The organism is Paenibacillus oleatilyticus, assembly GCF_018998565.1.
GTDB lineage: Bacteria > Bacillota > Bacilli > Paenibacillales > NBRC-103111 > Paenibacillus_G > Paenibacillus_G oleatilyticus.
The window spans coordinates 57,672-115,342 of sequence record NZ_JAHNZO010000020.1 but is presented as its reverse complement, the minus strand read 5'-3'; the positions used below and the strand labels follow the sequence as shown (position 1 = coordinate 115,342).

Sequence of the window (57,671 nt, the reverse complement as noted above, 5' to 3'; positions counted from 1 at the left end):
CCTTCTGTTGACAGCAGGAACGACCGTATGGCAAATCACGAAGAAAAAGGCAACCGTGGCTTTGCTCGAAGCGGACAAGCAGGAGAAGCAGAAGCTGCTCGGCAACATTCTGAACAAGCTGACGGACAGCTCCGAGCAGCTCGTGGATTACGTGGGACGGCTCAACGAGAACACCGAGCAGACGCTGCTGGCGAACCGCCGGATCATGACCTCCATGGAAGGCATGGCGTCGGGAACGGAAGAGCAGGCGCAAACCAGCAAAGACAGCGCACGTGCGATGGAAGAGATGTCGATCGGCATACAGCGCGTGGCCGAATCGTCGGCGACCGTCTCGGAGGCGTCGCTCGGCATGGTGGAGGAAGCGGAGAAAGGCAACGAGACGATCGGGCATGCGGTATCGCAGCTTGGCGCTTTGAAAAGCTCCTCGACGGAAGTGTCGGCGGCTTTACACCGGCTGGAGAAGCAGTCGGTCGAAATCGGTGAGATCGCTACGTTGATTTCCGGGGTAGCTTCCCAAACGAACCTGCTTGCGCTGAACGCAGCGATCGAAGCGGCCCGGGCAGGGGAGCACGGAGCGGGCTTTGCCGTGGTGGCGCGCGAGGTCCGGAAGCTTGCGGAGCAAGCCGAAGCGTCGGCAGGTCAAATCACGCAGCTGATCGAAGAGATTCAGCAGGCGACGGTATCCGCCGTATCGGTGATGCGCGCAAGCGCCGGTCAGGTGGAAACAAGTCATACGGCGGTGAACGAAGCCGGGGACGTATTCCGGCTCATTGTCGACGAAGCGAAAAAAGTATGCGATCAAATCCAGGATATTTCGGCGGCGGCCCAGCAAATGTCGGCGGGGTCGGAGCAGGTGACGGCCGCGTTGAACGAGGTGGCGCGCATTTCCGACGACAGTGCGACAGGGGCGAATCATGTGCTCTCCTCGTCGCAGGAGCAGCTATCGGCGATGGAGTCAATCACCGCTTCGACGGAAGGGCTGACGCGGCTCGCGAAGGAGCTGGAGACGATCTGCCACGAGCTGCAAACGGAACGGAAAAAGCACATGTCTTCTTTATAAGGCAGATAGATTACACGAAAAAACATCCCGCTTCGCTGCCGTCAAGGCAGAGGAAGCGGGATGCTTTCGTTCGTCGGCAAGCGCGTTGGGAATCAATGCTTACAGGTCGTCCCAGTTCAGGTTGGACGATTTGCTGTAGTTGGTCACCTTTTGCTCGAAAAAGTCCGTTTTCATGCTGTTCATGTTGCTGAACGTCTCGACCCACTTCATCGGATGCTCGACGACTTCGGGGTACAAAATTTCCAGGCCCAGCTTGCGCAGGCGCTCGTTGGACAAATATTTGATGTACTGGTCGATGATATCGTTGCTCAGGCCGTGAATGTTGTTGTTCGTGATGTATTGGCCCCATTCGATCTCGTGCTGGACAGCCGTCTTCATCATTTGGCGCAGGTCTTCAATCAGCTCGTCCGTGAACAGCTCGGGATTTTCCTTGCGGATTTCGCGGAAAATGTTCTGGAACAGCGCCAGATGCGTCAGTTCGTCGCGCTGAATGTACTTGATCTCCGAGACGGTGCCGAGCATCTTGCCTTGGCGTCCGAGCGCGTAGAAGAAGCTGAAGCCGCTGTAAAAATAAATGCCTTCGAGAATATAGTTAGCCATGATGGTGCGCATCAGGTTTTCCGTGGAAGGCGTCTCGATGAACCGTTCGTACAGGTCGGTGATGAACCGGTTGCGGCGCAGCAAGTGCTTGTCTTCGCGCCATTGGTTATAGATGTCGTCGCGCACTTCCGCCGAGCAGACGCTGTCAAGGATGTACGAATAGCTCTGGCTGTGCACGGCTTCTTGGAACGTCTGCACCGTCAGGCACAGGTTGACTTCCGGAGCGGTGATGTACTCGTTGATGTTCGGCAGGTTGGCCGTTTGCAGCGAATCGAGAAAGATCAGGAAGCTGATGATTTTGTCGTAGCTTTGGCGCTCCACGGGCGACAGGAACTTGTAGTCCTTCGCATCCTGCGCGAGCGGGATTTCCTCGGGAATCCAGAAGTTGTTCATCATCGTGCGGTACATCTTGGTTGCCCAGTCATATTTGACGTTGTTCAGCTCGATCAGGTTCGTCGTGTTGCCGCCGATCATGCGGCGCTTGCCCCAATCCCGGTCGCCGTGCTCGTTAAACAGCTTTTTCTTTTGAAGCTCCATTGGTTGGTCTACCCCCTAAGTCGAATGACCCTCCTAAATCCTCCCTAGTAGGGAGGACCCCATGGGGCGCCGGCCCCCTGGACCCCGGAAAGGGTCGGTTGAGTGAAGTTGTGCAAATGAGAGACGGTTGACAGTGGATCGCTTTCGTACATAAGACTCTTTGCATTTGCAAAGAGTCTTATGTACACGCTTTACGTTTAGAGCGTTGGAGTTCATTGGGCAGCGCGCTTCGCTGCCGCCCGCGAACTCCGGGCTTTTTCGTTGGGGAGGGGGCGCTCATGCGCGCCTGGCCCTAACGGATTAGGATACAGAAACTCTTCATCTACGCGCTGCAGCTTACGCAATCCTCGACTTCGAGGCTTTTGTTGCGGCAGTAGTAGACGGTTTTCAGGCCGTGTTTCCAAGCGGCCATGTACATTTCCAGAAACTCGCGGGCGGACAGCTCCGGCGTGATGTACAGGTTGAACGATTGCGATTGGTCGATATGGCGCTGGCGGGCGCCGGCGGCGCGGATGCTCCAATGCTGGTCGATCCGGTGCGCTTCCTTGTAGAACCACATGGTCTCCGGGTTCAGGTTCGGCGCGGTTTGCGGGATGACGGCGTTCTTCTTCTCTTCGACGAAAAACTTGTTGAAGATCGGGTCGATCCCGGCCGTCGAACCGGCGATGAGCGAGGTCGACGCCGTCGGCGCGATGGCGAACATCCAGCCGTTGCGTACACCGTGTTTCGCGACTTGCTCTTTCAATTCGAGCCATTCCGGGCTGTTGTAGCCGCGGGCTTCGAAGTATTCGCCGGTCTGCCATTCGCTGCCCTCGAATACAGGGTAAGCGCCTTTTTCTTTGGCGATTTCCATCGACGCTTTGATGGCGTAGTAGTTCATCCATTCGTACACTTCGTCGGCTTTCTGCACGTGCTCGTCGGATTCCCATTGAATTTTGAGCTGAGCCAGCATTTGATGGTAGCCGCTGGAGCCGAGGCCGACGGCGCGGTACTTTTTATTCGTAATTTGCGCTTGCGGAATCGGATAGTAGTTCAGGTCGATGACGTTGTCCATCATCCGCATCTGCGTCGTGACGACGCGCTCGATGTCTTCCTTCGTATAGACGCGGCCAAGGTTGGTCGACGACAGGTTGCAGACGACAAAATCGCCGCTTTTCACCTTCGTCGTAATGATGCCGTCTTCGTGTTCCGTCTGGATCATCTCGGTGGCGCTCATGTTTTGGCAAATTTCGGTACACAGGTTCGAGCAGTAAATCATGCCTTTGTGCTTGTTCGGGTTGGCGCGGTTGACCGTGTCGCGGAAGAACACGAACGGCGTGCCGGTTTCGAACGAGCTGGTCAGGATGCGCTTCATAATGTCGATGGCCGGAATTTCGTCCTTCGAAATTTTGTCGTCGTTTACGCAATCCCAGTAGCGGCTTTCGAATTCCTCGCCCCACGAATCCTCGATCGAGTAGCCCTTGATCTTGCGCACTTCGTGCGGATCGAACAAGTACCACGTGCCGCGCTCCTCGACCGTTTTCATGAACAGATCGGGGATGCAGACGCCCGGGAAAATGTCGTGAGCCTTCATCCGGTCGTCACCGTTGTTCGTCTTCAGGTTCAGGAAGTCCAAAATATCCTTATGCCACACATCAAGGTAGACGGCGACGGCTCCGGAACGGACGCCGAGCTGGTCGACGGCGATAGCCGTATTGTTGTAGTTCTTGATCCAAGGCACGACGCCGCCGGCGACGCCCTTGAATCCGCGGATGTTGGAGCCGCGGCTGCGCACTTTGCCGACATAGATGCCCATGCCGCCGCCGTGCTTGGATACCTGCGCAAAGCTTTGGTCTACGTTGTAGATGCCCCACAGGTTGTCCGGCACCGTATCGATAAAACAGCTGGAGAGCTGATGCAGCGGCTTGCGGGCGTTCGCCAGCGTCGGCGTCGCTACCGTCATCTCCAGATTGCTGAGCACGTCGTAGAACTGCTTCGCCCAACGGAGTTTATCCGTTTCCTTCATGGCCAGGTGCATCGCAACGCCCATGAACAGCTCCTGCGGCAGCTCCAGCACTTCTTTGTCCAGTCCCTTGATCAAATAGCGGTCGGCGAGCGTTTTGAGGCCGATGTAGTTCAGCAGGTAATCGCGCTCCGGCTTGATGTAAGTGCCGAGCTCCTGAATTTCTTCCCGGCTGTAATGCTCGAGAATGTATTTGCCGTACAAGCCCATATCGGTCAAATAGGTGATCAACGAATACAGATCGCCGTAGCCGAAATGGCCGTACTTGCGGTTTAAGCGGGCTTCCTTATAAAGATCGTAGGAAAGCAGCTTGGCGGCGACGTACTGCCAGTTCGGCTGCTCGACGCTTGTTTTTTCCACGGCAACCTGAATGAGTAGGCGCTGGATTTCCTGGGTCGTAATTCCGTTGCGGAATAAAGGTAGCAGAGCGGTTTCCAGCTCCAGCGGATCGCATTCCGGATAAGTTTCGCACGCGAAGTCGATGACTTTTTTCATTTTTGCGAACACAAGTTCTTCTTTCGTGCCGTCCCGTTTTACGATGATCATGCATTCAGCTCCTTTGGAATGTTCAAAGAAAAAGCATGCCGCTGCCGTGCAGGCAGACGCATGCCGCTAACGCTTCGTGCGAAGCGTTAAATGTCTGGTAACGCGCAGGGCTCCCGCTTCTGAAGCGTCTTCCTGTCGTTCTGCCGGTTTGTCGTCGATCAGGCCTGACGAACCGTGCGGGTGCGGCTTCATTATCGTAGCGATGCCCTAACGAGTTTCCACAATATGTCGTAGTTCTTGATTCTTGAACCTACAATATGTAGTTGTTTGCGCGAAGCAATAACATGAATTTACCGCATCGTCGCTTCTCTGTCAATCTATTATTTCGGCCGAGAATCGCCAATTGATTAGGATAAAATCGCGAAAAAACGCCGAATTTGGTTTGTTATTGCGTTTTATGCTACATTTACTATGGGCTGTGGGAAACCTGCCTTTTTTTGCGAAAAAATAGAGGTCATGGGATGATGACACCGGGTCTCCGGTAATCGATAGGAGGAGTAACCAATGGAATGGAGAGGGTATTGGGGAGAGACGTACAGGAGGCTCGCCTTATGGGTGCTGATCGTCGGCTTCGGCTTCATGTACCTGTTTGGGTCTGCGGCTACGGCCGGAGCGCACGCCTCTCTCGTACAGACGGTTCCTGCCAACGGCGCGGAGCTGGAGAAGCCGCCGGAGCAGGTGGTCTTGACGTTTAACGAGCGTCTGGAGGAAGGGCTGTACTATTTAAGGGTTTACGACGGCAGCAAGCGCAAGGTAACAGACAAAGCGGCTGTGATGAACGATACCCGCACAACCTTGACCCTGGATCTGCCGGGACTTGTCAAAGGCATCTACGTGGTGACTTATCACGTCATCTCGGCGGACGGGCATCCCGTGGACGGCACTTATTTGTTCGCGGTCGGCCAAAGCTTGGACCAGCCGTCGGGCGTCAGCGGCAGCGCGCCTGCGATTGAGCACTTGCACCGCCACGACGGTCCGATGAGTACGTTTGGAGTGAAGGATGTCCTGCAGTTCGGCTCGCGTATTTTGTTTTATTTGGCTTTGCTCGGTTTCACGGGCTGGCTGCTCTGGCTGCGCTGGTTCGCTCCCGGAGAAAAAACAGATCCGTCCCGCGTCCGGCTGAGGCAGTGGGCGGAACGGCTGCAGCAGCTCTATTTGATCGCGTATATTTTGTTCATGTGGGCGCATATGGGCGATTTAATCGGCGACGGGGGAGCGGAAGGTTTGCTGCGTTTGTTCACCCAAACGACGGTCGGCTACGCCTGGTCCGGAGGATTGTTGCTGGCGCTGCTGTCCTTTGTCGTGCTGTACCGCAGCGTCTTTCTCGACTATATCTGGCTTGCGCTCGTCTGGTTCGCTAAAAGTCTGCTCGGACATGCGGCTGCTTTCGAACCGAAAAGCGAAACGCTCGTGCTGGACTGGCTTCATCTGGCCGCCTCTTCGGTATGGGTCGGAGGCCTGCTGATGCTTCTCGTCTTGTGGCGTACGGATAAGGAACTGGGCAAACGTTTCCTTCCGCGCTTCTCAACGGCTGCGCTGGTCAGCATCTTGCTGCTGACCGTCTCCGGCGTGCTGACCGTGTTCATTTTTCTCCCGGACGTACGGTATATCGTGGAGACCGGGTGGGGCAAGCTGCTTCTGGCGAAGACCGGGCTCGTGCTGTTGGTCGTCGTGACAGCGGCGCTGATCCGCTTCTTGTTCCGCAAAAGCAGCGAACGGGGGGCAGGCCGCCTGCTTGGCGTCGATGCCGTGCTGATGACGCTTATTGTCGGCGTCGTCGGCGTATTTACTTATTTAACTCCGCTTCCGGCCAATGAACCGATGAACTGGCATGTGATGGGCGAGAAGATCCATATGACCGCGCAGATCAGTCCGAACGTGCCGGGCGTCAACGATTTTGCCGTAAAAGTGTGGCTGCCCGAAAAGCTCGGCAAACCGAAGCAGGTGATCATGAAGCTGCAGGCGACGGACAATCCGGAAATTGCGCCGCTTGTGGTGCCTGTCGAATATACGGAGGATGTGAGCTTCGAGGAGTCGTTCGGGTTAAAAAGACATACTTACAAAACGCGCGGAGCTTATTTGCCTTATCCCGGCCATTGGAAGCTGGAGGTACGGGTTATGGACAGCAATGACGACGAAACGGTATATGAACATACGTTCCGCGTTTATTGATCGGAATTTCAATAAAAGTGATGTTGAATTTTATCGTTTTATGTCGATGAATATGGGTCTTTATAACCAAAATTGTCTTGTTCTTTTGGTTCTGGGGAATTAGAATAAAAGAAAACCCTTCATCAGAGGAAGCAGAGGATCGACATGGCAAAAAAACGGAGTCCTGTAGGTTCGGGTCTGCTGCGGGAATGGCGGCATAAACTGTACCGGCACGGTGCACTTCTGCATCTGTGGTGCGTCATGGCCGGTGCGGAAATCGTACTGCTTTCGCTCAAACAGTTGCTTGGTGTGCCTAATGACTCGTTGGACTTCATGACAGCGGGCTTGACCGTGCTGTTGGTCGCCCCGATCCTGAATGCGGCCGTTCGGAAAAACAGCGTCAAGCCGATTCGGGCGCTGGCCCCGGCCGTTGGTATTATGGCGTTTGCAGAGATTGTGGAATTGGCGGTGCGCTATGCGTCGTCACAAACCGCCGACTTGATGAGAACAACGGCTGATCTGGCAGGTCTCGCTCTGCTCACGGCGCCGATCCTTCACTTTGTGCTGACGGATATGCGCAACCGGGAGTTTACGGTACGCCAGCTGACATACCTCGCCTATCACGATAGGCTGACCGGGCTGCCGAACCGCCAGAAGTTCCAACAAACCGTCGGCATGTCGATCCGGAAGGCCAAGCTGTCGGGGCGCAAGCTGTCCGTCATGTTCATCGATCTGGACCGGTTTAAGAACGTCAACGACACGTTCGGCCATACGTTCGGCGATCTTCTGTTGACGGAAGCGGCGGAACGGCTTAAAAGCGGGCTGCAGGCAGGCGATGGCGTGTCGCGGCAGGGCGGGGACGAATTCACCGTGCTGATCAAAGATACGTTGCAGCCGCAAGATGCCGAGAAGGTGGCGCAGAAAATTATTCATCTGCTCAGCCAGCCCTTTGCCATAGACGGCCACGAGCTTCGGGTGGGCTGCAGTATCGGAATTGCGATGTATCCGCAGGACGGGGAAGATCCCATTACGCTCATGAAAAATGCCGATACGGCCATGTACCGGGCCAAGGAGCTCGGGAAAAACGGCTACCAGTTCTACAAGGCCGAGATGAACGATACGGTCATTCAGAAGCTGGTGATGGAAGAGTGGCTGAACAAAGCGCTGGAGCAGGAGGAGTTCGTCCTGTATTACCAGCCGCAGGTCGATATTTTCACGACCCGCATGAACGGCATGGAGGCGCTCATCCGTTGGAATCATCCGCGGCTTGGCTTCATCTCGCCGGGTGAATTTATTCCGCTGGCCGAAGAGACGGGATTGATCATTCCGATCGGACGATGGGTGCTGCGCACGGCTTGTAAGCAGAACAAGGCATGGCAGCTCGCCGGATTTCCGCCGCTGAAGATGGCGGTGAACATCTCCCCGATTCAGTTTCACCAGCACGATTTCGTCCAAGTCGTTCTCGATGCGCTGCAGGAAAGCGGGCTGGAGCCGCGGTATCTGGAGCTGGAAATTACCGAAGGCATTGCGATGTATCACGTGGATCAAGTCATTCAAAAGCTGCAAACCTTGCGCGAGCTCGGCGTACATATCTCGATGGACGATTTCGGCACCGGCTATTCGTCCCTCAATTATCTCAAGAAATTTCCGATCGACAAACTGAAAATTGCGCAGCAGTTCGTCCGCGACATTACGGTCGATCCCGACGACGCTGCCATCGTCCAAGCGATTATGGCCATGGCGCTCAGCCTGAAGCTGAACGTGATTGCCGAAGGGGTCGAGACGGAGGAGCAACTCTCCTTCCTGCTCGATATCAAATGCAGGGAAATTCAAGGTTACATTTACAGCAAGCCGGTTCCTGCACACGAATTTACCGATCTGATGCTGCGGCCTCCTGCTTGATGGAAACAAAGAAGCGTTCCAGCCTCGTCCAATGCGAGGGCTGGAACGCTTGTTTATTTTGTGGAGGCGGACACTTCTGAGAGGTGGTAGTGACCGGCTCGGGTGCTTAGGCGTTCGTTTCCTGCCAAGCCTGCGGGTGACCGTCGCCCACATACCTCGCGGCAGCGGCGTTGGCGATGACCTGCTGGCGGCTTTTGCAGCCCGGGATCACCGCGCTGACCGCAGGATGCTTCAGGCACCAAGCCAGCGCCCACGTCGCCATGTCCATGCCTTCCGGCACTTCGTGCTCGCGGATGCGCTTCACTTCCTCCAGCTTCAGCCGCGTTTGCTCCGGATCGTGCCGATGGCGGACGTCGTTCTCCGCGAACGAAGCGCCGGGATTGTATTTGCCGCTCAGGTAGCCGCTGGCCAGCGGCACGCGCGCCAGCACGCCGAGTCCTTGGCGCTCGCAGGACGGGAAGACCCGCTTCTCCGGCTTGCGGTCAAGCCGGTTGTAAACGACTTGAATCACCTTCGAATTCACGCGTTCGGAGGCATCCGTTTGATGGAGGTTGTCATTGCTGCCGATGGACGTGCCGAGATGCCGTATTTTTCCCGCTTGTACTTGTTTATCCAGCAAGGTCCACAGCTCGTCCTGATCGAAGGCTTCGTCTGTACCTGAATGAAACTGATAAAGATCTATGTAGTCCGTCCGGAGCGCTTTGAGCGAGGCATCGAGCTGTGCCAACACTGCTTGCGGCGACCATTCCTGACTCCGGTCCAGATGGGCGTGAAATTTATGCCCAAACTTGGTGGCAATGACCCAGTCTTCGCGCCGACCCCGGGAAATGTAGCTTCCGATGAGCGATTCGGACGTATGGTCTCCGTAGCATTCCGCGGTGTCGATCAGGTTGATGCCGCACGCTTTGGCTTCGTCCAGAATCGCGTCAGCTTCCTCCTGGGTAAACGGCTTGCCCCATTCGCCGCCGAACTGCCATGTGCCGACCCCGATGACGGACACCTTCATGTTTGTTTTGCCCAACTTCCGGTATTTCATCGATAATCCCTCCTCAAGCGAATGATGTTGCGCTTCTCCCTGATTGTACCTAATTCGTTAGCTTGCTTCAAATGTACGACCAACGGTCGGCGGTTTCTAATTTTAAGGTTATTTTAATACTCTTTTCCTCCGTATCCGGTATAGTTAAGAGAAACGACGTTGAGAAGGCGAGGGAGAAGCTCTTGAACCGAATGATGCGATGGGCGAAGGAATGGGTAGCGCCGCTTGGCTTGGCTGTGATCATCAGCTTTTCGTTCAACACATACGTGGCGCAGGGGATGAAGGTGCCGACCGGTTCGATGCTGCCGACCATTCAGCTCGACGATAAAGTGTTTGTGGAAAAGATGGTCGCGCTGACCGATTTTAAGTTCGGCGACATCGTCGTCTTTTATCCGCCGCTCAAGGGAGAAGAAGACAAGCGCTACATTAAACGGCTGATCGGACTGCCGGGCGATACGATTGAAGTGAAGGACGGCGTGCTATATCGCAATGGCGAGAAGGTGGACGAGCCTTATGTGAAGGAGCCGATGAAATACCAATTCGGCCCGGTTCAAGTGCCGGAAGGGAAATATTTGTTCCTTGGCGACAACCGCAACGACAGCATGGATTCCCACCTGTGGCCGACGCCGTTCGTGGACAAAAGCAAGCTCGTCGGCAAGGCGCTGTTCCGTTACTATCCGTTCGATCAGATCGGGGAGATTAAGTAGCGGGCCGCCTCTGGACAAAACGATAGGGAACGCTTATAATAAATAAGCGCAATCCCTTTTCGCGCGGGTGTAGTTCAATGGTAGAACTCCAGCTTCCCAAGCTGGTGGCGTGGGTTCGATTCCCATCACCCGCTTACAAGAAAAACCCTTGTATATCAAGGGTTTTTGTCATTTTTATAGGTTGTTAATTTACCTCATTTTCTGATGTTGGTGCCAAACTGGTGCCACTCGCTTTCGGATCGAACTTATCGAACGCTTTGGCAGTCTGTTTTTTCTTCTTTTTGGAAACATGAACGTATATATCACATATCGTTTGTTCACGTGAATGCCGAAGTCTTTCTTGTATGGATTTCATCTGTTCGCCGGCCTCGAAAAGAAGTGATCCGGATGTGTGACGAAGATGGTGAAGACGTATATGTCTGAATTTGTTTCGCTTTAAAAATTTTGCCCATGTCCTAGTAGTAGTAGAAGGGTAGTATGGTTCACCAAATCCACTATGAAATATGAATTGTCTGTCTCCGCCTTTCCATAGGTCCCCTACTTTAAGTTTATCGATTTTCCATTGGTGATAAAATTCTTTCAACTCTCGCATGTACCATTCTGGCATGTCAACTTCACCAAAAGAGCTTTCATTTTTAGGATCATCTATAAATTCCCAATCTATCGGCAAGCTTTTGTCTATATTCACCTCGCCGAAATCTGCCCAATAAACATCTAAACTGAGAGAGCGTACCTTTACGCCATTCGTGATTACTCAATAATAGCGGCTCTGTTTCGGTACTTGGGAAAAAGAGGGAATTATCATCCATTCCCCTTACAGAGAGGGATAAGTCCTCTTTAAGCCCATTTTTTTAGATGGATAAGTGCCCAATTCCCCCTCACTGACATATGGTGGAGTATGTTCTAGTCAGAGAGGAGAAATCAAAAATGTCTCAAGAGACGATAATCGAAACCGCAGAGGAGTTCGAACACATCCATCCGTATCGTTATCCTTGGTGGCACGGTCACGGCCCTTCAGGTCAGCCTACTCAGCACTTTCCACCTAATCCTTATTGGCCGTCTCAAGGTCAGCATTATCACCAATATCTCGGTTTAACGCATCCTCAAAGCTTCAATCCTCACAGCTTCAATCTACACGGCTTCAATCCGTTCCATCGGCACCACTATCCGCACCACCATCATGATATGCACGGGCATCATTTTTACCATCATGCCCGCTGGGTGCAAGATCCTTGGACTGGCGAATGGTACATCGACTGAAGAAAGGCCGCGCGACAACACCGTGTACAGTACCGGACGCTCTCCTGAAGCGACGATCTTTACTGCCTGCTCTTTTGTAATGACCTCACCGTTGTAGTTGATATATTGCCCCGGATGTAACTCCGACAACTTAATTGTTTCTTGTGATCCAAATAAATCCGGCTCCAGTTAAGCAGCCTATAAGTGTCCTCCGGGGTCCCTCGGCCTTACAACACCCTGTTACGTAGATCGTCGTCGATCAGGTTTCTTCAATGTATTTCCAGAAAACAATTGCTTCCTCAAGCCGGCGCATTTATAATAAATCCTGCATACTTAACATACATACGAGTATAAAAAGTGTATTTAATCTGCGGGGGATTGCGCTTGAACCGTTCATTTTACGCTTTATTGGTCAGCCAAACGACAACCAACCTCGGCTTTGCGCTTTATACGATGGTTGTGGTCATGCATTTGTACGCGCAGACCGGTTCGACGGCGTTGTCCGCGGCCGTGACGCTAATCAGCGCCATTTCGCGAATGGTCAGCGGCGTCGTTTTGCCGTCGTTTGCCGACCGGTTTCGGCTTCCCGCGCTGCTGATCTTTTCGCAAACGACGCAGCTGGTTATTCTCCTGTGTCTTGCGCTGATGCTAACGCAGGACGTTTCCGCTTTGACCTTGGTTGTCATCATGGGGCTGCTTGCGATCATTTCTTTTTTCAACGGCTGGTTCTCGCCTGTAAAAAGCTCGCTGCTCCGAGCCGTTGTACCTGAGAGTGAGCGGGTGAGAGCGATCGGCTTGCTGTCGACGGTGGACCAAACATTCCAATTTGCCGGATGGACTTTGGGTGGCGTGCTGCTGACCATCTTAGGCCAAGGCGCTGCGCTTGGGATTACGTTTGCTTTACTCGTCGTATCGATCGGATGCATGTTCCTTCTGAAGCGGCACGGGAAGAAGCATGAACCGGCAGGGCTTCGGAGCGAACAAGGATTTGTTGCCGGATTAACGGCAGGCTGGAAAATTCTTTACAGGCATGAAGGACTGCGTGTCCTTGTCATGATGGATCTAATCGAATCTTGGGTCGGCACGATCTGGATCGGAGCCGTCACGTTAACTTTTGTCAAAGAGGCTTTGCACGAAGGTGAAGCCTGGTGGGGATATATTAACGGCGGTTACTATTTAGGCACCATCGTTGGCGGTTTGATTGTCCTTCGTCTTTCCCGCCGGATGCAGGGGAAGCTGACCGTGAGTATGCTATTGGGAGCGTCATTGTTCGGTGTGCTGACACTGCTGTACGGGTTCGTATCGAACAGCATGCTGGCGCTGCTGCTCGTCCTGTTGATGGGGCCGGCTTATCAAATCCGCGATCTGGCGCAAGAATCGATGGTTCAAAACAGCTCGGACGAGCATACTTTGCTTAAAGTGGCGGCAGCCCGGTCTACCTTGGTCCAGCTCATCACGATGCTCTCTATTGCGGTGATCGGAATCGTAACAGACGTTATCGGCGTTCGTTTGGTTTACATCGCTTCCGGCTGCGTGCTGCTCGTTTCAGCCGCATACGGATTTGTGCAGCTGCAGTTTCGGAAAAAAGGGGCTTTGCTGGAGAGCGAACACCTGTAGTGCCCGTCTCAATCGTTGGCCTGCTCCTCGTATTGCGGGAACAGCAGCTTGAGCATTCCGAGAATGCGCTGCCGGTCTTGATCGGTGAGCAGGTGGCCGTTGTATTGGAGGCCGTCAATATATTGGAGCGATTTGCCGATATCGTACAGATGCTCGAGCGTCTGGGTATCGGTTTTTTCGGCGTCCGCTCCTGGCGTTCGGAACTGCCCCGCCATGCTTTCCAATTGGCCGATCAGCTTGTAAATCTCGACCTTCGGCGGATCTTGCTGAAGCAAAGCTTGCAGCGTGTCCGGCGTAATCTCGAAATCGTCGCCGAAGAACGGGCGATAATCCCGTTCCAATCGTTTGAGGGCCGCCCGGGGAATGACGGGAAGGGCTTGAACGATCCCGTCGAGGTCGATCCCGAGAATATCGAGCAGGTCTTGGAACGCCTGCCGGTACTTGTGGGTATCAGCAAGCTTCTGGTAGCCGGCAGCTGCCATCAGATCGGCATACTCGACGCCAAGCGGTTCGACCAGCTTCTCCAGCAGCTCGGGCGAGGGCATGTTTTTTTTCTTGCCCGTTTCGATCTGGGACAAATAAGGGTTCGAGTAGCCGATCCGATCGCCCAGTTGGGTAAGCGTCAGCCCCTTGGCTTCCCTCAAGCTTTTTAAATAGGCTCCGAACTGCTGAACGTTCATCCGCGCACATCCTTTCTTGTTCTTCTATTATACACGTTTACTTGCTATTAGTAAATGTTATTTTGAATATTGTTGCTAATAGCAAGAAAGTGTGATAATGTTACTAACACAAAACAAGAAACGGTGAACAGCAGCCCGCGGTTGCTTGTCCGCTGCAAGAATATCCATTCGGGTGAATCGAAAGGTGGTCGCTATGAACGATACGCTCACACTTGCGCAAAAAAAAGCCGTCCGCGCAGCCATGGAAGAACGGCTGGCTCTGTACCGGAGCTACAAATACAGCAGCTTCGAACGACGCGAAGCCCGGGTTACCGCCAGTTACGATCCGCGGTACCACGGGGCGACGAATGCGGTAAGCGATCCTACCGCGCAGATCGCCGTATACAATGTAAACGAGCAAATGCACCGCAGTTACGTGTGCGATTCCGTGGAAATCGCGCTGAGCCTGCTGCCGGACAAGCAGCGGTCGATCATCGAAACGCGGTATATGCGGCAAAATACGCCGACGGATATGCAAGTATGCGACCGACTGAGCATGTCCAAGGATACATACGATCGGCAGCGACTTGCGGCGATGTACGAAATGGCTTTATTTTTGGAAGTGGATTGCGGGTTCGAGCTGATAACACAGTAAGCAGGCAACAAATAGACCGTTCTCTCTCGTGGGGGGCGGTCTATTTTTCTATGAGGAGTACTGTTGTGAGCTTTCTATAAAAAAGCCGGTGTTTCCCGCGTTTAGGAGCACCGGCTCTGTGTTTTACTTACGTTGGCTAGATGGTAAAATATGTATCTTCACTTTTCCAGATACTGCGCTGCCGCTTCGGGAGACTCTTTAAATGCGCTACTTCCTGCGGCACGCCGCTTGCTGCCGCCGCTTCGTAGATCGTCATGCCGCCCAGAATGAGTTCGTCGGGCATCAGCAGCTCGACGGCGAACTGATTGGCTTCGCTCTCGATCCGGTCGATCGAAACGAGCGTATTCCTGCGAAGGAAGGGCGTATTCACCTTGGGGTGAAGGATCACGTGCCCGAGCTCGTGTGCGCACGTAAAGCGCTGGCCGGATTTATCCAGGCCTTGGTTGATATGGATGAAGCGGATTCGTTTGTACGTGCTGAAGTAGCCGAGAACATTGCCGAGCGGCTCAAAGAGAACATGGATGTTTTTCTGAGATGCGATTTTGAAAGGGTTGTTCGTTCCGTACTTTTTAATCAGTTGCAAGGCTGCTTGTTTCGAATTTCGCATCTGCTTATCTACCCCCGTACCGATTTTATTTTCGATATTTGTTCGGGGTAAACTTCTGTTTCGCTAATTGTTTGGCAAGCCGCATGGAGTTCTCTAGCGATATTCGCAGCAATTCTTTACTCTCCTCATCCAAGGTTTCGCCATGAAAGGCAAGTGCTTCATCAGACTCGAGATCGCTGAGCATTCGTTCAAGATCCCGGGCGATGTCCTTCTCTTCTTTGGGTGTCAAAGGAGACGCGTCCCGCTTCTCCTCCATGGCCGATACGTTCGGTGAAGGCTCGTCGGATAAGCCCAGAAGGTAATCCGTCGTCACTTGAAAATGGGCGGCGAGCTTGCCGGCCATATCGGCGCTCAGCCGTTTTTTTCCCCTTTCGATCTCGTAATAATATTGAGGCGTAATGTTCAACAGTTCGGCGACAACGGTCCCCGCCATATTCCTTGCTTTTCGAATGTCCCGCACCCGATTCCCCATAAGACATGTCACCTTTTCTGAACTGGCTTTTTAATAGAAGAACACTTGTTTCCATTATATCAGCTTTTAGCTTAATAATCAAGCTTTGGAAAACTGAAAATGAAGAAAATGGGAGAATAATTAAGCAAATGGTTTGTTTTTTGGGTGTTTTTATGCGATAATTAATCTATATGATTAAATTAAATGGTTGTCATTTTGAAGCTAATAGCTTATTCTTAGTTTCGTAAAACGAACGATATGCTAACGAATGGAGGCGCCTCGAATATGACGAATCCCGTCCAAAACCTCGAATCTGCAAACGACGCTCAACCGGCTAACCTTGTAAGAGAACGGCGGCAAGTTACCGCACCGACGGCGAAGAACAACAAGGCGGAACAGGTTTACAGCGGACAAGCAGGTTCTTGGGAACCGTGTCAACCGGTAACGTTGGAGATGATCCGGACGAAGTTTGCCGGGCTTGTTCAAGCCGGACGTCAATGTGAAATTCGGGCGCTCCTCCGGCACTACGGCGCCGAACGGCTGCCGGACGTTCCGACGATATATTTTGACGAGCTGCTCTACGCGGCGGAAAAGCTCGGGTGAACGGTGCTGCAAGTTTAAGCTGTAAGTTCGATCGGACATGCTTCCAGAGAATGACGAGAGGGGAATAAACCGGAATGATGATGCTTAATCTCGAACAAAACTACGAAAAGATGGCTATAGATCAGCTTCGCGGATATAAACGGCTTGTCGGACGCATCAAGATGCTTGAGAAGTACCCTGTCAGCGGCGGGATGCGGCTCGGCACGATTGTCCAGGACGGTCAACTGCAAGACCTGCACCGGCAATGGCGGAAGCTGGCGGCATCCGGCGCAGACCAAGAAGCGCTTCGAAGCGCGGAGGCGAAAATCAAGGCGCTATTGGAAGGGCAGATGGGTACGTCGGACGGCTATCAAGGGATATTGGCGCGGGTAAGCGAGCTGGAGGAGCTGGGACGGCAAAAAGAGCAGATGGAGCGAGCGATGGACGCTCTGGACGATTTTAAACACGAATACGCGCAAGTGCTCAAATTATTGTATGTGGATGGAAACGAGCCGCATGACATCGCTTGCGATCTGGGCATCTCCCTATCCACCTTCTATGGATGGAGACGTAAAGCGTTGAAGGAATACGGAATATTGATTAGCTAGGGTCGCAGCGGTCTGCGGCTCTTTTTTGCGTTTATGGGTCTGCTTGGCCAGTTCGGCAGGATTCGCTTGTGCTATAATGAAGCTAATTTTCAATAAAGAGGAAATGGGGAGAAACCGATGCTTCAGCAGGATGTGGCATTCATCAAAAACGTTAAAATGGAAGACATTCCGTGGCAGCGCCTGATCTCCTCCTACGGACGGGCGGCGGGGGTCCCGCAATGGTTTCATGCGATGGCTCACGGAGAGATGGAGGCGCTGGACAATGCTGCCGGGCGATTGGGCGAGGAGCTTGAGCATCAAAGCACGCTGTGGCACGCTACGCCGTTCGGCGTCATTTTTGCGATGCGGGTGCTTGGCGAAGCTGCGAACGATTCCGCGAAGCAGGAATTAAGCGAGCAGGAGCGCGAGCGTTTGAATGCGCTTGTCGTCGCGATCCTGAAGATGTGTCAGCCCATTGCGGTTGCGTGCGCAGATACGCTAGGCCATGTTGTGGAGATGGAACCGTTCTCGTCCATCACCGATCTGCTTCATGAAAATGAGCTTTGGCCGGAAGACGAAGAAGAGGACGAGGAACGTTGGGAGGACGATCCCGTCTCCGATCAGACATTTTACAGCTTCGTTTACTATACGGCGCAAATTTTGCTTCTATATAAGGAAGAGATTCGCCGGCTTTGCGATTCGGTGCGTGAGGAAGTGCGGAATGCCGCGGAGGAGCTGTATGCGGAGGTAGAACGTATCGAGGGCGTGGGCTGAGGCTGAGCTGAAGGGCCGATGCAATTTCATCGGAATTTCGCTGCAAAAGCGTTGGATTAACTATGGACAACCTTTGTAACGAGGTGCGGTTTTCCCGTGCTATGATGTTAATGTAAGATAATTGTGCTAAGGGGAACACGAACGAAAGAGTCGCAGCGATGCGGCTCTTTTTGCATTCGCTCCGCCGCACAAGATTAGGCTTCAGGGGGAGGGAGGATATGGAGCGGTTGCGCAAACTGGATGTACAGTTCGAGCAGGCGATTTCCGGAGCACCCTTTGAGGTGTGAGCCGCTGCCAGGCGGAAGCGCAAGCTGCGGCAATTCATGAAGCTTTATCCGGCTTCTATCGGGGTGGTGAACGTGGAAGAAATTAAGCAGGGGATTGCGAAACGGCTCAAGGAAATGTTTCCGGCCGCGAGCGTCTATACGGAACAAGTCGAGCAGGGCTTCACGAAGCCTGCTTTTTTTGTTCGGCAAACGGAAGGTGCGCAGAAGCACGTAATGAACCGCCGGTATATCCGGACGGGGACGTTCGACATCGCCTACTTTCCGGTTCCGGGCAGTCCGCAGTTGATTCGCGATTGCGAGACGGTCCGGGATGCGTTGTACGAGCGGCTTGAACTGATCCCGTGGGAAGGTCATACGTATCGCAGCTCAGGCATGCGTTACACATTGACGGACAACGTGCTTCATTTTTACGTGAGCTTCGAGGTGTATGTAATGCGGCCAAAAGAGGCCGTGCCTACGATGCGAAATTTAGTACAGGAGGAACATATCCGACATGATTAAAAAAGGGACGTCGAAAGCGGCAGCCATGAAGGAAGAGACGACTGCGGCTCAGGAGAGCTTGTCGGCTTTTACGAAGCAGCAGTTTTTGGAGTCGAAGCTGTTTACGGCACAGCAAAAAGATTTGCTGAACGCTCTGCTGCAAGATGAGGAAACGTATACGACCGATCAGGTCAAACAACAAATCGAACAATATTTGAAAAAGGCGGTGGAATAGATGGCAGGCGGAACATGGACAACTCAAAACAAAGTACGCCCAGGGGTGTACATCAATTTCGTAGGTGAAGGAAAACCGGCAGGTGCAGCCGGCGATCGCGGGATTATGACGATGGCGCTGCCGCTCGGCTGGGGTGAAGCGAAAAAGGTGCTGACCATCAGCGCAGGAGACGATGTGAAAACGCTGCTCGGTTACGATATCGCAGCGCCTCAGCTGCTGCTGGTGCGGGAGGCTTTGAAGCGCGCCCAAACGGTGCTGCTGTACCGTTTGAATGCAGGAACGAAGGCAGCGGCAACGGTCGGCGCGCTGAAGGTAACGGCCAAGCACGGCGGCGTGCGCGGCAACGATTTGTCCGTTGTCGTTCAGGCGAATATCGACGATAATACGAAATTCGACGTGAAGACGCTGCTGGCCGGTCAAGCCGTCGATTCCCAGACGGTGGCCAATATCGCCGGGCTGAAGGCGAACGATTGGGTCGTATTTAGCGGCACGGGCGACTTGACGGCAACGGCGGGCGCTGCGCTCACCGGCGGCGCTGACGGCACCGTGACCAACCAGGACCATACCGACTATCTCGGAGCGATCGAAGTGTTCGACTTCCAAACGATGGCGCTCGCATCCGGCGACGCTACGTTGAAATCCGTCTACACGGCATTCGTGAAGCGGCTTCGAGATACCGAAGGCAAGAAAGTGCAGGCCGTGCTGGAAAACTATCCGGCAGCCGATTTTGAAGGCATCATCAGCGTCAAAAATGGCGTCGTGCTGACGGACGGCACCGTTCTGGATGCGGTGAAAGCGACGGTATGGGTAGCTGCGGCTACGGCCGGGGCGCAGGTGAACCAATCGCTGACGTACCAAGCGTACGACGATGCGGTGGACGTGGACATCCGTTACACGAACTCCCAAATCGAATCCGCCCTGCGCGGCGGCGAGGTTGTTTTTGTGCAAAACAAAGGCCGTGCCATTATTGAGCAGGACCTGAACACGTTCAAAAGCTTCCTGCCGACCAAGGGCAAAGCGTTCTCCAAAAACCGCGTAATCCGCGTGCTAGACGGCATTGCCAACGATATTAAGCGGATTTTCGAGACGTTCTATATCGGTAAGGTGAGCAACGACCACGACGGGCGCAATTTGCTGTGGAACGAGGTCGTCACTTACCTGAGAACGCTGCAGGCGAATGCGGCCATCCAAAATTTCAATTCGCAAACCGATGTGAATGTCATTCAAGGCCAGGACGTGGACAGCGTGTATGTGGAATTGCATGTCCAGCCGGTGGATTCGATCGAAAAAATCTACATGAAAGTGACGGTGAAGTAACATGGCAGATCAAAAAGTGTTACACGCTCGCGATACGATTAGCGGTCAGGAAGGCCGTGCTTACGCAACGATTAACGGAAACAAGGAAGAAATGTTCTATGTTAAAAAGCTGGAGGCCAAGGTCGAGAAGGAAAAGGCCGAAATTAAGGCACTTGGCCGCCGGGGAACGCAAAGCAAGGCGAAAGGCTGGAAAGGCACCGGCAGCATGACGATTTACTATATCACCACTCTTTTCCGTGAGATGATGAACGAGTACATGGTCAGCGGCAAGGATACTTATTTCGATATTACGGTAACGAACGAAGACCCTTCTTCGTCGGTAGGCATGCAAACCGTTATTATTAAAAACGTAAACCTGGACAGTGTCATCATGGCGTCTCTTGATACCGGAAGCGATACGTTGGAGGAGGAAATTTCCTTCACCTTCGACGGTATTGAAATTAAAGATCGTTTCAAAGCCCCTTCCATGAACTAATCACATTAACAGGAGGATATGATACATGAGCGATTTAAGCGTATTTTTTGCCCAAAATGCAGAAGCCAGCACGATTGAGGAAGTCGTTATTTCCGAACGGTTCAAGGACCGGGAGGGTGCTCCGGTGCCTTGGCGCCTCCGCAGCATGACGGAGGAGGAAAACGAGGCGGTGCGCAAAGCGGTAACGAAGCGCGTCAAAGGCAAAGGCGGCAGCTACACCACCGAAGTCGACCAGAACGAGTATATCGCCAAACTGGCTGTGAACAGCGTCGTTTTCCCGAATTTGAAGGATGCGGAATTGCAGCAATCGTACGGCGTGCTCGGTGCCGAGTCGCTGCTGCGCAAAATGCTGCTTCCCGGGGAGTATGCCAACCTGCTCCAAAAGGTGCAGGAGCTCAACGGCTTCGACAAGGATATGAACGAGCTGGTTGACGAAGTAAAAAACTGATCAACGAGGGCGCAGGCGAGGCGAATTACGCCTACTATGCCCTCCACGAGCTTCACATTTTACCGCAGGATCTCATGGCCATGTCGCGGCACGAAAGGGCCGCGATCTACGCCATGATCGACGTGCGGGTGGAAAAGGAAAAGCGCGCCCGCGCTAAAAAAGGATTCTAGAGAAGCGTCTCTTAGGAGGCGCTTCTTTTTAGGTTGTAGAAAGGAGGTAGTGGATAGTATGGACTTTGGTCTCAAAATTTTTGAACGTACGGCAACGGCGTTTGGACGGTCGCTTGAAAAGGGATTAGTGCATGTAATCACGAGCAAGCCTGTCTTTAGGCCTTTAGTCATAGCGGGTCTCATTGAAGCAAAAGTGAGAAGCGGAATAAATGCAATCGGGCAGGGAATGTATCGATTAGCTTTTATGGCTAACGATACTATTTCTAGAGTAGGTTCCGCGGCTGTTACACAGATTCCGAGCTTTCTAAGATCGACTATGAAATCGCTCGAAAAGGGGCTTTTGCGTGTAATTACAAGTAAGCCTATTTTTCAGGCCACTTTAGTTGCTGGACTTATAGAGACAAAGATAAGAAGCGGTCTCCATGCTCTTGGTCAGAGTTTCAAAGCGCTCGGTCAGGGCATCAAAGCGCTGGCGCCGAAATTCAAGGAATCATTTTCTAAACTCGGAGCCAAGGCTGGTTCTATGATTGATCCGGAGAAAATATTTCAAGCGACCGTCGGGAGTGCGATGGAACAGCAAAACCAAAAAGATATGTTCATTGCCAAGTCTGGCAATGATAAAGTAGGCACGGCCATGTTTGAGAAGTTCAAGAAAGAAGCATTGACTGCCGGGGAAGATGCAAATGAGTATTTGTCCAACTCCTTGTCGTTCATGTCTGTTGCTCAGAACTCGGATCAGATCAGCAAACTGAACAACATTGCTCAGCGTCTGGCTATATTCGATCCGGAGAAAAAGGGACTTAAAGCAAACGGAGGAGCCGTAAAAGACGTGCTTAGCGGAGATACGGCTTCGATGGATTCTATAGCCAAACGGTTTGGGATGGACAAAAATCAAGTGAAAGATCTCAAGTTGGACAAGCTTTTGCAAAAGGGCGATGTTGGCGGAGCTATTACGGTCTTGGACAAACTCCTCGAAAAGAACAATATGGGACAGGCAGCCTACGATAAAATTTCCAAAAGTCCCGCTAATCAAGTAGGGACTATGATGAACAACTTCAAAAACGCTCTGACAGAAACGGGTCAAGCGGCTTTGACGGCGCTGCTTCCTGTGATTACATTAATTAATGAAGCTTTTGAATCCGGAAAGTTTCAGCCTTTCTTCGACGGTTTGCAAGCCGGACTCAACGCTATCGCTCAAGGGGTTGCCATTTTTGCCCGTTTTATTATGGATCATCTTGGTCTTGTGCAAAATGTATTGCTTGCTCTTGGCATCGTTCTCTTGGTTCTCGCAGGTATTTGGTTAATTCAGTGGTTTTCTGCTCTATGGCCTGTGTTCTTAATAATCGGAGTGCTCGTATTGCTTATGGAAATACTGAATCAATTTGGAGTATCCACCGGCCAAGTCGTTGGATTTGTCGCAGGATTATTTTTCAGCCTTTTCGCTGCTATTTATAACCAAATTGCTTTGTTTTGGAATGTCATAATTGCCGTTGCTGAGTTTTTCGCCAACGTTTGGAATGAGCCGGGTTATGCTTTTAAGAAACTTTTTTACGATTTGTTAAAAAGCGTATCCGACAATTTAACCACTTTTATCAATGCGGCTATTACAGGATTAAACTGGTTAATTGAGAAAGTTAATAAAATTTCAGGCAGCAAATTTTCTCTTATCGGTAAATTCGAAAGCGAATGGGTTGACAACCTTAAGCCGGAACCAAAGACAGGTACGGTAGATTTATCGAATCTCCGATGGGAACAAAAGGATCTAACCCAAGCCTTCAGCGAGGGGCAAAACTTTGCCGCAAACGCTATGAATTTCGGTGGAGGCAAGGTTGAGGACATGAGTAACCTTTGGAAGGGAAATAACCTCCCAACAGTCAAACAGCCTGCCTCGCAGCTTCCGAATATTAACCACGTGAACTCGATCGGCGAAATCAATAATACGGTCGATATCTCTAGCGAAGACTTGGAGGTCATGCGGGACTTGGCTGAAATTCAAAGCATCCAAAACTTTGTGACGCTGACGCCGACCGTACAGGTGACCACAGGAGATATTCACCAACCGACCGATGCGAACGAAATGATCCGGCGCATCGAAGAAGTGATGTCGCGCGAAATCACAAATTCCGCTCAAGGGGTGTACGCGTGATGGAAGACCATTATTTTATTTATTTGAGCTTTAATAACCAGGCTGAGGGTTGGAGGCTGCCGGTTAACCCGGACTCGATCGAAATTTCGGAAGAAGGCCAAGGGAAGACGTACAACATTGTCGGCAAAGGCGGGGGGACAGAGGAGACGCGTGCGGGCGAAATTAATGTCATTCAGAGCCCGAGGCTGAAAACGGTCAGCTTCAGCAGCTTTTTTCCCTCAAAATCGCACAACTATCCGTTTATTGTACAGGGAATCCGTGAATTCAATGAAAATTATCGGCAACTTAGCGATGGGATTTATGAGCCGATGAAATACGTTAAAGATATTCGTAAATGGATGGAAACCAAGCATCCCATTCGTTTTATGTATATCGTTCGACGCGGTCGCGAAGATGGAAAACTGGATAACGCCAGCGATCGAGACCTTAATTTTCCGGCCTCGATCGAAAAGTTCGAATGGAAGGAGGTTGCCGGTTCCCCGGGCGATATCGAATATACGCTGTCGCTCAAGGAATATGTCTTTTACTCCGCCAGAAATGTTCAGCCCGTTGTGAATGCCAAAGGGGAAACCGTTCTCGTTCAACAGCAGCCTGCCCGCCCGGACGAAGGGGTCATGCCGGAGACGCATACCTTCCAAGATGGAGACAGTCTTACAAAAATATCCACAAAGTACTATGGCGACAGTGCGCGTGCCCGCGAAATTCAAGAATTTAATGGGATTTCCGATTCGGAAGTGGAAGGTATCCAAAACGGCGCGGTACTGAAACTGCCGCCAAAGTAAAGGGGGACCGTCATGCTCCAGATCGAAATCGATAACAAGGATGGATTCCTATGGGACCTTTCGGGGATCGTATCCGAAGCGACATTTAAAACCGCCCGGGTAGGGCAAGCTTCAAGTCTTGAAATGACCTTGATCAAGGGCGGTTTCTACGAATCGAAAGAATTCAAGTATAACCTCGGCGACATTGTTCGGGTCAGACAAGACGGACGCAATGTGTTTTACGGCTATATTTTCTCCATTGAGAGCGGGAGAGAGGAAACCGTACAGATTACGGCCTACGACCAAATGCGTTATTTGCTTGCAAATGACTCTTACGTGCTCTCGAATGTAACGGCAACGCAAGTGGTGGAACGTATCGGCAAAGACTTTGGGCTGAAGCTGGGGAAGCTGGACGATACAAAGCACGTCATTCCGGGGCTTAGCGAAAACAACACGAAATTGCTTGATATCATTTTCAAAGCGCTTGACAAGACGTTAATCGCCACGAAAAAAATTTACGTCCTCTTCGACGATTTCGGGGAGTTGACGCTTCGCGACGCCGAAACTATGGCGCTGGATTTTTCGCTTGGAGATACGAGCCTTGTTTACGATTACAAGCAGAAACGCTCTCTCGACAAAACCAGCAACAAGATCAAGATCGTCCGGGACAATAAAGAATCCGGAAAACGCGAGCTATACATTGTTCAAGACAGCCGAACCATTGCCAAATGGGGGCTGCTTCAGCATTACCAGACCGTCGACGAAAAGGTGAGCGCCGAAAAAGTCAAAGAAATGCTGGACAATCTGATCCAGCTGAAAAACCGCGAGCAAAGGTCGTTTTCGATCGACGCTCTCGGGGATATCCGCGTACGGGCTGGCTGCTACGTTTCCATTAACATGGAAGAGCTGGGATTGAACCAACGCTTTTTGGTCAATGAATGTACGCATAAATTTGACGGCAGTGTCGAGCATACGATGAGCTTGGAATTGATCGACATTCGCATTGGGGAGAGGTAGGAATGGGGCTCTTAAATCTTATTAAACAAGCCGGTCTCGATGCCGTCGAGGCGGGCAATCCGGTATCCGTATTGTACGGAACGGTAGCAAGCGAAAGTCCTCTGAGTGTAACCATTGACCAACGGTTTACGCTGACAGAGGACTTTTTAGTTGTTCCGGAACAGCTGACGGATTACCGGGTGACGGTTGGGGGACAGGAGATCGTGATCCGGGAAGGCTTGAAAACGGGTAACCGTGTCATTTTGCTTCGCATGCAGGGCGGGGAGCAGTATGTCATTGTAGATCGGGTGGTGACGGCATGATTCCGCAAGGCGGTGTGCTGGGAAACAACCGGAACGTGGAAATTGCGCAGCTTCCCAGCCGGACTTACCGGTTGGATAATGCGACGAACCGGATTGTCGGTATGACCGACGGGCTGGACGCGGTCAAGCAGGCTGCGCAGCTTATTTTGGAGACAGAGCGTTTTGAGCATTTGATCTATAGCGGCAACTATGGCCGCGAGTTCTCCGGATTGCTTGGACGAGAGCCCGCTTTCGTGCAGGCGGAGCTTTATCGGCGCATCCGGGCGGCGCTTATGCAGGACGACCGGATTCGGGATGTGCAGGACATGCGGATCACGGTTATGGGGGACGAAGCTTCGGCTTCGTTCACCGTCGTATCGCAATACGGCAGTTTTGAGATGACGAAAGGAGTGGGAGCGGGTGTATGAACATCAGACGTTTCAAACGATTTTGAACCGGATGCTTTCCCGTGTGCCGGCAGACGTGGACAAGCGGGAGGGCAGCATCATCTATGACGCCCTTGCGCCGGCGGCTTTGGAGCTGACGGAGATGTATTTTCAGCTGGATACGAATCTGAATCTTTCGCTTGCAGATACGTCGAGCGGTGAATTTTTGGAGCGGCGTACGGCCGAGTTCGGTGTGGAGCGCGAAAAGGCCAGCAAAGCGCGCCGCAAGGGGCTATTTTACGGGAATGCCGACGCACCGGCGGATGTGCCTGTCGGCAGCCGGTTCGGTGCCGGGGACCTGCGGTATGCGGTTGTTCGCCGCATTGCGGCTGGCGTGTTTGAGCTGGAATGCGAAACGGCCGGCGTCACCGGGAACCATTATTTCGGCGCGCTGCTGCCGATCGATTATATCGCCGGACTTGTGCGCGCCGAACTGGCTGACGTGCTTGTCCCGGGAGAGGACGAAGAGACGGACGAGGCGCTGCGGAAGCGGTTTTTCCAAGGACAAAAGGAAAAGCCGTTCGGGGGCAATGTGGCGGATTACAAGCAAAAGATCGGCAATATTCCCGGCGTCGGCGGGGTCAAAATCTTCCCGGCATGGCAGGGAGGCGGAACGGTCAAATGTACCTTGTTGGGCAGCGATTTTTATCCGCCGTCTGCTTCTTTGATCGAAGAAGTGCAGACGGCCATAGATCCTACGGTGAACCAGGGCAAAGGCTGGGGGCTGGCTCCGATGGGCCATACGGTCACGATTGACGGCGTTCAAAACGTGAAGATCGACGTGGAGACGACGATTACACTTGCGGCTGGTGTGACAGTAGGACAGGTGCAGGGGGAGATTGAGGCCGCGATTTCGTCCTATTTGCTCGGATTACGGCAAACCTGGGCGGAGGAATCGCAGCTGATCGTCCGGATTAGCCAGATCGATGCGCGTATTTTGACCGTATCCGGGGTGAACGATGTGAAGGGTACCCGCTTGAATGGTCAGACGGCGAACATTACTTTGTCCACGGAGAAAATCCCGCAGATGGGGACGGTGACGCTGCATGCCTAAGCTGATCGACTATTTGCCGGAACATTTTCACGAGATTAAGGAAATGAAAGAGCTGAGCCGGACCGAGGACGAGGAAATCGAGGCGATAGCGCAAGCGGTCCGGCAGTTTTTGGATAACCAGTTCGTCACGACGGCGCAGGAATGGGTGATTAAACGGCGGGAGGATATGGTCGGTATCCGGGCGGACTCGGCGGTGGAGACGCTTGAGTTCCGGCGCAACCGGCTGATTAACCGTTATTCCACGCGCCCGCCGTTCACCGTCCGTTACCTGCAAAGCCGGTTGGATTCCCTCATCGGGCAGGGCGTGGCGAAGGTGGAAGTGGACGGGCAAAACTTTATTTTGAAAATTACGATGGGTGTGCCCGATGCGGCGTATTTCAAGGAGATCGAGCATACGGTCCAAATTGTCAAGCCGGCGAACCTTGTATACAACCAGGCGACTTCTCTGGCCGACCGCGTCGGGCTTGAGGAGCACATTTGGAAAACGCCGCTTACCCGGATGACCCGGCTTTCTACGACGTGGAAGCTGGGCAGCACCCCATTCGCCAATCGTGGCAAGGAGGTACAGGTGAAATGATTCCTACGACGTTTTTGAGCGAGTTGGCTCAATTTACGAATACGCAAATTGCAAAAGTGGTGCTGAACGGGAGTTACGAGATCGATACGTTCCGGATCAAAAAAGTGGAAGCAGGCATCGTAGAGCTGGAGTATATGATCCCCGCCGGATCGGTGGCTGAGGTGACTTTGATTGAGCTCAAAAGCAGTAAAGGGCAAGTCGTAAGCTCTAACGAGGCGTATGTGCCGATTACGAGCGATACCATAATTAAGCATACGGTGACGGTGAAGGAGGTGTAGGGATGGCATACGAGGCCAAGACAAACTGGCAGCTTGACGATACGGTGACTGAGCAGGACATGAACCGGATCGAACAGGGGCTAAAGGATGCGTATGAGAATAGTATGACAAGTCCACCGCCTGAGCAAGTAAATCTCGGGTACGGTTTGCAGGTTGTGGATGCGAAGCGGACCGCGCCGTTGGAGAATGTCTGTATCAAGGGCCGGACGCTGGTGAACTTGCTGGGGCGGGATGGGAATTTTGAAAGCAGCCCGACCGGGTGGAGTAATTTTCAATCTACAACGGTGTTTGATACGGCAAACAAAGCTTACGGGTTACAATCGCTCAAGGTGAACATCACCTCAACTTCAGGAGGCATTGTTCGAACGGGTCAAACATTTAAAGCGGGGAAATTTTACCTTGTCGCAGCAGATATAAAGAATGGCAATGCCTCCTTGGCTTTTATAAGTTTGGACTCTCTTGGGCAATCGAATACGGTGTCAGACAAGACGAAATTCAGCATTGCTTACCGGAAAGTGAATCCCGCCTCCGATACAACTATCAATGTTAGCTTACTTGTAAATGGCGCTGTTGATCAATACGCATATTTTGACGGTGTCCGAATTTATGAAATTACGCCAGCTGAGTACAGCGCTATCGACAGCATGACGTCGGAACAGATTTCCGCGAAATGGCCGTACGTTGATGATATGAAAAGCATCTACTCGCCTTATGTTATCAGGTACGGGGAAAATCTGCTGCCGCCGTTTACGGAGTGGGAAATGATCCGTACGGATAATGGTACAAGTATCTTAAATCCGTACAAAATCAAACAACAAACGACTGCTATTGATGCATGGTTAGGGACCTCGAAGATACCATGTACACCGTCTACAGAATATACCTTGAGTATGATACACACAGGCAAGATTCTTCTCCGGTTCTATAAGAAAGACGGAACTTTCGTTGATGCTGGTGGTGGTTATACTACCGAACAGTCTGTTACCGGCATATCTCCGGCTGATGTGGACTATATCGTCGTATACACCACCAATCCGCAGCCTGTCGGTACATTCACTTTCGAGAACGGGATGCTTAATGTTGGCTCAATGGCACTGCGGTTTAAGCCGCGCCAAGATGATTATCTGTTCTTTCCTAACGTCCAGCTTGCTTCCAATGTTGATGGAATGGTCTGCGATACGTTGTTTCAGAAAAATGGAAAATTTTTTAAAAACACGAGATTGAAGACAATAAATTTAGACGGTAGTTTGTCGACATGGGTCTCTTTAAATGGAATGCCTGGATATAAACTTATCGTTTGCAAAGTGCCACCTCATAACTTTAACGATTTCAAAGTCGCTGTAAAATACGACGGTAAAATTATGACAGGTGCATCAGCCGATAATATAACTGAAGCGGACCAGTGGCTTTACCGTCCTTGGGAGTCTGATAACTTTTATATATCTGTTTCCAATGTAGATAGCGGCTGGGGTGATTCGTATAAACCCTCGGAAGAAGAAATAAAGGCATATGTTAATGGTTGGCGTATGTTTGAATGGGAAAAAGCAAATAACATTCCGTACAACAGGTCTGATAATTTATATAAGGCTTGGGTGCAAATAGGACAGGCAAATCCGGGATCGTCAGTTGATACATCGCAAACCTTGCCAACAACGATGGCTCGCAACTACGGTTACAAGCCCTACAAATTTCAGTACCAACTTGCCACCCCAGTGGTCGAAGAAATCGCCGCAGAAGGCGGGGTAACGTTTCGCGAGGGACTGAATCAGGTCGAAGTTGGTAACGGGATGATTGTTCGCGAGGGAACGACTCCTGCTTATGACGGCGGAAGCCGGAAGTACAATATAAATGCGGCGGGTTATCCCGCAGTGTTAAAAAATCGTGTAGAGAAATATTTTGCCCTCTATAAAAATGAACAAATGACGACTGATTATATTATTGCTCATAAGGGTGATATGACAGGTTTGCAAGCAAATGGGGATTGGTTAATGAGGGTAAGTGACATGGGGGGCTATGACCCATCGATAGCCTATACTGTAACGTATCTTGCCCTCGATCAATTCGCTATAACATGCAACGCTCTTTCCATCCAAGGCGAGTATGCGGGCAACATGAAAACAGTCGTCGATACTTTAGCAGCCAGTCAGGCCGAGTTACTTGCACGGGTCGGCGTATTGGAGAATACGAAAGCCCAAAAAGTACAGGGACAATGGATCACACCGACGTTGTTGAATGGGTGGGTAAGAGAAGGAAGCGGTTATTCCAACCCGGGTTATTATAAGGACCAGTTTGGGAGTATACACCTCTCAGGAGTAATACGAGGCGGATCAACTTCAACTTTCACAGTTCTGTTCTACCTTCCTGCTTTGTATCGTCCTAAAAACCGGACTAATTTGGTTTTTTTTACATTTGATGGATCTTCCACGGGCATTTGCTCGCTCCACATAGAAGCCGATGGAGCTGTAAAAATCGGATCGATTAATTGTAAACAATATATTTCTTTGGATGGTATTTCTTTTTTAGCAGAGCGATAAAGGAGGGAGAAAGTTGAAAGAAGCAATCGTTGTTGATCTTAACGGATTTATGACAGAAGTAACGCTTGTCGCGGATGATGTGACAGGCGTTTTTCCTATGTTCAAGCCACACCAGATAACAGAAAGTACTGAAGAGTTACAACAATCGTCACCAGAGATAATCGGTTACATTATTGCTATTGCCGTTCCTTCAGGATTGTATAAGCCTAAATTTGATTTCAATGCTTGGGAGCTGTACAACAAACTGCTGGATCCAGAAATGGACGGAAAAAATAGGAATAGCATATATCCACAAGAGTTAAATTTGTGGGTTGAAGGACGTACCCATTCAATTCAATCTGCAGCTACAGAAAAAAATCTGACTTTTACCGAAAAGATGAAGAACAAGCATCAACAGCTAGTGTCGATCTACAAGCGTTTACTTAAATAACTTATTGCAGAAAAGGGACGAGCTCCAGGGTTAAACGAATCTTAAATAGTGAGGAGGCCTAGAGATGGCCTATGATGCAAAAACGAATTGGCAGTTTGATGAGACTGTCACAGAAAGTGACTTGAACCGCATTGAGCAGGGAATAAAAGATGTTTATACAGAATGTCTAACTAGTTCTCAGCCGCAGGAAATCGTACTTAACGCAGGTGTGCAGATCGTCGATAGCAAAACTATTGCGCCACTGACCGATATCCGCATTCGCGGCCGGATGTTGATCAATCTGCTAGGACGAGATGGCGGTTGCGAAGTTGCATCGCGTATCGCATCGTACAAAGCTACTGTTGTGCTAGACTCGACGAAAAAGATATCTGGATACTTTAGCGCCAAGGTGACGGCTACTGATGCCACAGGTGAATCCGTGGCGGGGACCGCCATGGCAATAAAGTTGCAAAAAGACAAGTCGTATCTACTGCGAGGGTGGGTATATAACGAAACTTGTCCGACTACACGGTTATACTATGGAAATACGGCGCAGTGGGTGGAAACGTCAATCCAAGGCAAGTGGGTCTTCCTATACAAGAAATTTCGTCCGTCTATTGATGTAACAGGAGTACAAGGCTTAGTATCTCCACGCGCTACGTCAGCGGGGCAGACGGCATATATGGATGAAATTGCTATATACGAAATAAGCGCTGCCGAATTCGACGAAATCGACAGTATGACACCGGAACAAGTTGCTGCCCGCTGGCCTTATGTAGATGATGCGAAATCGCTTTACGGCCCATATGTCGAGAAATACGGCAAGAACGTATTGCCACCGTTCGAGCAATGGAACCTTTCTGTAGGATATACTGTCGGTAACATACAGTCGGATGGCTACAAACTTACGTTTACCAAGCCTGTGATAGGTTACGCAGCCAGATCGTTCGGTTTTCGTGCCAAGCCGGGCGAGGTATACACGTTCTCCGTCGATGTCGACGTCGAGAATATCGCTGGTAATCCGAACGTCGGTGCGTATTATCAAATACTTCCGTATGATATCGATGGAGTGCTATTGCAGCCGAGTTTGCATGGGCCGCCGTACGCGTCATCAAATGGGCACCATATATTTTGTAAAACGTTCACCGTGCCGCTGAACGCTGTTCGGATTGTAATTAACGTAGGCGTGGAGAACAATGTTACGGGCAAATTTACTTTCTCGAACCCAATGCTTAACGTTGGGGCCGAGAAGCTTCCATTCACAGATGAACATAAGACGGAGCGTATCATATTCGGAGGTGTAAGGTTGGCATCTAACATAGATGGCTCGGTATATGACTCGCTTTATTTTAAAAATGGAAAATTTTATAAAAGTATACGTATCAACACCACGTCACTGACAGGAGATCTGAACTGGAGAAGCGAGGAACGATATGCAGGGTACACTTGGCTACGTACTGATAACAATTTCCTCGCCCCCCCGATGAGTGATGCCGGCTATCTGATCGATCCAGACGGCGGATCAATGGAACGTGGTAAGCAGGGGATAGCACCTGTCGCGGGACAGTTTGTTGTATTGGATTCAAGCGACATCAATAGAAACTCCGTTCTCCTTTCCTTGGCTGACTCGATAAGCGGATGGGGCGGCCAATATAAGCCGTCTAAGGAAGAGATAAAGGCATACTTTTACGGTTGGCAATTGCGAGACATGGCGGGCAACGTATGGGACGGTTCTGATAAGTACGACAATAAGCGTTGGTATGCAAAATGGTCACCGGGAGCAGTTTGGGCACCTGTTGGCGGTAATGAGTACACGAAGCTTACAGTACCAACCGAGCCAGCACCGGGATATCGTCCGCATCTTCTGATATACCAGTTGGCCAATGCCGCCTATGAAGAAGTTCGCTATGAGGGAAGCGTAACATTACACGAGGGATTAAACCGCATTTTATTCGGAGAGGGTGCATTGACTCGGGAGAGGGTCCGACCACTGCTCGGTGACCCAGGAGTTTATCGTTTTAACAATACGTACATCGGGGATTCACGCCTTGGGTGGACCGCGTTGCGTTTTTTTGAAATCTATAAGAACGGCCTAGTAGACGGATCCTGGCAGATCAGAGAAGAGCTAGACGCGGACCACGCGCACGGAAAAGTATGGGCATCCATACCATCACTGCTTTATGATCCGGCCAACGTCTACTCGGTCACTTACGAGACGATAGACAAGTGGGCCTTAACACCAAGCATTGTACATGCTTCAGCGCATAGTCCTGCGAACGTCAAGTCTGTGGTCGATACGCTTGTGGCAGAGCACTCTGGCATGGCTGCGCGTGTAGGATCGATTGAAAATGCGTTTGCAGTACGTCAACAAATGCGCTGGATCACTCCGTCGTTGCTAAATGGATGGGTAAATTACGAGAACGCTTTTAGTTTAGTCGGCTATTACAAGGACAGCACAGGCGTCGTCCATATCCGCGGGCTAATTCGAGGAGGTGCTATTGGGAAGGCGATTTTCAGGCTCCCGCCTGGTTACCGCCCTGCCTACACCTTAATAATTGCGGCATGTACAGATGAGGGCGGACAATTCAAACCTGGTCGTGTCGACGTAGATTGGATGGGGTATGTATCCGTCGCTATCGGAAGTAACGGCTATGTCTCGCTCGATAACATTTCATTTTTAGCCGAAAATTAAACAATGGGGAAGCACAAATGAGGCGCTGCTACTTGATATCTTCTGGTTTATTGTGGACGTTATGCTAACAACAGTAGAAACTAATAGCCTCTATTCAGTCTACCGGCTCGTGAAGAAGCGGAGCAAGGTGACAAGAAAAACGCCTCGTTAGCTTCCGCTTTAGACGATAAACACGACGTACTGACGGGCTATAACGCAGCCACTGGAAGAAGCCACGGCTCGACCTTACTGAATAGGAGAAGAAGAATGTCATGAAAGTAGAATATTGATCGAATATGTAGCTTACCTGCGTGAACTATACTACGCCTGGAATCGGAACAGAAACCGTCCCGGCAATAGCGCCTAACTATCCGTGTGTGGTACGAAGGGCTGAGAAAAAATTATGAATTAATTATGTGGCTCCGAGTAGGAAAAACCAGCGGCTATGACTTTCAGGCATTCATGATAGTCAACAAGTATGATATAACATGCTTTAAAAACGCATGCAGATCCGCACCTTCGTTTTGAATCACTATTCAAGGTTAGCCCCGATCCCATCGGGGCTATTTTGACGCCTTATTTGGGCTGAAAGGAGGAATACATGGACAAATCCGCGATTGTCAAAACGGGTTTCGGCGTCATTGGCAGCTTCATCTCATGGGTCGTCGGAGGATTTGGATTGGCTTTTACCATCCTGCTGGGACTAATGCTATTGGATTATGCAACGGGGCTCATGGCGGGATACGTCAGAAAAGAACTCAGCAGCCGCACTGGAACGAACGGCTTGCTTCGAAAAACCTACATTATCATTCTTGTTGGCTGCGTGTACATGATTGAACTGTCGGTTCTTAACTCAAACGGAGTGATTGGGGACGGCGTCGTTATCGCGTACAGCGTCATTGAGTTTCTAAGCATCGTTGAGAATGGCGGAAAGCTCGGGGTGCCCCTCGGGCCACTGAGTAACGTCATTTCAGCGATCAAAGGGAAGGAGGAGCGTCATTGACAAGGGAGCAATTTATCGCTGTGGTTGCACCTATCGCTGCGGAACTGAAAAGGGAAGGTTCTCCGATCTTCCCTTCGGTTCGGATCGCTCAGGCTTTGCTCGAAACCGGCGGCAAAATCCATGAGTGGAACAATCTTGTCGGTTATAAAGTTGGCAGCGGCCGGCCCAATGAATTTTGGAAAGGAAAATCGGTAAGCACCAAGACGTGGGAAGTATATGACGGCGTCCGAGTAGATGGTGTGCAAGCCCACTGGCGAGCCTATGACTGCCTCGAAGATTGTTTCCGCGATCAGGATTTACTTTTTCAGTGGAGTCGGTACGATCGTGTACGAAGTGCCCAGACGCCGCAGGAACAGACGGAGATGCTGCGCGTTTGCGGCTATGCCACCGACCCGGACTACTCTAAAAAGTTAAACCATTTGATCGCGAGCTATTCGCTTGAACAGTACGATAAGGAGGCAACAGAGGTGATGCTGGATGCAGGAGTGGCCAATACAATTATCGATACATGGATGAGTCCGGCTTGGAAGGAGTCCGAGGCAAAACGCTGCGAGGCGGAACAACAAGGAGACACGAGCACTGCCTCCGCTCATCAACAACAGGCGGATTATATTCATTGGCTCGCAAATGAGCTTCGGAAGGCATCCGGGCAGGTTTCGTAACAAATCGGATGTATAATAAATTGACGGACCCAGTCCCTACTGGCTTTGTTGGTAGGGATTTTTTTGTTTTACTATGATAAAAGGTACCCCAAACCGGAAAAACGCGGATTAGAGGTACCTTGGTTATTTTATAACAGAACTTTATTTTTTCTTCAACGCTTCGATATCGGCTTCCATACGAAGCTGGCGGCGATTAAGAATGTCTACGCTATGCTCAAGGGTATTTTGCTCCGCTCGAATCTCTTTATTTGCTTTGTTCTGTTCGTCAACATATGAATCAATTGACCGATTATGCGTTCATTGTGATCGAAGCGGGTATGAACCTTGCGGAACTCGTCGTCTACTTTCTCGAGCTTATCATCAATCTTTTGAAACTTCTCGGTGAATTCGTAGCGTTAATACGAACATGATGCGAACATCAAGGTTCCGAATCGCAAATGCTCACTCACGTCTCCCCACTAGCCCCCTTACCAAGAGTCCCCGCTGTACTCACATACATGCATTTACATTGCTTCTATCCAATGGCAGAACAACGACGAAGCCGCTTCCCCAACGCAACTGCTAGGTAGACATGCGCGGGAGAAACATGCTATCATTACACTGTTTCCTAGCAAATGTTTTCTATAATAATTTCATATCATAATAGAGCAGGTGCTGATATCCGTTGAAGACGGAATCGGCTTAAAAGGGAAGCCGGTGAAAATCCGGCACGGTCCCGCCACTGTAAGCGAGGAGTTTTTTCCGTATCGCGTACGCCACTGTTGCCAAGTCAATGGGAAGGCTGCGGAAAAAGCAATGAGACGCAAGTCAGGAGACCTGCCCGCTCTGTTGCGGCTGTTTCGTTCGACGACGGCCGGCAACGAAGTCACCACAAAACCTACGCGGATAGGGAGGTGTACGGGAGCGGTACAGGACAGGCAGCAAGGCTGGCGATCTGGCGTCACAGCGGCGCTCGTCGCATAGGTCAATGCTGGCTGCACTCGTCTCAGCAACCTAAGCTCGCACAAGCATCTTCCGACAAGGGAGATGCTTTTTTTGTTGCTCTCTCAGTTTATGGAAAAAGAAATCGGCATGAGTCGCTAGTTCTCTGAATAGGTTTATCGCATGGACAGCCGGCTGGAGTACGTCAGTTACAGGCCTCGGGAGCCTTGTACTCCAGAGGAAGCATACTTAACAGGAGGCGGCAATGATGAAGGGAAAATTGTCAGTCATCGGGTTCGGCCCGGGCAGCTTCGATCATATTACGAAACGGGCAAGGGAAGCGCTCCAGGAAAGCGACGTCGTGATCGGCTACAACACGTATGTGGATCTGATCCGGGGGCTTTTGAACGAGCAGCAGGTGGTCCGCACCGGGATGACGGAAGAGGTTAGCCGGGCGCAGGAAGCGGTGCGTCAAGCCGAAGCGGGAAAAACGGTGGCGGTCATTTCGAGCGGCGATGCGGGCGTGTACGGGATGGCCGGGCTAATTTACGAAGTGCTGATGGAAAAAGGCTGGCGGCGCGAGGAAGGCGTCGAAGTGGAGGTCATTCCCGGCATTTCGGCGATCAACTCTGTGGCTTCACTGCTGGGCGCGCCGGTCATGCACGACGCATGCACGATCAGCTTGAGCGACCATTTGACGCCGTGGGAGATCATCATTCGCCGGGTGGAAGCGGCGGCTTCCGCCGATTTCGTGATTGCGCTATACAATCCGCGCAGCGGCAGACGCACCCGGCAGATTGTTGAGACGCAGCGCGTGTTGCTCCAGTACCGGTCGCCGGATACGCCGGTAGGGATTGTGAAAAGCGCCTATCGCGAGCGCCAAGACGTGGTTATAACGACGCTTGGCAAAATGCTCGAGCACGATATCGGCATGCTGACGACGGTCATCATCGGCAACTCTACAACGGTCGTCTACGATGGACTGATAATCACGCCGCGGGGATACCAGCGCAAGTATACGCTGGACGCCGACGTGCAGCCGCTCCGGCCACACGAAAGGCTGCGGACGGAAGCGGAGCCATGGTCGCTGGACGCGCAGCAAGAGGAAGCGTCCAAGAGCGTGAGCGAGGAAAATAAAGCGCTGGCAGTCGAATCTCGTTCAGACGGGCTGAGCGAGTCTGTGAAAGGTCCCTACGTCGTCGATTCGATGCTCGATCCGCTGGGCGGACCGGTTTACGGAGCGAGAACGGAAGGCGAATCGCCGTTGGCTCTTGCACTTGAAGCGCTGCGGCTTGTCGATGCGCACCGGGGCGTTCCCGAGTCGGCTCAAGGCGAGCGGAACGGCTACCTGTTTAAGCAGGAGCAAATCCTTGAGTTTGCCGTAAGCCCTGGGCTTGCGGAGAAAAAGCTGACGGCGCAGCAGCTCATGCTGCTTGCGGAAGTCGTCGGCGAGCATGGGACCATGGAGTATACGCCGCATCATCAGATGCTCGTGCGCATTGCGACGTCGGACCCGGAAAGTGTAACCGGACGGCTTAGGGCTGCCGGACTGCTGCTCGCTCCGGTCGGCGATGTTGCGCAGATCAAGGCTTGCGATTTTTGCAATATGGATAAGGCCGATTCGGTGCCGTACGCCGAAGAGCTGCACCGTCGTCTGGGGGGCATGCGCGTACCCAAGGAGCTCAAAATCGGCTTCAACGGCTGCGGCATGGCCTGCTACGGTGCAGTGAAGGAAGATATCGGAATCGTGTACCGCCGGGAGAAATTCGATTTGTTCCTCGGGGGCAAAACAGTTGGACGCAACGCCCATGTGGCGCAGCCGGTTGCCGAAGGAATCGAGCCGGAGCGCCTGGTCGAAACGATCGAGCGGATTGTAGCGCGTTATGCGGCGGACGGGCATCCGAACGAGCGGTTTCATAAATTTTATAAGCGCGTCAAGGAGCTGGAAGGCTACCGGTATCAGGAGGTACCGGCGTTTCAGATCGAGAACGCGGTATGCGGGGATTAAAGGCGTACGCGCTTTTTTGAAGCAACTGCTTAAAAGCAATAAGCAACAATGAAAATGAGGAGGAAGCGCATGAACGCAGTATTGTTTGTTGGCCACGGCAGCCGGGACCCGGAAGGGAATGAGGAGATCCGGGAGTTTGTCCGTTCGGTGGAAGGCCGTCTGGGGGAGCCGATCGTGGAGACGTGCTTCCTGGAATTCGAGGCGCCGTCCATTTCAAAAGGCATCGCCACATGCGTAGCGAGGGGAGCTACGCGGATCGCGGTGGTGCCGATTACGCTGTTTGCGGCCGGCCATGCCAAGCTGCATATTCCAGCAGCCATCGATGAAGCGAGACTGAGGTACCCAGCGGTGCAGTTTATGTACGGCCGTCCGATCGGGGTGCACGAGCTGGCGCTGGATATTTTGATCTCCAGGCTAACGGAAGCGGGTGTGGACGGCTTGGCAGGGGCGGACGATACGGCGCTTCTCGTCATCGGACGCGGCAGCAGCGATGCGGATGCCAACAGCGATTTGTACAAAATTACACGGCTGCTCTGGGAGCGGCTTAAGGTGAAATGGGTGGAGACGGCGTTTATCGGCGTGACGGCGCCGCTGGTGGACGAAGGGATCGAACGCTGTATCCGGCTTGGGGCGAAGCGGGTCGTCCTGCTGCCGTACTTTTTGTTCACCGGCGTGCTGATCAAGCGGATGGAGCAGATGACGGAAGCTTTCGCGGAAAAGTATCCGGATCAATCTTTTATATTGGCGGAATACTTCGGGTTCCACCCGACGCTGCAAACGATTCTGCTGGAGCGGGCCCAAGAAGCGCTCCAAGGCGAAACGCGGATGAACTGCGATATGTGCCAGTACCGTCTTGAAGCAATGAAGCATCTGGACCATCATCACCATCACGATCACGAGCATGGGCATGATCATCACCATCACCATCATCACCACCATGACCATGATCATCATCACGACCACGAGCACCATCATGCGCATTCTCATGATCATCACCATGATCACGATCACGCGCACGACCACGACCACGATCACCATCAGCCGGAAAGCAGCGGCGGGAAGCCTGCAGGATCGTCAGAGGCGGCTGCGTCGAAAGAGGTGCTGTCATGATCGTGGTGCTGGCCGGGACGAGCGATGCCCGGGAGCTTGCGCTGCTCATTCGCGCGGCGGGCTATCCGCTCGTCGCCACCGTCGTGACCGAGAGCGCGGCCAAGAGCCTCGAAGAAGCGGGGCTCGAGGTGCGCATGGGCCGGCTGGACGCAAACGGCTTGGCCGATTTGATCCGCAGCCGCGGCGCCCAAGCGGTGGTCGATGCGAGCCATCCGTTCGCGGAGGAAGCCTCCCGCAACGCGATGGCGGCGGCCGAGCAGGCGGGAGTGCCTTACATCCGGTACGAGCGCGAGCGCGGATCGTACGATGGGCACCCGCGGCTGTTTTTCGTCGACGATTACGAAGAGGCGGCCGAGCTTGCGGCGCAGAAGCGCGGCGTCATCATGCTGACGACGGGGAGCAAGACGTTGCAAATCTTTGCCGAGAAGCTGATCGGACTACCGGATACGACGCTGGTGGCGCGCATGCTGCCGCGCAAGGACAATATGGAGAAATGCGAGCAGCTCGGCCTGGAGCAGAAGAACATTATCGCGATGCAGGGGCCTTTTTCCAAAGAGCTGAACCAGGCGCTGTACAAGCATTACGGCGTCAATGTCATCGTTACGAAGGAAAGCGGCAAGGTCGGCGCGGTGGAGGAAAAGCTGTCGGCGGCGCTCGAAATGGATATCGATACGATCGTTATCGGCCGGCCGCAGCTGGAGTACGGCGAAGTATATTCGGATTTTGAAGGTGTCACGAACGCGTTAAACGCATTATTTCAGGAGGTGCGCGATTAATGGATTTTCGCACGGAATTTAAACCGCTTACCGTTCAACCGCAGGAAATCGAAGAAAAAAGCTTCGAAATGATCACGGAGGAGCTTGGCGAGCACAACTACACGGAAGAGCAGTTCAAGGTCGTGCAGCGCGTTATTCACGCATCGGCGGATTTTGAGCTCGGGCGCAGTCTGGTGTTCCATCCGGACGCGATCCGCGCCGGAATCGAGGCGATCCGCAGCGGCAAGCCGGTGGTGGCGGACGTGCAGATGGTGCAGGTCGGCATCAGCAAGCCGCGGCTGGCCAAATACGGCGGAGACGTGCGGGTATACATTTCGGATGCAGACGTGATGGAGGAAGCGAAACGGCTGAACACGACCCGGGCGATCATTTCCATACGGAAGGCGGCGCGGGAAGCGGACGGCGCGATTTATGCGATCGGCAATGCGCCGACGGCGCTGCTGGAGCTGATTCGCCTTGTCAAGGAAGGGGAGGCGCGTCCGGGACTGATCGTCGGCGTACCGGTCGGCTTCGTATCGGCGGCGGAGTCCAAGGAAGAGCTGCTGAAGCTGGACGTGCCGTTTATTACGAATATCGGGCGGAAGGGCGGCAGCCCGGTCGCAGTGGCGACCGTTAACGCACTGTCGCTGCTCGCCGAACGGCAGGGATAACGCGATGGCGGACGGCGGGGAAAAGGAAACGAAGCCGCTCCGGCATGGCTATACGACGGGCGCCTGCGCGACGGCGGCGGCTCAAGCGGCGCTCGAGGCGCTGATTGTCCAGGAGTCCCAGACGCAAGCGACCATTCGCCTGCCGATCGGACAGGACGTGACGTTCGAAATCGTCGCCTGCGCTTATGCGTCCGATTGGGCGTCCGCCGAGGTGATCAAAGACGGCGGCGACGATCCGGACGCCACGCATGGCGCGCGGATCATCAGCGAGGTGTTCTGGCGCGAAGCGCCGGGGATTGAGATCGACGGCGGCGTCGGGGTCGGCCGGGTGACGAAGCCGGGGCTGCCCGTCGATGTCGGACAGGCGGCGATCAATCCGGTGCCGCGGAAAATGATCCGCGAAGCCGTCGAAGCGGTGCTGAACCGCTATGAGCTGCATCGTGGCGTGCGCGTGGTCGTCTCCGTGCCGGACGGCGAGGAGATTGCGAAGAAGACGCTCAACGGGCGGCTGGGCATCCTCGGCGGCATCTCGATATTGGGGACGCGCGGCATTGTGGTACCGTTCTCGACAGCCGCTTACAAAGCGAGCGTCGCACAGGCGATCCGCGTGGCGGTCAAGGGAGGCTGCAGCCACGTGGTGCTGTCGACCGGCGGGCGCAGCGAGAAGTTCGGCATGGAGCTGTATCCGGAGCTGCCGGAGGAAGCGTTTGTCGAGATGGGCGATTTCGTCGGCTTTGCGATTCAACAATGCGCACGGCAGGGCATTAGCAAAATTACGCTTGTTGGAATGATGGGTAAATTTTCCAAAGTGGCGCAGGGCGTCATGATGGTTCATTCGAAGAGCGCCTCGGTCGACTTCGGATTTCTGGCTCGTATGGCCGAGGAAGCGGGAGCGCCGGAGGCGGCTGTCAAGGAAATTTTGGAAGCGAATACGGCGGCGCAGGTTGGTGATCAGATGCAGGCGCTCGGCTGTACCGCGTTTTTCGACGTGATGTCCGGCCATTGCTGCCGGGAGTCGCTGCGGGAAGCGGGAGCGTTTGGACCCGAAGCGAAGCTGCGGACGCCGCTGGAAGTCGAAACGGTGATCATTTCGATGAAGGGCGCGCTGTTGGGGCGCAAAAGCATGACGAACGAGGTTTAACGGTCTGCTTGTGCTTGTATAGAGGGCTGCGAATGACCGGACTTGGACTCCGGCAGGCAGGCGAGCGAGAAGGAAAGGGGTACACGCATGGGAGAGAAAATCGCAGTGATCGGGATTGGCGACGACGGAGCGGCGGGTTTGCCGCAGGCGTATCTCGACCGGATTCGGCAATCCGAGCTATTGATCGGCGGGGAGCGGCAGCTGCAGTTTTTTGCCGATACCGCGGCTGAAAAGATCGTGCTCAAAAGCGGGCTGTCCGAGCTGACGGAGCGCCTGAGGTCGGAAACCCGGAACACGGTGGTGCTGGCTTCGGGCGATCCGTTGTTTTACGGGATCGGAGGCTATTTGGCCGGCAAGCTGCCCGGGCGGGTGGAGGTTTACCCGCAAGTGAGCTCGCTGCAGCTTGCTTTTGCGCGGATCGGCGAGAGCTGGCAGGACGCCGTAGTCGTCAGCGCGCATGGGCGCAGCATGCAAGGTTTGGCGCAGCGGATCGACGGCGCGAAGAAGGTGGCGCTGCTCACGGACGAGCATAATACGCCGGGGGCGATTGCGCGCTATTTGCTGAATTACGGCATGACCGAATACGACGTGTTCGTCGGCGAGAACCTCGGCGGACCGGGCGAGCGGACGGGCTGGTTCGGGCTGCAGGAGCTGGCCGATACGGCGCAAACGCACTTTTCGCCGCTCAATGTCGTTGTGCTGCGGATGCGCAAAGACGCCGAACCGCCGCGCTGGGCGCTCGGCATCGAGGATGGAGAGTTTGCGCAGCGGAAGCCGGACAAAGGGCTCATCACGAAAAAGGAAGTCCGTGTGCTCAGCCTAGCGGCCCTGCAGTTGAAGCGGGACAGCGTCGTTTGGGACATCGGCACCTGCACGGGCTCGGTCGCGATCGAAGCGGCGAAAATATGCCGAGAAGGCGCGGTGTACGCCATCGAAAAGAACGAGGGCGACCTGGATAATTTTCACGAGAACGCCCGCAAATTCCGTACGGACATTACCGCCGTACACGGCAAAGCGCCGCAAGGTCTGGAGCAGTTTCCCGATCCTGATGCGGTCTTTATCGGCGGCAGCGGCGGCGAGCTGCGCGAGCTGTTGGCCGTGTGCTGTGCCCGGCTGAAGCCGGAAGGGCGGATCGTGCTGAACGCGGTGACGATCGAGAACTTGTCCGCCGCGTCGCAAGCTTTTGCCGCAGAAGGGTTCGTGACGGACATTACGCTGACCCAGGTGAGCCGCAGCAAGCCGATTTTGGACATGACGCGGTTTGAAAGCTTGAATCCGGTATACATCATTGCAGCGCGGAAGCGGACGGATAAAGGAGAGGACGGAACGGATGAGTAAGCTGGGCACGTTGTACGGATTGGGCGTGGGGCCGGGGGACCCCGAGCTGATTACGGTGAAGGCGTTCCGCCTGCTGAAGGAATCGCCGGTCATCGCCTACCCCCGCAAGAAATCCGGGGCCAAGAGCTACGCTTTGGCCATTACGGAGCTGTACGTCGATACCCGGGAGAAGGAAATGGTCGGTCTGACTTTCCCGATGACGAAGGACCGCGAAGCGCTGGAAAAGCAGTGGAACAAGACGGTCGACACGGTATGGGGCTATCTCAGCCAAGGGAAAAATGTCGCGTTCGTCACGGAAGGCGATCCGATGCTGTACAGCACGTACATTCACCTGATGCGGCTCATGAAGGAGCGGCATCCCGAGGTGGAAGCAGTATCCATACCTGGGATCTCTTCCGTGCTTGCCGCCGCGTCGAGGCTCGGTCTGCCGCTGGCGGACGGAGACGAGCAGGTGGCTGTCGTGCCGGCGACCGATGATTACGACGCGATGCGCCGGGCGATTGAAACGCACGACTGCGTCGTGTTCATCAAGGTAGCGAAGGTCATCGACCTGATGCTGACCGTGCTGCGCGATCTGGGGCTGGTCGACAAGGCGGCCGTCTTGACCAAAGTAACCTCTGCGGAGGAGCTGATCTGGCGCAACATTGAGGAGCTGGCCGGACGGGAGCTGGAATATTTGACGCTGATGGTGGTGAGAAAATAGATGAAAATTTATATTATCGGAGCAGGTCCCGGAGACCCTGATTTGATCACTGTCAAAGGACTGCGCATTCTGCAGGAAGCGGACGTCGTATTGTACACGGATTCTCTTGTCAATGAAGAGCTGATTGCCCGGGCGAAGCCGGGTGCGGAGGTGCTGCAAAGCGCGGGCATGAGCCTGGAGGAAATGGTCGCGGTCATGTCCGACCGGGTCAAAGCGGGCAAGCTCGTCGCCCGGGTGCATACTGGAGATCCGGCGGTGTTCGGGGCGATCATGGAGCAAAAGGCGCTGCTCGCCAAAGAAGGCATCTCCTGCGAGATCATTCCGGGCGTCAGCTCGGTGTTTGCATCCGCAGCCGCGGTCGGCGCGGAGCTGACGATCCCGGATCTGACGCAGACGCTGATTCTGACGCGGGCCGAGGGACGTACTCCGGTACCGGACCGCGAGCAGTTGAAAGAGCTGGCGTCGCATCACTGTACGATCGCGCTGTTCCTCAGCGCGACGCTGACTAAAAAAGTCGTGCGCGAGCTGACCGAAGCCGGATGGAGCCTCGATACGCCGGTAGCGGTCGTGCAGCGGGCGACATGGCCGGATCAACTGATCGTCCGCACGACGCTGGAGAAGCTCGACGAGGATATGCGGGCGAACGGCATCCGCTCGCATGCGATGATTTTGGCCGGGTGGGCGCTTGACCCGAATATCCACGAAAAGGACGAATACCGCTCCAAGCTGTACGATAAAACGTTCACTCACGGCTACCGCAAAGGAGTGAAGGAATGATGAGCGCGAAGGGCGGAGACGGAGAGCGGAACGATATGGTGTCGGAGGTGGTGTCGGAGGTGGTGTCGGCCGCAGCTTCGAAAGGAGCGGCGGATAACGCGTCCGAAGCTGCAGCGGACGGGGCTCAGCCCATTGTTCTGCAAGAAGGCGTAATCCCCATGGTCCGCTTGAACGGCGATTACGCCGTCGTAGCGATTACGAAGCACGGCGTGGAGCTGGCGCGCCGTTTGCAGAGCACGTTTTCCCATGCCGACGTATACTATATGTCCAAATTCGCGCGAGGCGACGAGGCGGCCAAAGGCATTCAATTGTTCGAGGGCAGCGTGCGGCTGCTGTTTCCCGCGCTGTTCCCGGCGTATAAGGGCATCATTTGCATCATCTCGCTGGGCGCGGTAGTCCGGATGATCGCACCGCTGCTGGAGGATAAAAAGAAAGACCCTGGCATCGTCGTCATCGACGACAAAGGGGAGCACGTCATCAGCGTGCTGTCGGGCCATCTGGGCGGAGCCAACGAGCTGACGCGCGAGGTGGCGGCGGCGCTGGGCGCAAGACCCGTGCTGACGACCGCGTCGGATGTACAGAAGACGATCGCCGTCGATCTGTTCGGCCGCCGCTTCGGCTGGACGTGGGAGTCGGCCGACAAGCTGACACCGGTCAGCGCGTCCGTCGTCAACGAAGAGCGCGTCGCCGTCGTCCAGGAGTCCGGCGAGCCGGACTGGTGGCTGTACGATACGCCGCTGCCGCAGACGATCCGGGTGTACGGCGACGTGCGGAGCGCGCTGGCCGAAGAGCCACAGGCGGCGTTAGTCGTCACGCACAGGTTGCTGGGGGCCGACGAGGAAGCGATTCTCGCCAACGGCGTGCTGTACCGGCCGAAGGTGATCGCGCTCGGCATCGGCTGCAACCGCGGAACGGCGGCGGAGGAGATCGAAGCGGTGATCCGGGAGACGCTCGAAGAGCTGCGCTTCTCGATCCGCAGTGTCAAGGCGGTCTGCACGATCGATCTGAAGAAGGACGAGGAAGGGCTGCTTGCCGTCTGCGCCAAATACGGATGGCCCCTCGAATGCTATACGCCAGGCGAATTGAACGAGATGCCGATGGAAGAGCCGTCGGACACGGTGTTCAAGTTCACCGGCGCTTACGGAGTCAGCGAGCCTGCGGCTAAACGGTACACCGGCGCGGAACGGCTGGCGTTGACCAAAAAGAAAAGCGGCAACGTGACGATTTCCGTCGGTCTGATGGCGTTTGGGAAGTAATCTCACGTACACGACTGCTGTATAGAAGTAAAAACGGAAATTTTAGCTTAGCCGCGGAAGGGAGCCGATAAACCTCATGAGCGAATCTAGAGCGCACCGAAGCCTCGTCGTCGCCGGAACGGGCAGCGGGGCGGGCAAAACGACCGTCACCATCGGACTCATGGCGGCGCTCCGCCGCCGGGGCATGACGGTGCAGGGCTTCAAATGCGGCCCGGATTATATCGATCCGACCTATCATAAGGCGGTGACGGGCAGACCATCCCGCAATTTGGACAGCTGGATGCTGACCGCAGATACGGTGAAGGAAATTTACGACCGGGCTTCCCGGGATGCGGATATTTCGATCATCGAAGGCGTGATGGGATTTTACGACGGCAAAGACCCGCTGTCCAATACGGGAAGCACGGCGGAAATCAGCCTGCTGCTCGATTGTCCCGTCCTCCTCGTCGTCAACTGCCAAAGCATGGCCCGCAGCGCCGCAGCTATCGTCAAAGGCTTCCAGTGCCTTGAACCGCGCGCCCGCATCGCCGCCGTATTCGCCAACAAGGTCGGCAGCGACGGGCATTACCGGATCGTGAAGGAAGCGATTGAGCAGGAATGCGGCATCCCTGTTATCGGATACATGAAGCGGGAGGACGCGCTTTCCGTCCCCGAAAGGCATTTGGGGCTGGTGCCGTCCATCGAGCGCGGGGAGCTTGGCGGCTTGTTCGAAACGCTGGCCGACCGGATCGACGAGACGGTCGATATGGATCGGCTGCTGGAGCTTGCGCAAGCGTCCGAGCGTCTGGCCATCCCGGAGCCGCGCTTGTTCGCCGAGCCGTCCCGCCGTTACCAGGTACGGATGGCGGTTGCCCGGGACGCCGCATTTCATTTTTACTACCCGGAAAATTTGGAGCTGCTGGAGTTGTACGGAGCGGAGCTTGTCTATTTCTCGCCGCTGGCGGGCGAACCGCTGCCGGAAGATGTGCAGGGCTTGTATATCGGCGGCGGATTTCCCGAGGAGTTCGCCGAACGGCTAAGCGCGCAGACGCAGGTCACCGACTCGATCCGCAGCGCCGTGGAGCGCGGGCTTCCGACGCTGGCCGAATGCGGCGGCTTTATGTATTTGACGGGAGCGATCGGAGATACGCAGGGGAGAAGCTACCAGATGCTGGGCCTCGTCCCGGGTCAAGTGACGATGCAGACGAAGCTGGCGGCGCTCGGACTGCGGGAAGTCACGGGGGCGGAAGGCAACTTTTTGCTGCCCGCAGGGGAGACGGCCCGCGGGCACGAATTCCATTACTCGGTCTACGAGCCGCAGTCAGAGCTGCCCCACGCTTACGAGACAAAGGGACTGCGCGGCGCGAAAAAGGACGGCTGCCTGCTCCATCGGACGGTAGCCGGCTACACGCACTTGCATTTTGCTTCGAACCCCGGCATCGTGGCGCGCTGGCTGGAATGCTGCGAAGCGTACGGCCAATAGAATGTGAAAAGAGGGCTAACCGGCGGTCGGTCGCACGACGCGTCGATTGGCCCTTTTTGGCGTATATGGCGTCGTCAAAATGGCTAAATCGTCCATTGGTCATGAACGATACCGGCCAAATACCAAGTATCAGCGTGCTTTTGGAAAACGAGCCTCAGACTGCTCCAGCCCATTTCGTTATGGTCTGCATCGCGGCTGAAATGGTACTCGACAAAGATCGAATGCGGATACGCCTCGCGAAGGTTAATAACCGAGTTGCCCTGCCTCACGAGCTCGTTGTACCCGATTTTTTCCGGCTGCGCATAATCCCGGTCATAGATGAAACGTTTGTAATAATCCGGGAACGTCAGTTGGATCGGAGCACCGCTGCCGTCATAGGTCCCCCAAGTATACACGATTTTGTCTTGAAGGAGTCCCGGAAGCTGCTCGGCTTTAAAAACCAAGTCGTGCTTTACATCGACCGTCGCATAAGGAGAGAATCGGACACCTTTTTCCGGATGGATGTACTGCCGGAGCTCGTTCGTATCTTGATGCTTGATTGCAGTAAGGACGGTTTCTGCTTGTTTGGTAATAATCTTCTTTGCCTCATTCGGCGTCCCGGTTCGTCAAGGGATAGGGTCTTTGAATAAGAACCGGGTGGCAGGGAGGAGGCGACCGGAGCGAGAAGCAGCGTCAGCACCAAAACAACCGTCTGAATAAGCACGTAATCTCACCTCTTTTCTCATCGGAAATTGGACTAGTACACGATGGCTCAATTTAGATAGTCATGATTAAGAAAACGCTGTGGCGTTGCTGACAAAATCGTTTTGTGCATGTATTGTATGCTTAAGAGACTTAGTAAACGTCTCGGAGGATCAAACCATTGCTAGTCAACGAAGCACCCGTCATTGTACTTGGTTCCAAACAACGAAAAATTTTGGAAGCGGTTAGAAAGGAAACACATAACCCTTGGCATTGGATTCAAGGCTCAACGATCATTTTAATGGCAGCAGATGAATCATCGGTCCGCAAAGGGAGGTTGAAATGATGCATTCCTATCGTCCTATACAATCGCCGAAATTGCAGCCGGAGCTGCATGGCCCCGGGTACGTCTACCAGGAATATGTGCCGAGCCGTCAGTTAGCGTCGCATATTGCTTGCTATTGGACGATGGATTTTCAGGCCGGCGCCGGGAATCCATGGCATCGGGTCCTCCCGGACGGCTGTGTCGATATTATCGTGGATCTTCATTCCCCCTCTTACGGGAAGGCCGCGTTTGTCGATGGGCTATCGACCCGTTACAAAGTTTTACATTTCACCAAAGCGCGTTCGGTGTTCGGCATCCGGTTATATTCGGAGTCGGCCCGGGCTTTTTTGAAATATCCCCTCTCGGCGATTGTTGGACACCATGTTTTTCTGGAAGAGCTCTGGGGCGTGGAAGGGCGGCTGATGGCCGAAGAAATAATGGCCGCAAATATCGCTTCGGAAATCATTGCAATCGTTGAACGCAAATTAAGCCAAATGCTGGCTTGCAGCGATACGTCTACCCCTTCCCTGGTGTACCAAAGCACGCAGTATATGTACGAGTTCAAAGGGAATCTGTCCGTAACGGATTTGGCCGAAAAAGTTAATTTCAGCGAACGGCATCTAAGAAGGGCATTTGATCGGGAACTCGGCTTGAGCCCGAAGGAGATGCTGGGAATCATTCGGTTTCAAAGCCTATTGCAGGAGTTTTCTAGCGGTAGCTATTCCAGCTTGACGGACCTGGCACTGAAATACGGTTACTATGATCAGTCGCATTTTGCCAAAGACTTTGCACGTTATTACGGGCTGCCGCTAAAACGAATGATGAAAAAGGGCTGAAGAAGTCCGTTTTTTACTATTTTGACTGTCAGTACAAGATATAGGATAGGGAGGTGAAAAGAAAATCAAATCGCAACGATTGGAGTGGTGAAGCATGGCAGTTCAATTGAAAAGAATCGGGATTTTCGTGAAGGATATGAGAAAGGCGTTGGAGTTCTACCGTATGTTGGGTTTGGAAATACCGGAAAGCGCCGACGAAGAAAAGCACGTTGAGGTGGAACACAACGGGCTTCGCTTGGCCGTGGCCACACGGGAATCGGCGCAAGTAGTTTATGGTAGCTGGGAAGAGCCTTCCGGATATCGAATCGAGCTTGCCTTTCAGTGCGCCAGCCGCGAAGCGGTGGACGTGCTGTACCGTCAATTGACGGAGCATGGATATATCGGACATCGCGGGCCGTTGGATGGGTTCTGGGGAGAGCGCTACGCAATCGTGCAGGACCCTGACGGCAATCTGATTAGTCTTGCCGCTTAGCGTAAATATATGATAATAGTAAAGCCACTCCGTCTGGTCGGAGTGGTTTTTTTGACATGAAAGGAAGTAAATCCGTTTCGGCTTTTGGAAATCTGGATATTAAAGCCTTCGTATATATTATATACCCGCAATACGATCAGATAAAACGGCCCCGCCGCGTTTCTCCTGCGACAGAGGAGTTCGCACCGGAACTAACGATTCCCGGAGCGGAACAGCGTCTCGCCGATAAATCCGCCTTCTCCCGCACCTGGCGGACAAGCGAATACGGCGCTGGACACATGCGAAGTGAATTTATTGAGTGCATCCAGCTTCGCAAGCAGGGATAGCATGGGGATGAACTGCTGCTTGACGCTCCGCTGAAAGCTGATAAAAAAGAGACCGGCATCCCACTCGCCTGTGCCAGCGTCGAGCCCTTCGACGTAGGAATAAGCCCGGCGAAGCATTTTCGTTCCCGCGCTGCGGGCCAGCCATACATGCGAGCTCGCCGGAAATTGGCTCAGCGGAGCAGGGTCGAATTCGTTCTTTTTGCCGAAAGGAGCGCCGCTCTCTTTAAGCCGGCCGAAGGTGATCTCCTGCTCGGCCAGCGTAGCCCGGTCCCACGGCTCCAGAAACATGCGGATTTTACGCGTGACCAAATAAGTGCCGTTCGCCATCCATGCGGGTGCGTCGGACGGCGCTACCCAAACGTGCTGCGATCTCGCCGCATCCGAATCGAGCTCGCGGTTGGCCGTGCCGTCCTTGAATCCGAAAAGATTTCTCGGCGTCTGCCCGTCAGGCGCTCCGATGTAGCCGTTCTGAACCCAGCGGATGACCGCGGTGCCTTTGGAGGCTTTGGCCAAGTTACGGATTGCATGGAAAACGACGCCCGGATCGTCCGCGCATGCCTGCACCCCGATATCTCCGCCGCTCCATTGCGGGTTGAGCCGGTCGTCGGGCATGGGCGGAATGTCGGATAGCTCGGCCGGCTGTTCGGAGGCGAGGCCGAAGCGGTCTTTGCCGTTGCTCTGGAACAACGTAGGTCCGAACCCGAACGTGAGAGTCAGATTTGAGGGGGAAAGCCCCTTTGTTTCTCCGGTATCCGCCGGCGGCGATGTCACGTTTCCGCCTTCTCTCAAAGGCTTCCCGGCTGTCATGAGCGCGCTGGCAGCAGACCATTCTTGCAATAATTTCAATAGCTGCCCGGCATCCTGATGTAAAATATCGAATGCGGCGAAGCATACGTACTGCTGCTGAGGGGTGACGATCCCGGCCTGCTGCGGACCATAAAATGGGGTGACATCGCCGGCATCCGCTTGCTTCGTCGCCGACATGCCGGAGCCCGGGCCCGGATCGGCACGCTTAAGCGACATTAGGGTTGCCATCCCGCTCATGCCCAGCACAACGCCGGTTCCGGCAATGGCCGTCAGCTTCAGCATCTCGCGGCGGCTGATCGATTCATTCTCCGTCTCCGGGCGCTTCTCCTCGGCTGCGTTTTGTTCTTCCTCTGGCGTACTGTTCATTGAAAAAGCCCCCTTTTTATACATTCAATCCCGGCAAGTCCGGTGAGGTTTCGGTGCAAATGGCGTCGAGCCGCAGCTCTGTCTGCATTAACCGTTATCATGGCTCCCGCGGCATGAGGACGGATAAAAGAGACCGGATGGTTTCTTTTTTACAGTAATTCAGAATCCAGCTGTTTTCAACCGTCCCATGTTACGAATTTGCGACAGTCGTAACGCGGCACAGAGATCTGCGAGTGAAAAGGGGGACCGGGGTGGTAAGCTGAAAAATGTCATTGACTGCCAATGATAACACGTGTTATTTTAAGCTCAGGAGGGATTGATCTTGAAACGCGTAACAAGCTTTGATGTAGCGGCGAAAGCCGGCGTCTCCCGCAGCGTCGTCTCTGCGGTGCTTAACGGCACGCCGGGGATTGGCGTCAGCGAGGAGAAGCGGCGTGCCGTGCTGCAGGCGATCGAAGAGCTGAATTACGTCGTCGATGCGCAAGCTCAAGGGATGCGTACCGGCCGCAGCCGCTGTATCGCGGCTTGCGGCGATCTGCGCAATCCGCTGTTCGCGCAAATGCTGGAAGGACTGCAAAAGGCTTGCGCCGAGCAAGGATACCACGTCCTGCTATACGGAGGCACCCAGCTTGCCTCGGATCGGCAAGGTTTGGTGGAGCTGTTCCTGCAGCGCCGGATCGACGGCATCGTCACCAAGGACTCGACGAGCTTCCAGGACGACGAGTGGCGGCGGCAAGTCGAACGCCACCGCATTCCTTACGTGTCGGTAGAAGGCTATCCGGAAACCGCGGAGGTAACCTCCGTACAGATGGACTATGCCCAAAGCATCCAGACCGCGCTCGATTATGCGTGGAGCAAGCTCGGCAAACCTTTGACCTACGTCGAGCTGTACAATGGTCCCGAGCATCGGCCGAACTGGGGGGATCGCCAGCGGACGAGTGCTTACACCGAGTGGATGCGGGAGCGGGGCCTGGAGCCGCGCATTCGGGTAAAGCCGCAGGCCGAATGGCCGGAGGACAGCGACTGGTGGCGGGAGCTGCTGCGCAGCGGGCCAGAATCGCCCGGCTGCTTGACGAACTGGTCGCGTGCGGCGGTGTCTTTGTACCGCGCCGCTTTCGAGTCGGGGATGCGCATCGGTCAAGATTACTTCGTGATGGCTGCGGACAATACGGAAAGGCTGAATGCGGGGCTGGTGCCCTCGCTAAGTGCGGTGGAGGTTCCTTATGCGGAAATGGGCGAAGCTGCGGGAAATCGGCTGATCGAATACATCGAGGAGCAGAGAGAACGGACCGATACAACCCGCATATGGCTACCGGCCAAGCTGATGGCGCGGGAAAGCTTGTAGCTCCCGTGCCGTCGCACAGCATCGGCTGCTTTGTAACACATTATTTTTTGTCACGATATAACACGTGTTATAACATGCTTTAACCATTCATTTTGTACTGAGAAGGGATGATTGTCATGTTATGGACGGAAGAAAAGCTTGCTGCGCGCATTCGGGAGCTGGACCCGTTCCGCTACCGCGATGAGCGGGATGTTGCTGCCATGCTGCGGCAGTACGACGCGGAGGGAAGGATCGCCGCCTATCCGCCGGAGGAAGGCGAATGGGAGCCTGTGCAGATTGGCGACCGTTGGGCGGGGCGCGATCTGTATATGTGGCTTGTCTTCGAAGCGGAGATTCCTGCCGCTTGGGCGGGCAAAAAAATACTCGGCCGCTTCGATTTCGGCCGTACGGGCGGGGGCGGCAACAGCGGCTTCGAGTCGCTGCTGTTTTTGAACGGGGAACCTTATCAAGGGGTGGATACGAACCACGGCGAAGTGTTCCTCCCGTCAGACGCTGCAGGCACCACGGTACGCTTCCGCTTCCGGCTGTGGTCCGGACTGAACGGCTATGGACCAGCCGCTCCGATCGAGCATCGGCTCCGGCTTTCGAAGCTGTGCTGGCTGGATGAAGCTGCGGACGACTTGTTTTACACCGCCCGTGCGGCGCTTCAAACCGTGGAACGGCTCGGCGAGCACCAGCCGGAACGCCACGAGCTGCTGTCGGCGCTCGACCGGGCTTTCCTGCTCATCGACTGGTCGTCTCCCGGCTCGGAGCCGTTCTATGCCTCGCTCGAAGCCGCGCGCAATCTCCTGCGCCAGCAGCTGGACGATATCCCCAAGCATCATCCTGTTACGATCCGCTGCATCGGGCACACACACATCGACGTCGCCTGGCTGTGGCGGCTGAAGCATACGCGCGAGAAGGCGGCGCGGTCGTTCTCCACCGTGCTCCGCCTGATGGAGCTGTACCCAGATTACGTCTTTTTGCAAACGCAGCCGCAGCTTTACGAGTACCTGCAAACCGATTACCCGACGCTGTATGAGCAAATTCGCGAGCGGGTTGCCGAAGGGCGTTGGGAAGCGGGCGGCGCGATGTGGCTCGAAGCGGACTGCAACTTGACGTCGGGCGAGTCGCTGGTTCGCCAGCTGCTGTACGGCACGCGTTTTTTCCGGGAGCAGTTCGGCGTCGAATGCCGCTACTTGTGGCTGCCGGACGTGTTCGGCTACAGCTGGGCGCTGCCGCAAATATTGAAGAAGTCCGGCATCGATATGTTCATGACGACGAAAATCAGCTGGAACCAGTACAACCGCATGCCGCACGATACGTTCCGTTGGCGGGGGATCGACGGCAGCGAGGTGCTGACCCATTTTATCACGACACCGGACCCGGGCGGCAATGAAGGAGCCTTTTATTACACATATAACGGCAGCATTACCCCCGACTCCGTGCAGGGGATCTGGGAAGGCTACCGCGACAAGGAGCTGAACCGGCATCTGCTGCTGTCTTACGGCTATGGGGACGGCGGAGGCGGGGTGAACCGCGAAATGCTGGAAATGCGCCGCCGGCTGGAGTCGATGCCCGGGGTGCCGCATGTGACGACAGGACGGGTAGACGAATATTTCGCCGAGCTGCAGGAGCGAGTGGCCGCGACCGACCGGTATGTCCATACATGGGATGGGGAGCTGTACCTCGAGCTTCATCGGGGGACCTACACAAGCCAAGCCTACAACAAGCGGACGAACCGGAAGCTGGAGCTGCTGTATCGCGAAACGGAGTGGCTGAGTGTGCTCGCTGCGTTGCACGGAACAGGCTGGTCAAGCTACCCCCAAAGCCGTCTGTACGAAGGCTGGAAAATCATTTTGCGCAACCAGTTTCACGATATCATCCCGGGCTCGTCGATTGGCGAAGTGTACGAGGACTGCCGGGAGGAATACGCCGAAGCGTTCGGCATCGGTTGCGGTGCATGGATACAGGCGGCAAAAGGACTGATCCCTGTCGGAGCATCCGCAGCCGGGCATCCTGAGGAGGCGGCATGCGGCATACTGGCGGCGGCTTTCGAATCAGCGTCTTCGGGATGCGCCAAGCAAGTCTCCGAGGAGCCTTCCAGTGCGCCGGACGGCCGCTATGTCACGCTGTTTAACGGAGCTTCCTGGGAGCGGGCCGACACCGTCCGCCTGACGACTCGTCCCGGCATGGAGCAGGGCTGCTGGCGGGACGCCCAAGGCCGCACGCTTGCGTCTCAGCGATCGGGTAGCGATTGGCTAGTCAATGCGGACAGTCTGCCGTCCATGGGCTACGCTGTCCTGCAGTTTGAAGCGGGCGAGGCCGAACCGGCAACCGGAAGCTCGCCTTTTCAGATTGGGGCCAGCAGCCTGTCCACGCCGTTCTATGACATCGAATGGAACGAACAAGGGCATCTAATCAGCCTTTTCGATAAGGCCGCAGAGCGCGAGGTGCTGGCACAGGGGCAAGCGGGCAACGTGCTGCAAGTGTTCGAGGATAAGCCAAAGGGACGTCACGAGGCATGGGACATCGATATTTTTTATCGGGAAAAAATGGAGACGGTCAGCATCCTGACCCGGGCCGAGGTGACGGAAGCCGGCCCTGTCCGGGCGGTCGTACGCTTCGAATGGACGTACCGGCAATCGACCGTTGTGCAGGACATGATTTTGTACGCCGCCAGCCGCCGGATCGACTTCGTGACGAACGTCGATTGGCACGAGCAGCGGAAGCTGCTCAAGGTTGCTTTTCCGGTCGAGATCCGCGCCACCGAAGCGACATACGATATTCAATTCGGAAACGTCAAGCGTCCGACGCATTGGAACACGAGCTGGGATTATGCGCGATTTGAAACGGTTGGGCATCAGTGGGCCGATCTGTCCGAGCGCAATTACGGTGTCAGCCTGCTGAACGACTGCAAATACGGCTACGACATCAAGGATAACGTCATCCGCCTGTCGTTGATCAAATCGGCGATGGTGCCGGACCCGCGCGCCGATCAAGGAGAGCACCGGTTCACGTATGCACTGCTGCCTCACGAAGGAGACTGGCATCAAGGCCGAACCGTGCAGGAAGCATGGTCGCTGAACAATCCGGTGACCGCCGTGTACGGCAAGCCGGAGTGGAGTGCTTTGTCACTGTTTCACTTGCCAGGGGCCGCGTCCGGGCACGTCATGATCGATGCGGTCAAAAAGGCCGAAGACCGCGAAGCCGTCGTCGTGCGGCTGCATGAATTCGCCGGAATCCGGGGCGAGGTGAAGCTGGCAAGCGATTTGCCGGTCGAAGCTTGGCAGGAACTGGACCTGATGGAACGCCCGGCAGGCGAGAGGCAGGAAGGGAGCGCAGTTGCTTTTGCCATCAAGCCGTACGAGATCAAGACGCTGCTGTTGCAGATGCAATAACAGCAATCGAGCTGACTTAGAATAGGGGAGAAGCAGTCGCTTTTCCCCGATAAAGTAACAAGAGTTTTAACATACGAACTTTAATTATTGAAAGAGTAATTCACCGAAAAAAACAACCAAATTTAAGTTAAAATTAAAAATATATACAAAAATATAATAATTTGGTGAAATATGTTTAGACAATAAATGTAGAAATTTGTATTATCCTATTCTAGGAAAGCGCAAATACAAAATATGGAGGAAAGTGCTCATGAAGTTTAAAAAAGGATACTTTTCATTTTTGTTTCTGGTATCATGTATTTTTTTGTTCAGCAATTTAGCTTTAGCCGATGCCGCAGAAACATGGAAAATAGAATCGAATATGCCTAATCCGAGAGCTGCAGCAGCGACTGTTGAAGTCAATGGGAAAATCTATGCCATCGGAGGCTCAGCCGGATCGGCTTCATATCAAGACGTTCAAGTATATGATATAAGCACGAATAGCTGGGAAACAAAATCCAAAATGCCGACCGCCCGTTCATCGGCTGCATCGGTTGTCTACAATGGAAATATTTACGTATTCGGCGGTTATACCGGCAATTATTTTACTTGGACAGGAGGGTCTTCGCTAAAAACGGTAGAGATGTATAATCCTTCGACGGATACGTGGACTACTAAAGCGAGTATGCCTTCGGAACTAGGATTAAGAACTGCTGTTGTATACAATAATAAAATTTATCTTTTTGGTGGCATGACTACGGGTACAAGGTCAGTCACAAACGTGGATGTATATGACCCGGCTACCGATACTTGGACTTCAAAATCCAATATGCCTAAAGCTATTCATGGTTCTGCTGCCGTAATATTGAATGATAAAATTTATTTAGTAGGCGGAAGATTGATAGACAATTCGACCAACGTTTCGTTAAATAGCTTTCAAGAATATAACCCGGCTACCGATAAATGGACATCAAAACCGAATATGTCTGCAAATAGAGGAATAGGCAATGCCGTTGTATTCTCAGGAAAAATCTTTGCAATTGGCGGAAATGATCAATCCTATGAAAACAATACTGTCGAAGCGTATGATCCAAAAACAAATACATGGACGCCAAGAGCCAAATTGAATCAGGCTAGAAGCGGTTTGGGCGCCGTGACTTATAATGGGAAAATTTACGTTGTTGGTGGAAGCAACTCTAATACATCTAATGCGCCTGTTGGAAGTGTAGAGGTTTATGGTGAAGCGCCCTCTGCTCCGTTGAATCTTACGGCAAACGGCGGGGATGCTTCCGTTGTTTTGAACTGGAGTAGCCCCGAAGGAGCAACAAGTTATACTATAAAAAGATCTTTAACTCCCGGAGGTCCCTATACGACAGTAGCAACAAACGTGTATAACGGTACTAATACTTATTTGGATAAAGATGTTGTCAATGGGACTACCTACTACTATGTTGTTTATGCAGTTAATAGCATTGGAGAAAGCGGAGTTTCAAATGAGGCATCTGCTACCCCGCAAGCCTCCCAGGCAAAACGGGCTTTGCTCGTCGTAACGATGAATAACGGCCTTGAAAAAGAGTTCGATCTAAGCTTGGCCGAGGTTCAGGCATTTATTAGTTGGTATGAAGCAAAAGCGTCCGGTACAGGTCCGGTATCGTATGCTATCGATAAACATAACAACAATAAAGGCCCCTTTGTAAGTCGAAAGGATTATATCATTTACGATAAAGTCTTAACCTATGAAGTAAACGAATATGTGCAGAAAGACTAAGCAATGATTAAAAGAGCCGCAACCGCGGCTCTTTTGTGTGTCTTTGTTGTTTTAAATCAAAACCCCGGCGTCGGCCAGACGTTTGGCGATATCGTCAAACGAGCCTTCGTATTCCCAATACACTTTACCGGCCGTCTGCGTCATCGGTAAAAATATATTTTTCGCTGACGGACTTGATTCGGTTAACGATTTTATTTGCCCGACTGCGGGTCGAGGCAGCCCGGGAACATACCGGTGGAGATGGCAAGCCGGTTCCAGCCGTTGATCGTTACGATGGCCAT

53 protein-coding genes, 1 tRNA gene and 1 riboswitch (2 of these 55 cut by a window edge) are annotated in these 57,671 nt (G+C 53.5%); of the genes, 44 read left to right on the top strand and 10 right to left on the bottom strand.

What is annotated here, in order from left to right; all coding sequences use genetic code 11:
• Positions 1-1,060, top strand: the 3' portion of a protein-coding gene (locus KQX66_RS23580; protein WP_216795249.1) for a methyl-accepting chemotaxis protein. It extends 488 nt beyond the left edge of the window; the window shows 1,060 of its 1,548 coding nt (coding positions 489-1,548); the start codon falls outside the window, past its left edge; its stop codon occupies positions 1,058-1,060.
• 99 nt (positions 1,061-1,159) lie between these two features.
• Here KQX66_RS23580 and KQX66_RS23575 read toward each other — a convergent pair whose 3' ends face one another.
• Together KQX66_RS23575 and KQX66_RS23570 are read right to left on the bottom strand one after the other, a co-directional pair.
• On the bottom strand, positions 1,160-2,197 hold the full coding sequence (locus tag KQX66_RS23575; RefSeq protein ID WP_010499619.1) for a ribonucleotide-diphosphate reductase subunit beta: 1,038 nt from the start codon (positions 2,195-2,197) through the stop codon (positions 1,160-1,162).
• A 322-nt stretch (positions 2,198-2,519) separates the two neighbouring features.
• A complete protein-coding gene (locus KQX66_RS23570; protein WP_216795248.1) occupies positions 2,520-4,745 on the bottom strand; it encodes a ribonucleoside-diphosphate reductase subunit alpha in 2,226 nt (741 codons plus the stop codon).
• 504 nt (positions 4,746-5,249) lie between these two features.
• Between KQX66_RS23570 and KQX66_RS23565 the strand changes: the two genes are divergently transcribed.
• Both KQX66_RS23565 and KQX66_RS23560 read left to right on the top strand, forming a co-directional pair.
• Positions 5,250-6,917, top strand: a complete 1,668-nt coding sequence (locus KQX66_RS23565; protein WP_216795247.1) for a copper resistance CopC/CopD family protein — start codon at positions 5,250-5,252, stop codon at positions 6,915-6,917.
• Positions 6,918-7,061: 144 nt separating this feature from the next.
• Positions 7,062-8,798: a putative bifunctional diguanylate cyclase/phosphodiesterase gene (locus tag KQX66_RS23560; protein ID WP_216795246.1), complete on the top strand. Its 1,737-nt coding sequence runs from the start codon at positions 7,062-7,064 to the stop codon at positions 8,796-8,798.
• 106 nt (positions 8,799-8,904) lie between these two features.
• On the opposite strand, the gene KQX66_RS23555 is transcribed toward KQX66_RS23560, so the two are convergent.
• A complete protein-coding gene (locus KQX66_RS23555) occupies positions 8,905-9,834 on the bottom strand; it encodes an aldo/keto reductase (RefSeq protein WP_216795245.1) in 930 nt (309 codons plus the stop codon).
• Between the two features lie 191 nt (positions 9,835-10,025).
• Here KQX66_RS23555 and lepB point away from each other — a divergent pair, with 191 nt between their 5' ends.
• Positions 10,026-10,541 (top strand): signal peptidase I, encoded by a 516-nt coding sequence (lepB, locus tag KQX66_RS23550; protein WP_216795279.1) that lies wholly within the window; start codon positions 10,026-10,028, stop codon positions 10,539-10,541.
• A gap of 63 nt (positions 10,542-10,604) precedes the next feature.
• Positions 10,605-10,675 (top strand) — tRNA-Gly (locus KQX66_RS23545).
• A gap of 50 nt (positions 10,676-10,725) precedes the next feature.
• Here KQX66_RS23545 and KQX66_RS23540 read toward each other — a convergent pair.
• Positions 10,726-11,229, bottom strand: a complete 504-nt coding sequence (locus KQX66_RS23540) for a tyrosine-type recombinase/integrase (protein ID WP_216795244.1) — start codon at positions 11,227-11,229, stop codon at positions 10,726-10,728.
• A 239-nt stretch (positions 11,230-11,468) separates the two neighbouring features.
• On the opposite strand from KQX66_RS23540, the gene KQX66_RS23535 reads away from it, so the two are divergent.
• Complete coding sequence (locus KQX66_RS23535) at positions 11,469-11,801, top strand: hypothetical protein (protein WP_216795243.1); 333 nt, start codon at positions 11,469-11,471, stop codon at positions 11,799-11,801.
• A gap of 363 nt (positions 11,802-12,164) precedes the next feature.
• Positions 12,165-13,397: an MFS transporter gene (locus KQX66_RS23530; RefSeq protein WP_216795242.1), complete on the top strand. Its 1,233-nt coding sequence runs from the start codon at positions 12,165-12,167 to the stop codon at positions 13,395-13,397.
• An 8-nt stretch (positions 13,398-13,405) separates the two neighbouring features.
• On the opposite strand, the gene KQX66_RS23525 is transcribed toward KQX66_RS23530, so the two are convergent.
• On the bottom strand, positions 13,406-14,077 hold the full coding sequence (locus tag KQX66_RS23525; protein ID WP_216795241.1) for a helix-turn-helix domain-containing protein: 672 nt from the start codon (positions 14,075-14,077) through the stop codon (positions 13,406-13,408).
• Positions 14,078-14,270: 193 nt separating this feature from the next.
• Between KQX66_RS23525 and KQX66_RS23520 the strand changes: the two genes are divergently transcribed.
• Positions 14,271-14,711 (top strand): ArpU family phage packaging/lysis transcriptional regulator, encoded by a 441-nt coding sequence (locus KQX66_RS23520; protein ID WP_216795240.1) that lies wholly within the window; start codon positions 14,271-14,273, stop codon positions 14,709-14,711.
• Between the two features lie 136 nt (positions 14,712-14,847).
• Here KQX66_RS23520 and KQX66_RS23515 read toward each other — a convergent pair whose 3' ends face one another.
• Both KQX66_RS23515 and KQX66_RS23510 read right to left on the bottom strand, forming a co-directional pair.
• Positions 14,848-15,318 (bottom strand): ImmA/IrrE family metallo-endopeptidase, encoded by a 471-nt coding sequence (locus KQX66_RS23515; RefSeq protein ID WP_216795239.1) that lies wholly within the window; start codon positions 15,316-15,318, stop codon positions 14,848-14,850.
• A 25-nt stretch (positions 15,319-15,343) separates the two neighbouring features.
• Entirely contained in the window at positions 15,344-15,790 is a 447-nt protein-coding gene (locus tag KQX66_RS23510; protein ID WP_054976472.1) for a helix-turn-helix domain-containing protein, read from the bottom strand.
• A gap of 264 nt (positions 15,791-16,054) precedes the next feature.
• Here KQX66_RS23510 and KQX66_RS23505 point away from each other — a divergent pair, with 264 nt between their 5' ends.
• The 31 genes from KQX66_RS23505 to KQX66_RS23355 all read left to right on the top strand — a co-directional run bounded on the left by KQX66_RS23505 (position 16,055) and on the right by KQX66_RS23355 (position 47,105).
• Positions 16,055-16,372: a hypothetical protein gene (locus KQX66_RS23505; RefSeq protein WP_216795238.1), complete on the top strand. Its 318-nt coding sequence runs from the start codon at positions 16,055-16,057 to the stop codon at positions 16,370-16,372.
• Between the two features lie 74 nt (positions 16,373-16,446).
• Entirely contained in the window at positions 16,447-16,959 is a 513-nt protein-coding gene (locus tag KQX66_RS23500; protein ID WP_216795237.1) for a DUF1492 domain-containing protein, read from the top strand.
• Between the two features lie 117 nt (positions 16,960-17,076).
• On the top strand, positions 17,077-17,712 hold the full coding sequence (locus KQX66_RS23495) for a hypothetical protein (RefSeq protein WP_216795236.1): 636 nt from the start codon (positions 17,077-17,079) through the stop codon (positions 17,710-17,712).
• A gap of 323 nt (positions 17,713-18,035) precedes the next feature.
• Positions 18,036-18,500: a phage tail terminator family protein gene (locus tag KQX66_RS23490; protein WP_216795235.1), complete on the top strand. Its 465-nt coding sequence runs from the start codon at positions 18,036-18,038 to the stop codon at positions 18,498-18,500.
• Positions 18,493-18,714, top strand: a complete 222-nt coding sequence (locus tag KQX66_RS23485) for a hypothetical protein (protein WP_253957379.1) — start codon at positions 18,493-18,495, stop codon at positions 18,712-18,714. Before KQX66_RS23490 ends, KQX66_RS23485 begins: the two co-directional genes overlap by 8 nt.
• On the top strand, positions 18,715-20,031 hold the full coding sequence (locus tag KQX66_RS23480) for a phage tail sheath family protein (protein ID WP_216795234.1): 1,317 nt from the start codon (positions 18,715-18,717) through the stop codon (positions 20,029-20,031).
• A 1-nt stretch (position 20,032) separates the two neighbouring features.
• The gene (locus KQX66_RS23475) at positions 20,033-20,506 is read left to right on the top strand and encodes a phage tail tube protein (protein WP_010499649.1); all 474 of its coding nucleotides are present in this window, start codon (positions 20,033-20,035) and stop codon (positions 20,504-20,506) included.
• Between the two features lie 25 nt (positions 20,507-20,531).
• Complete coding sequence (locus tag KQX66_RS23470; protein WP_216795233.1) at positions 20,532-20,954, top strand: phage tail assembly chaperone; 423 nt, start codon at positions 20,532-20,534, stop codon at positions 20,952-20,954.
• Positions 20,955-21,182: 228 nt separating this feature from the next.
• Complete coding sequence (locus tag KQX66_RS23465) at positions 21,183-23,270, top strand: phage tail family protein (protein WP_216795232.1); 2,088 nt, start codon at positions 21,183-21,185, stop codon at positions 23,268-23,270.
• Positions 23,270-24,052 (top strand): LysM peptidoglycan-binding domain-containing protein, encoded by a 783-nt coding sequence (locus KQX66_RS23460; RefSeq protein ID WP_216795231.1) that lies wholly within the window; start codon positions 23,270-23,272, stop codon positions 24,050-24,052. The genes KQX66_RS23465 and KQX66_RS23460 overlap by 1 nt, the downstream gene beginning before the upstream one ends.
• Before the next feature lie 12 nt (positions 24,053-24,064).
• Positions 24,065-25,048, top strand: a complete 984-nt coding sequence (locus KQX66_RS23455) for an XkdQ/YqbQ family protein (protein WP_108534454.1) — start codon at positions 24,065-24,067, stop codon at positions 25,046-25,048.
• Between the two features lie 2 nt (positions 25,049-25,050).
• The gene (locus KQX66_RS23450) at positions 25,051-25,350 is read left to right on the top strand and encodes a DUF2577 domain-containing protein (RefSeq protein WP_216795230.1); all 300 of its coding nucleotides are present in this window, start codon (positions 25,051-25,053) and stop codon (positions 25,348-25,350) included.
• Entirely contained in the window at positions 25,347-25,757 is a 411-nt protein-coding gene (locus KQX66_RS23445; protein ID WP_054976638.1) for a DUF2634 domain-containing protein, read from the top strand. Before KQX66_RS23450 ends, KQX66_RS23445 begins: the two co-directional genes overlap by 4 nt.
• Positions 25,750-26,829 carry a baseplate J/gp47 family protein gene (locus KQX66_RS23440; RefSeq protein ID WP_216795229.1) on the top strand — a complete coding sequence of 360 codons (1,080 nt, stop codon included), beginning with the start codon at positions 25,750-25,752 and terminating at the stop codon, positions 26,827-26,829. Before KQX66_RS23445 ends, KQX66_RS23440 begins: the two co-directional genes overlap by 8 nt.
• On the top strand, positions 26,822-27,406 hold the full coding sequence (locus KQX66_RS23435) for a putative phage tail protein (RefSeq protein WP_216795228.1): 585 nt from the start codon (positions 26,822-26,824) through the stop codon (positions 27,404-27,406). Before KQX66_RS23440 ends, KQX66_RS23435 begins: the two co-directional genes overlap by 8 nt.
• Positions 27,403-27,684, top strand: a complete 282-nt coding sequence (locus KQX66_RS23430; protein WP_216795227.1) for a ketopantoate hydroxymethyltransferase — start codon at positions 27,403-27,405, stop codon at positions 27,682-27,684. The genes KQX66_RS23435 and KQX66_RS23430 overlap by 4 nt, the downstream gene beginning before the upstream one ends.
• A gap of 2 nt (positions 27,685-27,686) precedes the next feature.
• Entirely contained in the window at positions 27,687-30,218 is a 2,532-nt protein-coding gene (locus KQX66_RS23425; RefSeq protein ID WP_216795226.1) for a hypothetical protein, read from the top strand.
• Between the two features lie 13 nt (positions 30,219-30,231).
• A complete protein-coding gene (locus tag KQX66_RS23420) occupies positions 30,232-30,648 on the top strand; it encodes a hypothetical protein (RefSeq protein WP_216795225.1) in 417 nt (138 codons plus the stop codon).
• A gap of 64 nt (positions 30,649-30,712) precedes the next feature.
• The gene (locus KQX66_RS23415; RefSeq protein WP_216795224.1) at positions 30,713-33,319 is read left to right on the top strand and encodes a hypothetical protein; all 2,607 of its coding nucleotides are present in this window, start codon (positions 30,713-30,715) and stop codon (positions 33,317-33,319) included.
• 580 nt (positions 33,320-33,899) lie between these two features.
• Positions 33,900-34,301 carry a phage holin family protein gene (locus KQX66_RS23410; protein WP_216795223.1) on the top strand — a complete coding sequence of 134 codons (402 nt, stop codon included), beginning with the start codon at positions 33,900-33,902 and terminating at the stop codon, positions 34,299-34,301.
• The gene (locus tag KQX66_RS23405) at positions 34,298-34,963 is read left to right on the top strand and encodes a glycoside hydrolase family 73 protein (RefSeq protein WP_216795222.1); all 666 of its coding nucleotides are present in this window, start codon (positions 34,298-34,300) and stop codon (positions 34,961-34,963) included. Before KQX66_RS23410 ends, KQX66_RS23405 begins: the two co-directional genes overlap by 4 nt.
• A 632-nt stretch (positions 34,964-35,595) precedes the next feature.
• A riboswitch (cobalamin riboswitch) is annotated at positions 35,596-35,801 on the top strand.
• A 351-nt stretch (positions 35,802-36,152) separates the two neighbouring features.
• Positions 36,153-37,892, top strand: a complete 1,740-nt coding sequence (gene cobJ / locus KQX66_RS23400; RefSeq protein ID WP_216795221.1) for a precorrin-3B C(17)-methyltransferase — start codon at positions 36,153-36,155, stop codon at positions 37,890-37,892.
• A 69-nt stretch (positions 37,893-37,961) separates the two neighbouring features.
• On the top strand, positions 37,962-39,002 hold the full coding sequence (locus KQX66_RS23395) for a sirohydrochlorin chelatase (protein ID WP_216795220.1): 1,041 nt from the start codon (positions 37,962-37,964) through the stop codon (positions 39,000-39,002).
• Positions 38,999-39,778 carry a precorrin-6A reductase gene (cobK, locus tag KQX66_RS23390; protein WP_063183638.1) on the top strand — a complete coding sequence of 260 codons (780 nt, stop codon included), beginning with the start codon at positions 38,999-39,001 and terminating at the stop codon, positions 39,776-39,778. Before KQX66_RS23395 ends, cobK begins: the two co-directional genes overlap by 4 nt.
• Positions 39,778-40,428 carry a precorrin-8X methylmutase gene (locus KQX66_RS23385; protein ID WP_025853116.1) on the top strand — a complete coding sequence of 217 codons (651 nt, stop codon included), beginning with the start codon at positions 39,778-39,780 and terminating at the stop codon, positions 40,426-40,428. Before cobK ends, KQX66_RS23385 begins: the two co-directional genes overlap by 1 nt.
• Positions 40,429-40,432: 4 nt before the next feature.
• On the top strand, positions 40,433-41,569 hold the full coding sequence (locus KQX66_RS23380; RefSeq protein ID WP_216795219.1) for a cobalt-precorrin-5B (C(1))-methyltransferase: 1,137 nt from the start codon (positions 40,433-40,435) through the stop codon (positions 41,567-41,569).
• Positions 41,570-41,656: 87 nt separating this feature from the next.
• Positions 41,657-42,907, top strand: a complete 1,251-nt coding sequence (gene cbiE, locus KQX66_RS23375; RefSeq protein WP_216795218.1) for a precorrin-6y C5,15-methyltransferase (decarboxylating) subunit CbiE — start codon at positions 41,657-41,659, stop codon at positions 42,905-42,907.
• Positions 42,900-43,610 carry a precorrin-2 C(20)-methyltransferase gene (cobI, locus tag KQX66_RS23370; protein WP_108534435.1) on the top strand — a complete coding sequence of 237 codons (711 nt, stop codon included), beginning with the start codon at positions 42,900-42,902 and terminating at the stop codon, positions 43,608-43,610. The genes cbiE and cobI overlap by 8 nt, the downstream gene beginning before the upstream one ends.
• Positions 43,611-44,387 carry a precorrin-4 C(11)-methyltransferase gene (gene cobM, locus KQX66_RS23365; RefSeq protein ID WP_216795217.1) on the top strand — a complete coding sequence of 259 codons (777 nt, stop codon included), beginning with the start codon at positions 43,611-43,613 and terminating at the stop codon, positions 44,385-44,387.
• A 158-nt stretch (positions 44,388-44,545) separates the two neighbouring features.
• Positions 44,546-45,643, top strand: coding sequence for a cobalt-precorrin 5A hydrolase (locus KQX66_RS23360; RefSeq protein WP_216795277.1), 1,098 nt, complete (start codon positions 44,546-44,548; stop codon positions 45,641-45,643).
• Positions 45,644-45,719: 76 nt separating this feature from the next.
• Complete coding sequence (locus KQX66_RS23355) at positions 45,720-47,105, top strand: cobyrinic acid a,c-diamide synthase CobB (RefSeq protein ID WP_216795216.1); 1,386 nt, start codon at positions 45,720-45,722, stop codon at positions 47,103-47,105.
• 83 nt (positions 47,106-47,188) lie between these two features.
• On the opposite strand, the gene KQX66_RS23350 is transcribed toward KQX66_RS23355, so the two are convergent.
• The gene (locus KQX66_RS23350) at positions 47,189-47,548 is read right to left on the bottom strand and encodes a hypothetical protein (protein ID WP_216795215.1); all 360 of its coding nucleotides are present in this window, start codon (positions 47,546-47,548) and stop codon (positions 47,189-47,191) included.
• A 580-nt stretch (positions 47,549-48,128) separates the two neighbouring features.
• On the opposite strand from KQX66_RS23350, the gene KQX66_RS23345 reads away from it, so the two are divergent.
• Positions 48,129-48,947 (top strand): helix-turn-helix transcriptional regulator, encoded by an 819-nt coding sequence (locus KQX66_RS23345; RefSeq protein WP_216795214.1) that lies wholly within the window; start codon positions 48,129-48,131, stop codon positions 48,945-48,947.
• A 94-nt stretch (positions 48,948-49,041) separates the two neighbouring features.
• Positions 49,042-49,419 (top strand): VOC family protein, encoded by a 378-nt coding sequence (locus tag KQX66_RS23340; RefSeq protein WP_054975522.1) that lies wholly within the window; start codon positions 49,042-49,044, stop codon positions 49,417-49,419.
• A 191-nt stretch (positions 49,420-49,610) separates the two neighbouring features.
• Here the strand turns inward: KQX66_RS23340 and efeB are convergent, their stop codons facing one another.
• Complete coding sequence (efeB, locus tag KQX66_RS23335) at positions 49,611-50,918, bottom strand: iron uptake transporter deferrochelatase/peroxidase subunit (protein WP_216795213.1); 1,308 nt, start codon at positions 50,916-50,918, stop codon at positions 49,611-49,613.
• A 322-nt stretch (positions 50,919-51,240) separates the two neighbouring features.
• Between efeB and KQX66_RS23330 the strand changes: the two genes are divergently transcribed.
• The 3 genes from KQX66_RS23330 to KQX66_RS23320 all read left to right on the top strand — a co-directional run bounded on the left by KQX66_RS23330 (position 51,241) and on the right by KQX66_RS23320 (position 57,390).
• Positions 51,241-52,263 (top strand): LacI family DNA-binding transcriptional regulator, encoded by a 1,023-nt coding sequence (locus KQX66_RS23330; protein ID WP_216795212.1) that lies wholly within the window; start codon positions 51,241-51,243, stop codon positions 52,261-52,263.
• A gap of 116 nt (positions 52,264-52,379) precedes the next feature.
• Positions 52,380-55,643, top strand: a complete 3,264-nt coding sequence (locus KQX66_RS23325) for an alpha-mannosidase (protein ID WP_216795211.1) — start codon at positions 52,380-52,382, stop codon at positions 55,641-55,643.
• Between the two features lie 250 nt (positions 55,644-55,893).
• Entirely contained in the window at positions 55,894-57,390 is a 1,497-nt protein-coding gene (locus KQX66_RS23320) for a Kelch repeat-containing protein (RefSeq protein ID WP_216795210.1), read from the top strand.
• A gap of 191 nt (positions 57,391-57,581) precedes the next feature.
• Here KQX66_RS23320 and KQX66_RS23315 read toward each other — a convergent pair whose 3' ends face one another.
• Positions 57,582-57,671 carry the final stretch of a carboxymuconolactone decarboxylase family protein gene (locus KQX66_RS23315; RefSeq protein WP_216795209.1) on the bottom strand. Its footprint extends 369 nt past the window's final position, so 90 of the gene's 459 nt are visible here — the last part of the coding sequence; the start codon falls outside the window, past its right edge — the gene reads right to left on this strand; the stop codon is at positions 57,582-57,584.

What these genes read in the sequence shown, in the direction of transcription:
- KQX66_RS23575 (WP_010499619.1), bottom strand. Translation starts at nt 2,197, where the DNA reads ATGGAGCTTCAAAAGAAAAAGCTGTTTAACGAGCACGGCGACCGGGAT.
- KQX66_RS23570 (WP_216795248.1), bottom strand. Translation starts at nt 4,745, where the DNA reads ATGATCATCGTAAAACGGGACGGCACGAAAGAAGAACTTGTGTTCGCA.
- KQX66_RS23565 (WP_216795247.1), top strand. Translation starts at nt 5,250, where the DNA reads ATGGAATGGAGAGGGTATTGGGGAGAGACGTACAGGAGGCTCGCCTTA.
- KQX66_RS23560 (WP_216795246.1), top strand. Translation starts at nt 7,062, where the DNA reads ATGGCAAAAAAACGGAGTCCTGTAGGTTCGGGTCTGCTGCGGGAATGG.
- KQX66_RS23555 (WP_216795245.1), bottom strand. Translation starts at nt 9,834, where the DNA reads ATGAAATACCGGAAGTTGGGCAAAACAAACATGAAGGTGTCCGTCATC.
- lepB (WP_216795279.1), top strand. Translation starts at nt 10,026, where the DNA reads ATGATGCGATGGGCGAAGGAATGGGTAGCGCCGCTTGGCTTGGCTGTG.
- KQX66_RS23535 (WP_216795243.1), top strand. Translation starts at nt 11,469, where the DNA reads ATGTCTCAAGAGACGATAATCGAAACCGCAGAGGAGTTCGAACACATC.
- KQX66_RS23525 (WP_216795241.1), bottom strand. Translation starts at nt 14,077, where the DNA reads ATGAACGTTCAGCAGTTCGGAGCCTATTTAAAAAGCTTGAGGGAAGCC.
- KQX66_RS23520 (WP_216795240.1), top strand. Translation starts at nt 14,271, where the DNA reads ATGAACGATACGCTCACACTTGCGCAAAAAAAAGCCGTCCGCGCAGCC.
- KQX66_RS23515 (WP_216795239.1), bottom strand. Translation starts at nt 15,318, where the DNA reads ATGCGAAATTCGAAACAAGCAGCCTTGCAACTGATTAAAAAGTACGGA.
- KQX66_RS23510 (WP_054976472.1), bottom strand. Translation starts at nt 15,790, where the DNA reads ATGGGGAATCGGGTGCGGGACATTCGAAAAGCAAGGAATATGGCGGGG.
- KQX66_RS23505 (WP_216795238.1), top strand. Translation starts at nt 16,055, where the DNA reads ATGACGAATCCCGTCCAAAACCTCGAATCTGCAAACGACGCTCAACCG.
- KQX66_RS23500 (WP_216795237.1), top strand. Translation starts at nt 16,447, where the DNA reads ATGATGATGCTTAATCTCGAACAAAACTACGAAAAGATGGCTATAGAT.
- KQX66_RS23495 (WP_216795236.1), top strand. Translation starts at nt 17,077, where the DNA reads ATGCTTCAGCAGGATGTGGCATTCATCAAAAACGTTAAAATGGAAGAC.
- KQX66_RS23490 (WP_216795235.1), top strand. Translation starts at nt 18,036, where the DNA reads ATGAAGCTTTATCCGGCTTCTATCGGGGTGGTGAACGTGGAAGAAATT.
- KQX66_RS23485 (WP_253957379.1), top strand. Translation starts at nt 18,493, where the DNA reads ATGATTAAAAAAGGGACGTCGAAAGCGGCAGCCATGAAGGAAGAGACG.
- KQX66_RS23480 (WP_216795234.1), top strand. Translation starts at nt 18,715, where the DNA reads ATGGCAGGCGGAACATGGACAACTCAAAACAAAGTACGCCCAGGGGTG.
- KQX66_RS23475 (WP_010499649.1), top strand. Translation starts at nt 20,033, where the DNA reads ATGGCAGATCAAAAAGTGTTACACGCTCGCGATACGATTAGCGGTCAG.
- KQX66_RS23470 (WP_216795233.1), top strand. Translation starts at nt 20,532, where the DNA reads ATGAGCGATTTAAGCGTATTTTTTGCCCAAAATGCAGAAGCCAGCACG.
- KQX66_RS23465 (WP_216795232.1), top strand. Translation starts at nt 21,183, where the DNA reads ATGGACTTTGGTCTCAAAATTTTTGAACGTACGGCAACGGCGTTTGGA.
- KQX66_RS23460 (WP_216795231.1), top strand. Translation starts at nt 23,270, where the DNA reads ATGGAAGACCATTATTTTATTTATTTGAGCTTTAATAACCAGGCTGAG.
- KQX66_RS23455 (WP_108534454.1), top strand. Translation starts at nt 24,065, where the DNA reads ATGCTCCAGATCGAAATCGATAACAAGGATGGATTCCTATGGGACCTT.
- KQX66_RS23450 (WP_216795230.1), top strand. Translation starts at nt 25,051, where the DNA reads ATGGGGCTCTTAAATCTTATTAAACAAGCCGGTCTCGATGCCGTCGAG.
- KQX66_RS23445 (WP_054976638.1), top strand. Translation starts at nt 25,347, where the DNA reads ATGATTCCGCAAGGCGGTGTGCTGGGAAACAACCGGAACGTGGAAATT.
- KQX66_RS23435 (WP_216795228.1), top strand. Translation starts at nt 26,822, where the DNA reads ATGCCTAAGCTGATCGACTATTTGCCGGAACATTTTCACGAGATTAAG.
- KQX66_RS23430 (WP_216795227.1), top strand. Translation starts at nt 27,403, where the DNA reads ATGATTCCTACGACGTTTTTGAGCGAGTTGGCTCAATTTACGAATACG.
- KQX66_RS23425 (WP_216795226.1), top strand. Translation starts at nt 27,687, where the DNA reads ATGGCATACGAGGCCAAGACAAACTGGCAGCTTGACGATACGGTGACT.
- KQX66_RS23415 (WP_216795224.1), top strand. Translation starts at nt 30,713, where the DNA reads ATGGCCTATGATGCAAAAACGAATTGGCAGTTTGATGAGACTGTCACA.
- KQX66_RS23410 (WP_216795223.1), top strand. Translation starts at nt 33,900, where the DNA reads ATGGACAAATCCGCGATTGTCAAAACGGGTTTCGGCGTCATTGGCAGC.
- cobJ (WP_216795221.1), top strand. Translation starts at nt 36,153, where the DNA reads ATGAAGGGAAAATTGTCAGTCATCGGGTTCGGCCCGGGCAGCTTCGAT.
- KQX66_RS23395 (WP_216795220.1), top strand. Translation starts at nt 37,962, where the DNA reads ATGAACGCAGTATTGTTTGTTGGCCACGGCAGCCGGGACCCGGAAGGG.
- cobK (WP_063183638.1), top strand. Translation starts at nt 38,999, where the DNA reads ATGATCGTGGTGCTGGCCGGGACGAGCGATGCCCGGGAGCTTGCGCTG.
- KQX66_RS23385 (WP_025853116.1), top strand. Translation starts at nt 39,778, where the DNA reads ATGGATTTTCGCACGGAATTTAAACCGCTTACCGTTCAACCGCAGGAA.
- KQX66_RS23380 (WP_216795219.1), top strand. Translation starts at nt 40,433, where the DNA reads ATGGCGGACGGCGGGGAAAAGGAAACGAAGCCGCTCCGGCATGGCTAT.
- cbiE (WP_216795218.1), top strand. Translation starts at nt 41,657, where the DNA reads ATGGGAGAGAAAATCGCAGTGATCGGGATTGGCGACGACGGAGCGGCG.
- cobI (WP_108534435.1), top strand. Translation starts at nt 42,900, where the DNA reads ATGAGTAAGCTGGGCACGTTGTACGGATTGGGCGTGGGGCCGGGGGAC.
- cobM (WP_216795217.1), top strand. Translation starts at nt 43,611, where the DNA reads ATGAAAATTTATATTATCGGAGCAGGTCCCGGAGACCCTGATTTGATC.
- KQX66_RS23360 (WP_216795277.1), top strand. Translation starts at nt 44,546, where the DNA reads ATGGTCCGCTTGAACGGCGATTACGCCGTCGTAGCGATTACGAAGCAC.
- KQX66_RS23355 (WP_216795216.1), top strand. Translation starts at nt 45,720, where the DNA reads ATGAGCGAATCTAGAGCGCACCGAAGCCTCGTCGTCGCCGGAACGGGC.
- KQX66_RS23345 (WP_216795214.1), top strand. Translation starts at nt 48,129, where the DNA reads ATGATGCATTCCTATCGTCCTATACAATCGCCGAAATTGCAGCCGGAG.
- KQX66_RS23340 (WP_054975522.1), top strand. Translation starts at nt 49,042, where the DNA reads ATGGCAGTTCAATTGAAAAGAATCGGGATTTTCGTGAAGGATATGAGA.
- efeB (WP_216795213.1), bottom strand. Translation starts at nt 50,918, where the DNA reads ATGAACAGTACGCCAGAGGAAGAACAAAACGCAGCCGAGGAGAAGCGC.
- KQX66_RS23325 (WP_216795211.1), top strand. Translation starts at nt 52,380, where the DNA reads ATGTTATGGACGGAAGAAAAGCTTGCTGCGCGCATTCGGGAGCTGGAC.
- KQX66_RS23320 (WP_216795210.1), top strand. Translation starts at nt 55,894, where the DNA reads ATGAAGTTTAAAAAAGGATACTTTTCATTTTTGTTTCTGGTATCATGT.